This is a genomic window from Streptomyces sp. NPDC050416, assembly GCF_044458845.1.
Classification (GTDB): Bacteria; Actinomycetota; Actinomycetes; order Streptomycetales; family Streptomycetaceae; genus Streptomyces.
Genome location: NZ_JBITII010000014.1, coordinates 168,332 through 224,842, shown reverse-complemented (window position 1 = coordinate 224,842; position 56,511 = coordinate 168,332). Strand labels below are relative to the sequence as shown.

50 protein-coding genes, 1 tRNA gene and 1 riboswitch (1 of these 52 running past the window's edge) are annotated in these 56,511 nt (G+C 70.6%); of the genes, 22 read left to right on the top strand and 29 right to left on the bottom strand.

Annotation, left to right across the window (positions count from 1 at the left end; genetic code table 11):
• Nucleotides 1-137: 137 nt before the first annotated feature.
• Nucleotides 138-590, bottom strand: a complete 453-nt coding sequence (locus tag ACIBL4_RS35425; RefSeq protein WP_399415889.1) for a GNAT family N-acetyltransferase — start codon at nt 588-590, stop codon at nt 138-140.
• A gap of 40 nt (nt 591-630) precedes the next feature.
• Nucleotides 631-1,095: a MarR family winged helix-turn-helix transcriptional regulator gene (locus ACIBL4_RS35420; RefSeq protein WP_020271185.1), complete on the bottom strand. Its 465-nt coding sequence runs from the start codon at nt 1,093-1,095 to the stop codon at nt 631-633.
• Nucleotides 1,096-1,236: 141 nt separating this feature from the next.
• Between ACIBL4_RS35420 and ACIBL4_RS35415 the strand changes: the two genes are divergently transcribed.
• Nucleotides 1,237-2,445 (top strand): MFS transporter, encoded by a 1,209-nt coding sequence (locus ACIBL4_RS35415; protein ID WP_399415887.1) that lies wholly within the window; start codon nt 1,237-1,239, stop codon nt 2,443-2,445.
• A 77-nt stretch (nt 2,446-2,522) separates the two neighbouring features.
• Nucleotides 2,523-2,945, top strand: coding sequence for a heme-binding protein (locus ACIBL4_RS35410; RefSeq protein ID WP_399415886.1), 423 nt, complete (start codon nt 2,523-2,525; stop codon nt 2,943-2,945).
• Between the two features lie 67 nt (nt 2,946-3,012).
• On the opposite strand, the gene ACIBL4_RS35405 is transcribed toward ACIBL4_RS35410, so the two are convergent.
• Nucleotides 3,013-3,879, bottom strand: a complete 867-nt coding sequence (locus tag ACIBL4_RS35405) for a GNAT family N-acetyltransferase (RefSeq protein ID WP_399415885.1) — start codon at nt 3,877-3,879, stop codon at nt 3,013-3,015.
• A 534-nt stretch (nt 3,880-4,413) separates the two neighbouring features.
• Between ACIBL4_RS35405 and ACIBL4_RS35400 the strand changes: the two genes are divergently transcribed.
• On the top strand, nt 4,414-6,066 hold the full coding sequence (locus ACIBL4_RS35400; RefSeq protein WP_399415884.1) for a globin domain-containing protein: 1,653 nt from the start codon (nt 4,414-4,416) through the stop codon (nt 6,064-6,066).
• Nucleotides 6,067-6,079: 13 nt separating this feature from the next.
• Here ACIBL4_RS35400 and ACIBL4_RS35395 read toward each other — a convergent pair whose 3' ends face one another.
• The 5 genes from ACIBL4_RS35395 to ACIBL4_RS35375 form a co-directional block, all read right to left on the bottom strand.
• A complete protein-coding gene (locus ACIBL4_RS35395) occupies nt 6,080-6,562 on the bottom strand; it encodes an NUDIX domain-containing protein (protein ID WP_399415883.1) in 483 nt (160 codons plus the stop codon).
• A 133-nt stretch (nt 6,563-6,695) separates the two neighbouring features.
• Nucleotides 6,696-7,601 carry a LysR family transcriptional regulator gene (locus tag ACIBL4_RS35390; RefSeq protein ID WP_399415881.1) on the bottom strand — a complete coding sequence of 302 codons (906 nt, stop codon included), beginning with the start codon at nt 7,599-7,601 and terminating at the stop codon, nt 6,696-6,698.
• A gap of 197 nt (nt 7,602-7,798) precedes the next feature.
• Complete coding sequence (locus ACIBL4_RS35385) at nt 7,799-8,932, bottom strand: cystathionine gamma-lyase (protein ID WP_399415879.1); 1,134 nt, start codon at nt 8,930-8,932, stop codon at nt 7,799-7,801.
• Nucleotides 8,929-9,420 carry a low molecular weight protein-tyrosine-phosphatase gene (locus ACIBL4_RS35380; RefSeq protein ID WP_399415878.1) on the bottom strand — a complete coding sequence of 164 codons (492 nt, stop codon included), beginning with the start codon at nt 9,418-9,420 and terminating at the stop codon, nt 8,929-8,931. Before ACIBL4_RS35380 ends, ACIBL4_RS35385 begins: the two co-directional genes overlap by 4 nt.
• A gap of 6 nt (nt 9,421-9,426) precedes the next feature.
• On the bottom strand, nt 9,427-9,804 hold the full coding sequence (locus ACIBL4_RS35375; protein ID WP_086560454.1) for a phage holin family protein: 378 nt from the start codon (nt 9,802-9,804) through the stop codon (nt 9,427-9,429).
• 59 nt (nt 9,805-9,863) lie between these two features.
• Between ACIBL4_RS35375 and ACIBL4_RS35370 the strand changes: the two genes are divergently transcribed.
• From ACIBL4_RS35370 to ACIBL4_RS35355, 4 genes are all read left to right on the top strand, one after another.
• A complete protein-coding gene (locus ACIBL4_RS35370) occupies nt 9,864-10,181 on the top strand; it encodes a cupin domain-containing protein (protein WP_399415877.1) in 318 nt (105 codons plus the stop codon).
• A gap of 167 nt (nt 10,182-10,348) precedes the next feature.
• Complete coding sequence (locus tag ACIBL4_RS35365) at nt 10,349-10,561, top strand: DUF5326 family protein (RefSeq protein ID WP_010032826.1); 213 nt, start codon at nt 10,349-10,351, stop codon at nt 10,559-10,561.
• A 329-nt stretch (nt 10,562-10,890) separates the two neighbouring features.
• Nucleotides 10,891-11,616: an IclR family transcriptional regulator gene (locus ACIBL4_RS35360; protein WP_399415876.1), complete on the top strand. Its 726-nt coding sequence runs from the start codon at nt 10,891-10,893 to the stop codon at nt 11,614-11,616.
• Nucleotides 11,617-11,715: 99 nt separating this feature from the next.
• On the top strand, nt 11,716-12,150 hold the full coding sequence (locus tag ACIBL4_RS35355; RefSeq protein WP_020271172.1) for an SsgA family sporulation/cell division regulator: 435 nt from the start codon (nt 11,716-11,718) through the stop codon (nt 12,148-12,150).
• 108 nt (nt 12,151-12,258) lie between these two features.
• Here ACIBL4_RS35355 and ACIBL4_RS35350 read toward each other — a convergent pair whose 3' ends face one another.
• Entirely contained in the window at nt 12,259-14,010 is a 1,752-nt protein-coding gene (locus ACIBL4_RS35350; protein ID WP_399415874.1) for a YibE/F family protein, read from the bottom strand.
• 72 nt (nt 14,011-14,082) lie between these two features.
• A riboswitch (TPP riboswitch) is annotated at nt 14,083-14,272 on the top strand.
• Between ACIBL4_RS35350 and thiC the strand changes: the two genes are divergently transcribed.
• The gene (gene thiC, locus ACIBL4_RS35345) at nt 14,265-16,049 is read left to right on the top strand and encodes a phosphomethylpyrimidine synthase ThiC (protein WP_399415873.1); all 1,785 of its coding nucleotides are present in this window, start codon (nt 14,265-14,267) and stop codon (nt 16,047-16,049) included. (Overlaps the previous riboswitch by 8 nt.)
• A 92-nt stretch (nt 16,050-16,141) precedes the next feature.
• Here thiC and ACIBL4_RS35340 read toward each other — a convergent pair whose 3' ends face one another.
• The 3 genes from ACIBL4_RS35340 to ACIBL4_RS35330 all read right to left on the bottom strand — a co-directional run bounded on the left by ACIBL4_RS35340 (nt 16,142) and on the right by ACIBL4_RS35330 (nt 19,697).
• A complete protein-coding gene (locus ACIBL4_RS35340; RefSeq protein WP_399415872.1) occupies nt 16,142-17,008 on the bottom strand; it encodes a hypothetical protein in 867 nt (288 codons plus the stop codon).
• A gap of 183 nt (nt 17,009-17,191) precedes the next feature.
• Nucleotides 17,192-18,283 (bottom strand): metallophosphoesterase, encoded by a 1,092-nt coding sequence (locus ACIBL4_RS35335; RefSeq protein WP_399415871.1) that lies wholly within the window; start codon nt 18,281-18,283, stop codon nt 17,192-17,194.
• Nucleotides 18,284-18,584: 301 nt separating this feature from the next.
• A complete protein-coding gene (locus tag ACIBL4_RS35330; RefSeq protein WP_399415869.1) occupies nt 18,585-19,697 on the bottom strand; it encodes a LacI family DNA-binding transcriptional regulator in 1,113 nt (370 codons plus the stop codon).
• A gap of 453 nt (nt 19,698-20,150) precedes the next feature.
• Here ACIBL4_RS35330 and hisC point away from each other — a divergent pair, with 453 nt between their 5' ends.
• Complete coding sequence (hisC, locus tag ACIBL4_RS35325) at nt 20,151-21,230, top strand: histidinol-phosphate transaminase (RefSeq protein WP_399415868.1); 1,080 nt, start codon at nt 20,151-20,153, stop codon at nt 21,228-21,230.
• A 32-nt stretch (nt 21,231-21,262) separates the two neighbouring features.
• On the opposite strand, the gene ACIBL4_RS35320 is transcribed toward hisC, so the two are convergent.
• Entirely contained in the window at nt 21,263-21,655 is a 393-nt protein-coding gene (locus tag ACIBL4_RS35320) for a cyclophilin-like fold protein (RefSeq protein WP_399415867.1), read from the bottom strand.
• Nucleotides 21,656-21,804: 149 nt separating this feature from the next.
• Between ACIBL4_RS35320 and ACIBL4_RS35315 the strand changes: the two genes are divergently transcribed.
• From ACIBL4_RS35315 to ACIBL4_RS35300, 4 genes are all read left to right on the top strand, one after another.
• A complete protein-coding gene (locus tag ACIBL4_RS35315) occupies nt 21,805-23,313 on the top strand; it encodes a cytochrome ubiquinol oxidase subunit I (protein WP_399415866.1) in 1,509 nt (502 codons plus the stop codon).
• Between the two features lie 20 nt (nt 23,314-23,333).
• The gene (gene cydB, locus ACIBL4_RS35310; protein WP_356928099.1) at nt 23,334-24,338 is read left to right on the top strand and encodes a cytochrome d ubiquinol oxidase subunit II; all 1,005 of its coding nucleotides are present in this window, start codon (nt 23,334-23,336) and stop codon (nt 24,336-24,338) included.
• Nucleotides 24,339-24,350: 12 nt separating this feature from the next.
• A complete protein-coding gene (gene cydD, locus ACIBL4_RS35305) occupies nt 24,351-27,848 on the top strand; it encodes a thiol reductant ABC exporter subunit CydD (protein WP_399415865.1) in 3,498 nt (1,165 codons plus the stop codon).
• A 209-nt stretch (nt 27,849-28,057) separates the two neighbouring features.
• Nucleotides 28,058-29,116 carry a peptidoglycan DD-metalloendopeptidase family protein gene (locus ACIBL4_RS35300; RefSeq protein WP_399415864.1) on the top strand — a complete coding sequence of 353 codons (1,059 nt, stop codon included), beginning with the start codon at nt 28,058-28,060 and terminating at the stop codon, nt 29,114-29,116.
• A gap of 9 nt (nt 29,117-29,125) precedes the next feature.
• Here the strand turns inward: ACIBL4_RS35300 and ACIBL4_RS35295 are convergent, their stop codons facing one another.
• From ACIBL4_RS35295 to ACIBL4_RS35280, 4 genes are all read right to left on the bottom strand, one after another.
• Entirely contained in the window at nt 29,126-30,013 is an 888-nt protein-coding gene (locus ACIBL4_RS35295; RefSeq protein ID WP_399415863.1) for a Cof-type HAD-IIB family hydrolase, read from the bottom strand.
• An 84-nt stretch (nt 30,014-30,097) separates the two neighbouring features.
• Nucleotides 30,098-31,000: an LLM class flavin-dependent oxidoreductase gene (locus tag ACIBL4_RS35290; RefSeq protein WP_399415862.1), complete on the bottom strand. Its 903-nt coding sequence runs from the start codon at nt 30,998-31,000 to the stop codon at nt 30,098-30,100.
• A gap of 83 nt (nt 31,001-31,083) precedes the next feature.
• Nucleotides 31,084-31,632 carry an RNA 2'-phosphotransferase gene (locus ACIBL4_RS35285; protein WP_399415861.1) on the bottom strand — a complete coding sequence of 183 codons (549 nt, stop codon included), beginning with the start codon at nt 31,630-31,632 and terminating at the stop codon, nt 31,084-31,086.
• A gap of 138 nt (nt 31,633-31,770) precedes the next feature.
• Nucleotides 31,771-33,528 carry an SDR family oxidoreductase gene (locus ACIBL4_RS35280; RefSeq protein ID WP_399415859.1) on the bottom strand — a complete coding sequence of 586 codons (1,758 nt, stop codon included), beginning with the start codon at nt 33,526-33,528 and terminating at the stop codon, nt 31,771-31,773.
• Between the two features lie 168 nt (nt 33,529-33,696).
• Between ACIBL4_RS35280 and ACIBL4_RS35275 the strand changes: the two genes are divergently transcribed.
• The 6 genes from ACIBL4_RS35275 (at nt 33,697) to ACIBL4_RS35250 (ending at nt 37,961) form a co-directional block, all read left to right on the top strand.
• Nucleotides 33,697-34,665 (top strand): ABC transporter ATP-binding protein, encoded by a 969-nt coding sequence (locus ACIBL4_RS35275; protein WP_399415905.1) that lies wholly within the window; start codon nt 33,697-33,699, stop codon nt 34,663-34,665.
• Complete coding sequence (locus ACIBL4_RS35270) at nt 34,655-35,572, top strand: ABC transporter permease (protein ID WP_399415858.1); 918 nt, start codon at nt 34,655-34,657, stop codon at nt 35,570-35,572. Before ACIBL4_RS35275 ends, ACIBL4_RS35270 begins: the two co-directional genes overlap by 11 nt.
• A complete protein-coding gene (locus ACIBL4_RS35265) occupies nt 35,569-36,480 on the top strand; it encodes an ABC transporter ATP-binding protein (RefSeq protein ID WP_399415856.1) in 912 nt (303 codons plus the stop codon). The genes ACIBL4_RS35270 and ACIBL4_RS35265 overlap by 4 nt, the downstream gene beginning before the upstream one ends.
• Nucleotides 36,481-36,489: 9 nt before the next feature.
• Entirely contained in the window at nt 36,490-37,209 is a 720-nt protein-coding gene (locus ACIBL4_RS35260; protein WP_399415855.1) for an ABC transporter permease subunit, read from the top strand.
• A gap of 101 nt (nt 37,210-37,310) precedes the next feature.
• Nucleotides 37,311-37,580: a hypothetical protein gene (locus ACIBL4_RS35255; protein WP_399415854.1), complete on the top strand. Its 270-nt coding sequence runs from the start codon at nt 37,311-37,313 to the stop codon at nt 37,578-37,580.
• A gap of 276 nt (nt 37,581-37,856) precedes the next feature.
• A tRNA-OTHER gene (locus ACIBL4_RS35250) sits at nt 37,857-37,961 on the top strand.
• Between the two features lie 23 nt (nt 37,962-37,984).
• On the opposite strand, the gene ACIBL4_RS35245 is transcribed toward ACIBL4_RS35250, so the two are convergent.
• The 9 genes from ACIBL4_RS35245 to ACIBL4_RS35205 form a co-directional block, all read right to left on the bottom strand.
• The gene (locus ACIBL4_RS35245) at nt 37,985-38,791 is read right to left on the bottom strand and encodes an HAD family hydrolase (protein WP_399415852.1); all 807 of its coding nucleotides are present in this window, start codon (nt 38,789-38,791) and stop codon (nt 37,985-37,987) included.
• Nucleotides 38,788-40,065, bottom strand: a complete 1,278-nt coding sequence (gene serS / locus ACIBL4_RS35240) for a serine--tRNA ligase (RefSeq protein WP_399415851.1) — start codon at nt 40,063-40,065, stop codon at nt 38,788-38,790. The genes ACIBL4_RS35245 and serS overlap by 4 nt, the downstream gene beginning before the upstream one ends.
• 540 nt (nt 40,066-40,605) lie before the next feature.
• Nucleotides 40,606-41,538 (bottom strand): prephenate dehydratase, encoded by a 933-nt coding sequence (gene pheA, locus ACIBL4_RS35235; RefSeq protein WP_356928262.1) that lies wholly within the window; start codon nt 41,536-41,538, stop codon nt 40,606-40,608.
• 61 nt (nt 41,539-41,599) lie between these two features.
• Nucleotides 41,600-42,889: an iron uptake transporter deferrochelatase/peroxidase subunit gene (gene efeB / locus ACIBL4_RS35230; RefSeq protein ID WP_399415850.1), complete on the bottom strand. Its 1,290-nt coding sequence runs from the start codon at nt 42,887-42,889 to the stop codon at nt 41,600-41,602.
• 6 nt (nt 42,890-42,895) lie between these two features.
• Nucleotides 42,896-44,956 (bottom strand): copper resistance CopC/CopD family protein, encoded by a 2,061-nt coding sequence (locus ACIBL4_RS35225; RefSeq protein WP_399415849.1) that lies wholly within the window; start codon nt 44,954-44,956, stop codon nt 42,896-42,898.
• A gap of 13 nt (nt 44,957-44,969) precedes the next feature.
• The gene (locus ACIBL4_RS35220; RefSeq protein ID WP_399415848.1) at nt 44,970-45,452 is read right to left on the bottom strand and encodes a copper chaperone PCu(A)C; all 483 of its coding nucleotides are present in this window, start codon (nt 45,450-45,452) and stop codon (nt 44,970-44,972) included.
• Complete coding sequence (locus tag ACIBL4_RS35215) at nt 45,449-46,102, bottom strand: SCO family protein (RefSeq protein WP_399415847.1); 654 nt, start codon at nt 46,100-46,102, stop codon at nt 45,449-45,451. Before ACIBL4_RS35215 ends, ACIBL4_RS35220 begins: the two co-directional genes overlap by 4 nt.
• Before the next feature lie 92 nt (nt 46,103-46,194).
• Complete coding sequence (locus tag ACIBL4_RS35210; protein ID WP_399415846.1) at nt 46,195-46,935, bottom strand: YcnI family protein; 741 nt, start codon at nt 46,933-46,935, stop codon at nt 46,195-46,197.
• Between the two features lie 123 nt (nt 46,936-47,058).
• Nucleotides 47,059-47,874, bottom strand: coding sequence for a hypothetical protein (locus tag ACIBL4_RS35205; RefSeq protein WP_399415845.1), 816 nt, complete (start codon nt 47,872-47,874; stop codon nt 47,059-47,061).
• Between the two features lie 224 nt (nt 47,875-48,098).
• Between ACIBL4_RS35205 and ACIBL4_RS35200 the strand changes: the two genes are divergently transcribed.
• Nucleotides 48,099-48,569: an ATP-binding protein gene (locus ACIBL4_RS35200; protein ID WP_399415844.1), complete on the top strand. Its 471-nt coding sequence runs from the start codon at nt 48,099-48,101 to the stop codon at nt 48,567-48,569.
• A gap of 116 nt (nt 48,570-48,685) precedes the next feature.
• On the opposite strand, the gene ACIBL4_RS35195 is transcribed toward ACIBL4_RS35200, so the two are convergent.
• Nucleotides 48,686-51,679: a glycine--tRNA ligase gene (locus tag ACIBL4_RS35195; RefSeq protein WP_399415843.1), complete on the bottom strand. Its 2,994-nt coding sequence runs from the start codon at nt 51,677-51,679 to the stop codon at nt 48,686-48,688.
• A 220-nt stretch (nt 51,680-51,899) separates the two neighbouring features.
• Here ACIBL4_RS35195 and ACIBL4_RS35190 point away from each other — a divergent pair, with 220 nt between their 5' ends.
• Nucleotides 51,900-52,724 carry a triphosphoribosyl-dephospho-CoA synthase gene (locus tag ACIBL4_RS35190; RefSeq protein WP_399415904.1) on the top strand — a complete coding sequence of 275 codons (825 nt, stop codon included), beginning with the start codon at nt 51,900-51,902 and terminating at the stop codon, nt 52,722-52,724.
• Between the two features lie 53 nt (nt 52,725-52,777).
• Here the strand turns inward: ACIBL4_RS35190 and ACIBL4_RS35185 are convergent, their stop codons facing one another.
• The gene (locus ACIBL4_RS35185; protein ID WP_399415842.1) at nt 52,778-54,244 is read right to left on the bottom strand and encodes an aminopeptidase P family protein; all 1,467 of its coding nucleotides are present in this window, start codon (nt 54,242-54,244) and stop codon (nt 52,778-52,780) included.
• A 76-nt stretch (nt 54,245-54,320) separates the two neighbouring features.
• A complete protein-coding gene (locus ACIBL4_RS35180) occupies nt 54,321-55,907 on the bottom strand; it encodes a PP2C family protein-serine/threonine phosphatase (RefSeq protein ID WP_399415903.1) in 1,587 nt (528 codons plus the stop codon).
• 502 nt (nt 55,908-56,409) lie between these two features.
• On the opposite strand from ACIBL4_RS35180, the gene ACIBL4_RS35175 reads away from it, so the two are divergent.
• On the top strand, nt 56,410-56,511 hold the beginning of the coding sequence (locus ACIBL4_RS35175) for a bifunctional DNA primase/polymerase (RefSeq protein WP_399415841.1). It continues 564 nt past the right edge of the window; 102 of the gene's 666 nt are visible here — the first part of the coding sequence; it begins with the start codon at nt 56,410-56,412; the stop codon falls past the right edge of the window.

Sequence of the window (56,511 nt, the reverse complement as noted above, 5' to 3'; positions counted from 1 at the left end):
CCGCCGGCCCCCCGGCTCCGCCGGGGGCCCCGGGGGGGGGGGGGGGGTGTGCCGGGTGGGGGGGGGGGGGTGGTGTGGGGGGGGGGGGGGGGGGGGGGGTTTTCCCCCCCCAACCCCCCCCCCCCACCCGCATGCGGTTACAGCGGGAGCTTGAAGCCCGTGTGGGAGGCCGTGAAGCCGAGCCGCTCGTAGAAGCGGTGGGCATCGGTGCGGGTCTTGTCGGAGGTCAGCTGGACCAACTGGCATCCTTGGCGCCGGGATTCGTCGATCGCCCACTCGATGAGCTGTGTTCCCAGGCCGCTGCCGCGCTCATCGGCATGGACGCGTACGCCTTCGATGATCGACCTGGTCGCGCCGCGCCGGGACAGTCCGGGAATGATCGTGAGCTGGAGCGTTCCGACGACGCGGCCTTCCCGGACCGCCGCGATCAGGTGCTGGTTGGGGTCGGCACTGAGCCGTTCCAGCGCGGTCAGGTACGGGGTGAGGTCGTCAGGCGACTCACGCTGGGCTCCCAGGGGGTCGTCCGCGAGCATGGCGACGATCGCGGGGACGTCGCCGGCGGTCGCGGGGCGTATCTCAAGATCTCCCATGACCGCACCCTATGCAGAGACGCCCGGGGCGGAGGCGGGCTTATGCGGGCACCGGAGCCTTCAGCGTCTCCACGACCCGGACCAGCGGGGCGAGCTCCGGATTCTTCGCCGCCTCGTCGAGGGCCTCGCGCAGGGCGGCGTCGTTGGTCGGCCGGGCCTCTTCCAGGAGCTTGAGGCCCGCCTCGGTGACGTTCGTGTAGATGCCCCGGCGGTCGGTGGGGCAGAGGTAGCGCTCCAGGAGCCCGCGGTCCTCGAGCCGGGTGACCAGACGCGTGGTGGCGCTCTGGCTGAGGACGACCGCGTCGGCGACCTGCTTCATCTGGAGATGCCCTCCGTCCCCGTCGTGCTGGCGGCTGAGCACGTCGAGCAGCGAGTACTCGCGTGCGCTCAGGTCGTGCTTGGCCTGCAGGGCGCGCTCGATGTGGGCCTCGATCCTCCCGTGCAGCAGGGAGAGTGCGCACCAGCTCTGGGCGAGAGCGGTGAGCGCGGGGTCCGTCGCTGTCATTGGCGTTTCCTCCGTCCCGGAGCGGCTGACATCCAGGATAGAGCAGCGCCGCAATTGACGGCGGTTGCCTGTAGCCCGCGTGTGCAACTATTGTGGACGCACGCAGTGCTCCTGCAATCATCTGGGAAGGTGTACCTCTCCATGCCTCTCGCGCTTCTGGCCCTCGCGATCGGGGCCTTCGGAATCGGAACGACCGAGTTCGTGATCATGGGCTTGCTGCCCGAGGTCGCGGGCGACTACGGGGTCTCGATTCCCACCGCCGGGTACCTGGTGACCGGCTACGCGCTCGGTGTCATGTTCGGCGCCCCGTTGATGACCGTGCTGGGCACCAAGGTCTCCCGCAAGCGGATGCTGATGCTGCTCATGGGCCTGTTCATCGTCGGCAACCTGCTCTCGGCACTCGCTCCCGCCTTCGCCGTCATGCTGATCGGCCGGATCATCGCCTCGCTGGCCCACGGTGCCTTCTTCGGGATCGGCTCGGTCGTCGCGGCCGACCTCGTGGCCCCGGACAAGAAGGCCGGAGCCATCGCGATGATGTTCACCGGCCTGACCGTCGCCAACGTCGTCGGCGTCCCGCTGGGCACACTCGTCGGGCAGTCCGTCGGCTGGCGGGTGACTTTCGGCATCGTCGCCGCCCTCGGCGTCGTCGGCCTGGCCGGCATCGCCCGGCTCGTCCCCGACATGCCCAAGCCGGAGGGAGTGCGCCTGCGGCACGAGCTCGCCGCTTTCAAGAACGTGCAGGTTCTGCTGGCGATGGCGATGACCGTCCTCGGCTTCGGCGGCGTCTTCGCAGCCATCACCTACATCGCGCCGATGATGACCCACACCGCGGGCTTCGCCGACGGCTCCGTCACCTGGCTGCTGGTCCTCTTCGGCCTTGGCATGGTCGGCGGCAACCTCGTGGGCGGCAAGTTCGCTGACCGCGCCCTGATGCCGATGCTGTACGTGTCCCTGGGCGCCCTGGCCGTCGTCCTGGCGCTGTTCACCCTGACCGCGCACGACAAGCTGCTGTCGGCCGCCACGATCACCCTCATCGGCGCCCTGGGCTTCGCCACCGTCCCGCCGCTCCAGAAGCGGGTTCTCGACCAGCCGCACGGAGCCCCCACGCTCGCCTCCGCCGTGAACATCGGCGCCTTCAACCTCGGCAACGCGCTGTCCGCCTGGCTCGGCGGCCTCGTGATCGCGGCGGGCTTCGGTTACACCGCCCCCAACTGGGTCGGCGCCGCCCTGGCCGCGGGAGCCCTGGTCCTGGCCTTCCTCTCCGCCGCCCTGGAACGCCGCGCGGGTGCCACCAGCACCGTCATCACGGGATCCGCGCCGAGCGAGCAGCGGACCGCCGTCCACCACTGAGCCACCGGGCCGACCAGGATCACCGCCTTCCTCCGACCCGGTCCAGCACTTGTGCACGTCTAGAGGAGAACCCCCTCATGAGCACCACCACCGCAGTCGCCCCGCTGACCACCCAGGACGCCGAGGTCCTCGTCACCGCCGCCCGGCGTGCCGCCGAGGCCGCAGGTGGCACCGTCAGCGTCACCGTCCTGGACGCGGGCGGCCATCTGCTCGCCTTCCGGCGAGACGACCGCGCCGTGCTGATCTCCGGCGAGACCAGCACCCGCAAGGCCTACACGGCTTTGCAGCTGAACGCGCCCACCGCCGACCTCGTCGACGCCGTGCAGCCCGGAGGCCTCTTCCACACCCTGCCCACCGCACTCGACCGGCCGCTGCTTTTCATCGCCGGTGGCGTACCGGTGCATCGCGACGGCCGGCTGATCGGCGCGATCGGTGTCGGCGGCGGTGCGCCGGAGCAGGACCACGCCTTCGCCACGGCCGCCCTGGAGGCCCTCGCCTGACCGGGCCCCTTCAGCGAGACGACGCCGGCTCCCGATCCTTGGGAGCCGGCGCTCGTATCGGGGTGGCTCAGCCCGCCGCGACCGTGACCGGCGCGAACCGACGGCTCCAGTCCCCGGGCAGCTCGGTGATCCCGTAGGTCATCACCGAGTTGAAGGCCACGGACGCCAGACCGCGCTCCTTCGCCCACGCGAGCAGCTCCGTGTGCCGTACGTCGATATCGGTGCGCAGGGGGCGGTCCGTGTGGGCGGCGAGGGAGGTGATGAGGGCCTGGGCCGCCGACGTGTCACGCGCGATGAGCGGACCGATGACATGGGTGTCCATGTTCGGCCAGGCGGCCGCGTATCCGATGATCCGCCCGTCCTCCTCCGCCACGCGCAGCTGGTCGGAGAAGGCCGGCAGCCGGGTGACGATGTGGGTGCGGTCGGTCCCGAACGCCTGCTCGTCGAGCCGGAGGATGGCGGAGAGGTCCTCGGCGGTCGCGGCACGGGTGGCGACCACCGGTCGCGGCCCGCCAGGAGTGAAACGCCCGCTCACCATCTCCGCCCGCCCGGTGACCTTGAAGCCGAGTTCCTCGTAGAGGGGCCGGCCGTACGGCGTCGCATGCAGGGTGAGGGGCGTGGTGCCCATCGCGGAGACGACGTGGCGCATCAGCCGGCGCCCCACGCCCTGTCGGGCATGCCGTTCGGCGACGAGGACCATGCCGATCGCCGCGAGGGCGGGGTGTTCCTGCGGTCCGTAATCGGTGACGACACAGGCGCTCACGAGGCCGCCGTCGGGGTCGTCGATGCCGTAGCCCCTCCCGGCCGTGAGGAGGAAGCCCCACTTGTGCTCCTCCCGTTGCCACCCCCGGTCCTCGGACAAGTCGGCGCAGGCGGCGAGATCGCGGAGCGTCAGACGGCGGATGGGCAGAGAGTCAAGGGAAGGAGTCGGCACGCAGGTCAGGCTGTCCGACCGGAGCCCCCGGCGTCCACCTCTTTCCGTAGACACACGCGAGCTTTTGGCCAGTCGTAGCCCCCTGCACAGAATGCGGACAGACGCCGGACGTTTCACGTGAAACACAGACGCGTCGCCCGGTGGTTGACCGCGCTGATGGTTCGCGCCGTGCCCTCATTCGTGACCGGGCAAGGGGGGACTTGTGTGCACAGCGGTGGCCGGTAGGGTCGACTCCGGTTCACATCCGGGGCGGCTGACCCGTTCTGCGTGGGCCGCGTAGAGGGCAATGCAGCCTAACGGGACGGAGAGATCGAAAACCCGCGTTTCCGGTTATGCCACTGAGCCGCCCAGGCGGGTAGGAGGCTTAGGGGGAGCACTGCGGCCAATGTCACACTCTTGCCTTACTTGTCCGTACAGAGCCGGAACACGGGTTGAATGTGGCCGCATTGGCCGCGACACCGGATGGGAACGCCGTCCGTCCACGGGGGAAAGCAGGCACCTTCCGACTGGGGAAGTGCGCAGACCGACCGAAAGATGTTCGAGGCGAGGCACACCATGGACGCTCCGACCACCACGTCGGCCGACAACGGCACTTCTGGCGGCGGGGGCGACTGGTTCACGCCCCGCAACAAGCCGACGACGACGCCGGACAGCGAGTCCGGAACACCGGACAACGAGTCCGGGACGCCAGACAGTGACTCCGGGACGCCGGACGGCCGTCGCCCGGCGGTGATACGCCCGGTGGGCCGGCAGACGGCCGACCGGGGAGCGCCGGCAGACGGCACGGCGGCCCCGCCCGCCTCGGCGACAGACAGCGCGAGCACCGGTGTGCCGGACCAGGAGCGCGCATCCCGCGAATCCCCGGACGCGATCCCCGGGCCCGCCCCCACGGCACCGCACTCCGCCCCCTCTCCCGAGGCCTCGTCGCCACGACCCGCGCCCGCGACGGGAACACCGCCTCCGGCGCCCTTCTCCTCCGCCGCGGCTCCTCACGCCGAGCCGCGCGTCCCCGCCCAGCGGCCGGCACCGACGTCGCCCCCGGGGCCGGACACTTCCGCCCCGGCCGGCCAAGCCTCCCCGGACGCCATCCTCGTTCGCCGCGCCATGGCAGAGGTCACGCCCGTGGCCGACAAGGTGACCTCGTACTTCTACGCGCTGCTCTTCGTCCGCTACCCCGACCTGCGCCCGCTCTTCCCGGCCGCGATGGACACCCAGCGGGACCGGCTGCTCAAGGCACTGCTCACGGCCGCCGAGCACATCGACAACACCGATGTCCTGGTCGACTACCTACGGAACCTCGGTCGGGGCCACCGGAAGTACGGGACGCGGCCCGAGCACTACCCGGCCGTCGGCGAATGCCTGATCGGCGCGCTGAGCAAGTACGCCGCCGGGGTCTGGGACGCGGAGATGGAAGCGGCCTGGGTCCGGACGTACACGACGATCTCCCAGATCATGATCGACGCGGCGGCCGCCGACGAACTGCGTGCCCCGGCCTGGTGGTACGCCGAGATCGTCACGCACGACCTCAGGACCCCCGACGTCGCGGTCGTCACCGTCCGCCCGGACCAGCCCTACCCCTTCCTCGCCGGGCAGTACACAAGCCTGGAGACCCCCTGGTGGCCCCGGATATGGCGGCACTACTCCTTTGCCTCGGCCCCCCGCTCGGACGGCCTGCTGTCGTTCCACGTGAAGGCTGTCCCGGCGGGCTGGGTGTCCAACGCCCTGGTGCACCGCGCCCGCCCCGGTGACATCGTCCGGCTCGGCCCGCCCGCCGGCTCCATGACCGTGGACCACACCACCGACAGCGGGCTGCTCTGTCTGGGCGGCGGCACCGGCATAGCGCCCATCAAGGCGCTGGTCGAGGATGTCGCCGAGCACGGGGAGCGCCGGCCGGTCGAGGTCTTCTACGGGGCCCGCACGGACCATGACCTGTACGACATCGACACCATGCTCCGCCTCCAGCAGAGCCACCCCTGGCTCTCGGTCCGCGCGATCATCGACCAGCTGGCACACCAGCAGCTCCCGGACGCGGTACGCGCCTACGGGCCGTGGAACGAGTTCGACGCCTATCTCTCGGGCCCGCCCGGAATGATCCGCAACGGTGTGGACGCCCTGCGGGACATCGGCATCCCTTCGGAGCGCATACGGCACGACTCCGTGGAGGAACTGGTCGCGGTCGCTCCCTGATCCGCCGCCGGTGTCAGCCCATGTCGGGAGCGTGCATGGCACGTACGCCCTCGATGTTGCCGTCCAGGTAGTGCCGCAGCGACAGCGGAACGAGATGGACCGAGGCGATGCCGACCCGGGTGAAGGGCACGCGCACGATCTCGTACTCGCCGACCGGCTCGTCCACCTCGGGGCCGTGGCGGAGGGAGGGATCCATGGACTCCAGGCGGCAGACGAAGAAGTGCTGCACCTTCACACCGGTCGCGCCGCCGTCCTCCCCGATGTGCTCCACGGTGTCCACGAAGCAGGGCACCACGTCGGTGATCTTCGCGCCGAGTTCCTCGTACACCTCGCGGTGCAGGGCGTCGACAACGGTCGAGTCGTCGGGCTCGACCCCGCCGCCGGGCGTGAGCCAGTAGGGATCCATGCCCGGTTTGGTGCGCTTGATCAGGATCAGGTCGTTCCCGTCCAGCAGAACGGCACGGGCGGTGCGCTTGACCACGGGTCGGACGGTCATGGGTGAAATGTGGCCCGACTGGTCCCACGTGAAACATCGCGAAAAGTCACCGGCCGAGCTCTCAGAGTGAGGCCCTGCCCGGGCAGCCGACCTGTGCGCCCGCGCAACCCGGCATCCGCCCTCGGGCGCCTCCTCAGCACCAGTCCGCCGCCGCCCGCTGCAACCACTCATGTGCCCGTGCGATATGAGGCATCGCGAGCGTCCCGGTGCGCACCACCAGAAAGTACGTGCGCAGCGGCGGCACCGCCGGCTCGTGCAGGGCGACGACGTCACCCCGCTCCAACGCGGCCGCGCACAGATAGCGCGGCAGCACGGCCAGGCCCGCGCCCGCGACCGCGCACGCGAGAACCGCACGTAGGTCGGGGACGACGACGGTGCCCGGGGCGGCCGGGCGCGAGTCGAAGACGGAGGCCCAGTAACGGGAGACGAAGGGCAGCGACTCGTGCACCTCCACCACGGGCACGTGCTCCAGGGCCGGTTCCGGCTTGCGGTCCGGCTGCCCGGCGCCGATCTGCTCGGCCCAGCGCGGGGCGGCGACCAGGACGTGCTCCTCGTCGCAGAGCGCAGTCGCCGTGAGCAGGGCGCCGCGCGGACGGGCCGTGCTGATGGCCAGATCATGATGCCCGGCGGAAAGCCCTTCCAGCGATTCCTCGGCGTTCCCGAACGAGACGCGCAGAGCGAAGCCCTGCCCGTCCTCTCCGGTCAGCTCCGTGAGGGCGGGCAGGGCTCGTTCGGCGGTGAACTCCGGGGGGCCGGCGAGGTGCAGCGTCCGTAAGGAGGAGTCGTCGTCGAGGCCGGTCTCGGCAATCTCCACCAAGGCGTCGAGATGCGGGGCCGCCTTGTGGGCGAGCTCGTCACCGATGCTGGTCGGGGTCACACCGCGGGCCTGCCGCAGGAAGAGAGGGCGGCCCAGCTGCCGTTCCAGCGTGCGGATCTGCGAGGTGACGGCCGGCTGGGAGAGTCCGAGCAGGGCGGCGGCGCGGGTGAAGGAGCCGGCCCGGTGCACGGTCACGAAGGTCCGCAGCAAGGCCAGATCCACCGCGCAGTCTCCCCTCTTCGGCCCCGCTCCCAGCCCCCCGGCCGCGCCCAACTATAAATAAGTCGATAGGTCTCTGTCGCTACTGTGATTGGACACTGACAGAGAGTCAACTAGCCTTGGTCGCGCGGTTCTTGCGCGCGGAACCGGGGGACGGTCCGAGCCACGAGGGGGGAGGCTCGGACCGTCCGTGGGGGATATCAGGCTGCCGACGCGTCCAGCGCGCGCAACACATCGGTCACCAGGTCATGCGGATCCTCGGCGCCGACCGAGAGGCGGATGAAGCCCTCCGGCACCGCGTCGCCGCCCCAGCGTCCGCGCCGTTCGGCCGTGGACCGCACTCCGCCAAAGCTCGTCGCGTCGTCCACGAGCCGCAGGGCGTCGAGAAAACGGTCGGCACGCGCGCGCGTGGGCAGCGTGAACGACACCACGCAGCCGTAGCGCCGCATCTGCTGCGCGGCGATCTTGTGGGCGGGATCGCCGGGAAGTCCGGGGTAGCGCAGCCCGGTCACCTCGGGCCGCTCGCGCAGTGCCTCGGCGACCGCCAGGGCCGTCGCGCTCTGCCGGTCGACGCGCAGCTGGAGCGTCGCGATGGAGCGGTGCGCCAGCCAGGCCTCCATCGGCCCGGGAATCGCACCGACGATCTTGCGCCAGCGGCGTACGGCGGTCATCGCCTCGGCGTTCCGGCCGACGACGTAACCCAGGAGGATGTCGCCGTGCCCGGTGAGCTGCTTGGTGCCGCTGGCCACCGCGAAGTCGGCGCCGAGCTCCAGGGGGCGCTGGCCGAGCGGTGTCGCCAGGGTGTTGTCCACGGCCACCGTTGCGCCACGCGCGTGTGCCGCCTCCGCGAGCCGCCTGATGTCGCACACGTCGAGGCCGGGGTTGGACGGCGTCTCGATCCACAGCAGCTTGGCGCCGTCGAGGACGTCGAGCTGGGCGTCGTCGCGGGTGGGTGCGGTGCGCACCTCGATGCCGTACGCCTCCAGCTGGGCGCGCACCAGGGGCAGCGCCTGGTAGCCGTCGTCGGGCAGGACGCACACGTCCCCGGCGGCCAGCTGGGAGAAGAGCACGGCCGAGGTCGCGGCCATGCCGGAGGCGAACACGAGCGTCTCGACGCCGTCCAGGCCGGGCGCCTCCAAGTCACCGACGGCGCGCTCCAGCAGCGTCCAGGTCGGGTTCTCGTCGCGGCCGTAGGTGTAGGGGCCGGTGGGCTCGCCCGGCAGGTGATAGTGGGCGGCGAAGACAGGCCCGGGCAGGGCCGGTTCGTACTTGGCCGGCTCGGGCAGCCCGGCCCGCACCGCGCGCGTGCCGTCACCCGTCGCGGATTCGCTCATGCCGCCTGTCCCTCCACGTCCTCACGCACCGCGGCGAGCAGACCGGCGCTCGCCGCCTCCACCATCTCAAGGCACTCCTCGAAGCCCTCGGCGCCCCCGTAGTAGGGATCCGGTACGTCGAGGTCGTCGCCGGCCGCGGCGTCGTACGCACGCAGCAGGCGCACCTTCTGCGCGTCCTGCTCCGTGGGCGCGAGGCGGCGCAGCGCCCTGAGGTGGCCGGAGTCGAGGGCGACGACGAGATCGAGGCGGGAGAACCACGAGGGCTGGAACTGCCGGGCGGTGTGGCCGGTGACGTAGCCGTTCTCCTCGAGGACGGCCACCGTGCGGGGGTCGGCGCCGTCGCCCTCATGCCAGCCGCCCGTGCCGGCGCTGTCGACCTCGACCCGGCCGTCGAGACCGGCCTCCGCCACGCGCGCGCGGAAGACGATCTCGGCCATCGGGGAACGGCAGATGTTGCCCGTGCAGACGAAGCAGACGCGGTAGGTCATGCGCGGTCAGTCCTTGTCGGGCAGGACGACGTGCAGTGCCCAGGAGACGACAGAGATGATCAGGCCGCCCAGGACGGCCGTCCAGAAGCCCTCCACATGGAAGCTGAGGTCGAGCTTGTCGGCCAGCCACGAGGTGAGCAGCAGCATCAGCGCGTTGACGACCAGGGTGAACAGGCCCAGCGTCAGGATCAGCAGCGGGAGGCTGAGGAGCTTGACGACCGGCTTGACCAGGAAGTTCACCAGGCCGAAGATCAGCGCGACGATAATCAGGGTGCCGACCTTCTTGCCCGTGCTGTCACCGGTCAGGGTGATCTTGTCGAGCAGCCATACAGCGACCGCCAGGGCACCCGCGTTGGCGATCGTCTTGACTACAAAATTCATCATGTGTCTGATCGTGGCAGACCTGGTCGGACATGGGGACACGAGGCAGGGGCGGAGAAACGATGAAGGCATTCCGGCTGGACGAACTGGAGGCGGAGCGCGCCGCCAACGAGGGCGCCTACCTGCAGTTTCTGCGGGAGCAGAACATGTCGGTCGGCCTGTACGCCCTCGACGCTGGCGACCAGGATCCACAGAAGCCGCACAATCAGGACGAGGTCTACTTCGTTGTGAGCGGTCGTGCCGCGATCACGGTCGGCCTGGAGACGACGCAGGTGGCGCGCGGCAGCGTGATCTACGTACCTGCCGGTGTCGCGCACAAGTTCCACCACATCACCGAGGACCTGAGGGTGCTCGTGGTCTTCTCTCCCCCCGAGAACTGACGAGCCCTCTCGGGGTTCCCTAGGGGATCGATCAGGGGAGGACAAGGGGTGCGAGGCCCCCGCAGGGCCCCCTCCCGGACCTAGCATCGAGTGCAGGACGTCAAGAGATCCAGAAGACACCGACAGGGCCCGGCACTCGAACGGGTGGAGAGGTAAGGACGAGGGCGATGCGAGAGATCTTCACGGGACTGCCGTGGTGGGTGAAGTGGATCGCGGTGCCGGTCATCGCCCTGGTCGTGTTCGGCGGGCTGATCGCCAGCGTGGTCGGCTTCGTCATCGGACTGCTCTTCAAGGTGCTGGTCTTCGTGGCACTGGTCGGCGGACTGATCTACGTCGTACGGAAGTTCACGGCGAGCTCCTCGTCGCGCAGCGACTGGTGAGACCGGTGGGAAACCGGTGGGGGTAGCGGGAAACACCCGGAGTCACCGGTTCCCTCGGCCGGGGGAAGTTTCCGTTCCGGGCCATCTGCGTGCGGTGGCAGACGAATAGAGTCCGGAACTCGACGCGGGGACATCCCCCCGTGAGCGGCACACCCCCACCCGTGTCCATCGGCACGGGCCGCCCCCTCGCGCTTCGGGAGTGACCCTTGGCCCCGGCTGACACCGCACCTGTCCACCTGCGTACCGTCCCCGCGCAACCCCGCTCGGCGCCCCCCTCCGAGCAACCGCCTCCCGCACCGCCACCCCCTCCGGCGACCCTCATCGGGTCCGTGCAGCGCGCGATGCGCCTGCTGGAGACCGTCGCCGCGCACGAATACGGCGCCCCCGCCAAGCAACTGGCCCGGGAGACCGGGCTGGCGCTGCCCACGACCTACCACCTGCTGCGCACCCTCGTGCATGAGGGCTATCTGCACCGGGACAAGGGCCTGTTCTTCCTCGGTGAGGCCGCCGAGCGGCTGAGCAGCAGCGGAGCCCGGCAGAAACGTCGCAGCACGGTCGTCGACGCGCTCGCGCACTGGCGGGACGTGCTCGGCGTCCCCGTGTACTACGCGGTGTACCGCGAGGGCGAGATCGAGGTCATGTGCGTCTCCGACACCCCGGGCAATCCCGCGGTCGAGGAGTGGGCCGACTTCCGGGAGACCGGGCACGCGCACGCCATCGGGCAGTGCCTGCTGTCCCAGCTGGACGAGGAGGCCCGCCGGGACCACCTCGACCGCTATCCGGTGCAGGCCCTCACGCCGTACACCGTGCGGGACAACCACAGCCTGCTGCGCCGTCTGGAGCGGGTGCGGCGGATGGAACCCGTGACCGAGCGTCAGGAATACGCCCTGGGCGCCGTCTGCGCGGCGATCCCGCTCACCCTCGGTACGACGGCCGCGACGATGGCCATCTCCCTGCCCGCCCACCAGGAGCACCGGCTGCTCCCGGCGGCCCGGCAGTTGCAGAGCGAGATCGGGAGTCTGCTGGGCTCGCTCGCGCTCTCTATCAGTATGTGAAAACTCACTCCTTGTGATCTGCTGTGTACGTTAAGCAAGATTCCATGAAGTGTCAGAGGTTCGTTCCCGGCCAGTCCACGGCGAATGACGGGGTTAGCGATGCGCGAGTCCGTACAGGCAGAGGTCATGATGAGCTTTCTCGTGTCCGAGGAGCTCTCCTTCCGCATTCCGGTGGAACTGCGCTATGAGACCAGTGATCCCTATGCCGTCAGGCTGACTTTCCACTTGCCCGGTGATGCCCCGGTGACCTGGGCTTTCGGCCGGGAGTTGCTGATCGACGGTGTCGGCCGGCCGTGCGGGGAGGGCGATGTGCGGGTCACGCCGGTCGAACCGGACTCGCTGGGCGAGGTGTTGATCCGGCTTCAGGTGGGCAGCGACCAGGCGCTGTTCCGGTCCTCGACGGCACCGCTGGTCGCCTTCCTCGACCGCACCGACAAGCTGGTGCCGCTGGGCCAGGAGGGCTCGCTCGCCGACTTCGACGCCCATCTCGACGAGGCCCTGGACCGCATCCTGGCGGAACAGGGCGCCGGCTGAGACATCCGTCGGGCGGCACGGTGGAGTAACGCTTCACCGGATGCCGCCGAGCTGTGCAGGAACGCTTCTCCGTACGACGGGACAACCGGCTTCACAGGTCACGAGCCGTCAGCGCTTGCGGCGCCGGCCCTTCCCCCCGCGTGCCGGGGCCGCGGCGGCCTCCGCAGCGGGCTGCGCTCCCGGGCGATCGGCCGAGACCACCAGCGCGGCCAGGGCCGTGGTGACCGGCACCGAGGCGACCAGGCCGATCGAACCCACCAGCGTGCGCACGATCTCCTCCGCGACCAGTTCGCTGTTGGCGACCGTCCCGACACCGCTCTGCGCGATGGAGAACAGCAGGAGCAGCGGCAGCGCGGCACCCGCGTATGCGAGGACCAGCGTGTTGACGACCGAGGCGATGTGGTCGCGGCCGATCCGGATCCCCGCGCGGTAGAGGCCACGCCAGCCCATGGTCGGGTTGGCATCGTGCAGCTCCCAGACCGCCGACGTCTGCGTGACCGTCACGTCGTCGAGCACACCGAGCGATCCGATGATGACGCCGGCGAGCAGTAGACCGCTCATGTCGATCGTCGGGTAGAGGCCGTGGATCAGACCGGTGTTGTCGTCGGTGTTGCCGGTGAGCGCGGCCCAGTCGATGAACAGCGAGCCCAGAACACCGATCAGCAGCAGCGAGACGAGGGTGCCGAGCACCGCCACTGAGGTCCGGGCGGACAGGCCGTGACACAGGTACAGGGCGATGAGCATGATGGCGCTCGCGCCCACCACCGCCACGAGCAGCGGGTTCGAGCCCTGAAGGATCGCGGGCAGGATGAAGAGGTTCAGCACCAGGAAGCTGATGGCCAGCGCGACCAGGGCCATGACACCGCGCAGCCGCCCTACGACCACGACGGCGAGGGCGAAGATGCCGGCGAGCAGCGCCATGGGCAGGCGGCGGTTGATGTCGGTGACCGAGTACTGGAGATCCTTCGGCGCGGAGGGCTCGTAGGCGACCACGACCTCCTGGCCCTCTTCCAACTGGCGGGACTGGTCCGGCTGGACGATCTCGGTGAAGGTACGGCCCTTGTCCTTGCCGCTGTCGACCCGGATCGTCGCCCGCTTGCAGGTGCCCTTCTCCTGCTGCACCGCGGAGGAACCCTCGGCGGTGGAGGTGTCGCCGGTCGGCGGGACACCCGAGGCGCCGGCCTCCTTGCAGCTCACCGCCACGACCTTGGTGACCGAGCCCTCCTGCGTCTGCCGGTCGAAGCCGACGCCGGTGCGCTCGTGCGGCGGGGCGCCGCCCGGCCACAGCACGGCGAGACCGACCAGCACGGCGGCGGCGAACGGGATCAGGACCGCCGCGATGACCTTGCGCAGGTGCATGGAGACGGGCGTGGCAGGACCGTGGTTGTGACTGTGCCCGTGCCCGCCGCCGGGCTCGGAGCCGGGCCCGTTTCCGTGACCATGCCCGTGGCCGCCTCCGCCGTGCCTGTCGCCGCCACCGTGCCCGTGGCCTCCGCCGGGGCTGTGTCCATCGCCGTATCCATCGCGTCCGCCGGGCCTGTCGCCTCCGCCGCGCCCGTACCCGTCGCCTCCGCCGTACCCGTCGCCTCCGCTGTGCGCGTCACCTTCCCTGGAACCGGCTCCGGAGCCGGTGGGTTGCCAGCCTCCGGAGCCGGCACCGTACGAAGAGGCCGGACCGGCCGGACCGCCGCCCTGTCCGTTCCCGGGACCGGGCCGGTGCGCGTGCGTCTGCCCGCGGGCAGGACCGAGCCCGCCCCCGGCGGCGAAATCGTGCTCACGCCCACGGCCGTCGCCGTCGCCGGCGCCGGACCCGCGGGGCGGTTCGGGCGGTGGGTAAGGAGGACGCTGCGTCGTGGTCACCGACCGATCATCGCAAGAACGAGGGGGGCCCTCTGTTCACCGCGCCAGAATTGCCGCTAGCGTGGAGGCACCTTTTGTACACGCGGGAGCTCGGAGCACCGGGCTGAGAGGGCGCTGACCTCCGTCCCAGCGATGTTTCACATGAAACATCACCGAAGTCGAGTGATGTTTCACACGGAACGTCGGCAGACGGAAGCCGCTGCGTCGACCGCCGAACCTGTTACCGGGTAATGCCGGCGTAGGGAGTAGGTCTCATGACCAACAAGGACGCACGCACGCCTGCCTCCGTTCAGGACGCACAGTCCGAGGAGGCCGGGAAGTCCATCGGCTGGCACAAGGCGTACGTCGAGGGCAGCCGCCCCGACCTGCGCGTGCCGGTCCGTCAGGTGCATCTCACCAACGGGCAGTCGGTCACCCTGTACGACACGTCGGGCCCGTACACCGATCCGCTCGTCGACACCGACGTCCGCAGGGGCCTGTCGCCGCTGCGCGAGAACTGGATCATCGCGCGTGGCGACACCGAGGAGTACGCGGGCCGGCCCGTCCGTCCGGAGGACGACGGCATCAAGCACACCTCGCCGCGCGGCGGCCTGCGCAACCTCGACGCCGTCTTCCCCGGCCGGCCGCGTCAGCCGCGCCGCAGCAAGGACGGCAAGGCGGTCACGCAGCTCGCGTACGCCCGCCGCGGCGAGATCACGCCCGAGATGGAGTACGTGGCCATCCGGGAGAACGTCTCGCCCGAGGTGGTCCGCGACGAGATCGCGGCGGGCCGGGCGGTACTGCCGGCCAACGTCAACCACCCGGAGATCGAGCCGATGATCATCGGCAAGCGGTTCCTGGTGAAGGTCAACGCCAACATCGGCAACTCGGCGGTGACGTCCTCCATCGAGGAGGAGGTCGAGAAGATGACCTGGGCGACCCGCTGGGGCGCCGACACGGTCATGGACCTGTCCACCGGCCGCAACATCCACACCACGCGCGAGTGGGTACTGCGCAACTCCCCCGTGCCCATCGGCACCGTGCCGCTCTACCAGGCCCTGGAGAAGGTCGACGGCCGGGCCGAGGAGCTGACTTGGGAGATCTACAAGGACACGGTCATCGAACAGGCCGAGCAGGGCGTGGACTACATGACGGTCCACGCGGGCGTGCGCCTGCCGTACGTGCCGCTGACGGCGAATCGGAAGACCGGCATCGTCTCGCGCGGCGGCTCGATCATGGCGGCCTGGTGCCTCGCGCACCACAAGGAGTCGTTCCTGTACGAGAACTTCGAGGAACTCTGCGAGATCCTCGCCGCGTACGACGTCACGTACTCCCTCGGCGACGGACTGCGGCCGGGCTCGATCGCGGACGCCAACGACGAGGCGCAGTTCGCGGAACTGCGGACCCTCGGGGAACTCAACCGGATCGCGAAGCGTTTCAACGTACAGACCATGATCGAAGGCCCGGGCCACGTCCCGATGCACAAGATCAAGGAGAACATCGACCTTCAGCAGGAGATCTGCGATGAAGCTCCGTTCTATACGCTCGGCCCGCTGACCACGGACGTCGCGCCGGCGTACGACCACATCACCTCCGGCATCGGCGCCGCGATGATCGCCTGGTGGGGCACGGCGATGCTGTGTTACGTCACGCCCAAGGAGCACCTGGGCCTGCCGAACCGTGACGACGTCAAGACCGGCGTCATCACCTACAAGATCGCCGCCCACGCAGCGGATCTGGCCAAGGGACATCCGGGTGCCCAGGAGTGGGACGACGCGCTGTCCGACGCCCGTTTCGAGTTCCGGTGGGAGGACCAGTTCAACCTCGCCCTCGACCCGGACACGGCACGGGAGTTCCACGACGAGACGCTGCCGGCGGAGCCCGCCAAGACGGCTCACTTCTGCTCGATGTGCGGCCCCAAGTTCTGCAGCATGAAGATCTCGCACGACATCCGTCGTGAACACGGCGGCACCCAGGCCGAGATCGAGGACGGCATGGCCCAGAAGTCCAAGGAGTTCGCGGCGAGCGGGAACCGCGTGTACCTGCCCATCGCGGACTGAGCCGCCCGCACACAGGCCGAGGGCCGGGGACCGGTGGTCCCTGGTCCCCTGGCCCGCGGGAGGGGTCCGGCCCCGGGGCACCGACCCGACGGCTACTCCGGCTGGTGTTCCGGGCCTCCGAAGTCCGGGCTGGTGTAGTCCGGACTGCTGAAGCTCGGCCGAGAACCGCGGTCGCCGTCGTCCGGGCTGGTGAAACCCGGGCGGTCGTAGCCGAGGTGCGGGATGCGGCTGACCGGCGTGGACGGGGAGGTGTGGTGCAGCGCGGCGGTCGCGCTCGGGTCGACGAGGGCCTCCCGGAGGAAGGGCACGATGCCGCGCTCCAGCAGGGCTTCGCGCCAGGCCTCCCTGGCCCGGTCCACCTCCCCGTGCAGTTCGCCGTGCGGGTCGCTTTCGGCCGTCGGCTTGTTGCGCAGGGCGGTGATCAGCAGTCCCACCGCGGCGACGAGGATCGCGACCGCGGTCACGGCGCCGAACACCCAGCCCGTGGTGAGCATGGTCCGGGCGAACGTCTGCTCGGGGTTGAGCATCTGAAGGATGTAGCCGACGAGCAGGAAGATCGCCGCGGCGGTTCCGGCCAGGACGGGAGCGAGGACGGCGACGACGGCGACGGCGCCCGCGCCGGCGGTCTCGGCGACCTCGCCCATGGTGGCGGCGAGGCCCGCCGCGCCCGCGTCCGGCTCGGAGGAGCCGGATGCGCGCACGGCCGGCCGGTCGGCCGTCGCCGGCCTGCGCTGTGCCTCGCGGACCTTGACGTAGTGCTGGTATTCGGTCGACGCGGCCGCCGTGATGAGCGCGGTGGCGTTCAGCGCCATGGTGCGCAGTTGCTCGGGGTTGAGCCGCTGTCCGACAGCGGCCAGTTCCGGACGGTGTGGTGCGGAGCGCAGCGCCTCATCGAGGATCCGCTCGTATTCCTGGCGGTCCTCGCTCAGCAGGTGCTGCGGAACGCTGTTCATGTGCATCCCCCGATGCTCCGTAGGGCTTGGGGCTCGGCATGCTGACGAGCCGTCGGGCAGAAACGGAGGGGAGCCTGCTACGGATAAGCCGATGGTAGAGCCGCGAAGGTGGGCGGTGACAGGGTGTTTACCGAAATTGGCCCCTCACAGGTCCGGTCCTGTGACGGGAAGCGCCTGCCCGGTGAACGTTCACGCATCCAGCGGCAGTTGCTGGACCAGCAGCTTTCCGGCCATGGTCACGCCGCCGTCCATGGCGATGGCGAGTCCGTCGGCGTAGACGTGCGGACCCTCGACCACGGGGTCGGTCCTGTCCTCGTCTTCCTCGGAGCCGACCTCGCCCAGGAGATACGGAATCGGGCTGTGACCGTGAACGATGCGGCTGCCCCCGTACGTATCGAGCAGGGAGCGTACGGCGTCCGCGCCGCCCTCGTCACGGAAGGAGAACCGCTTGGTGAACTTGCGGAACAGGTCCCAGACCTCGTCCGCGTCGTTGCGCGTGAGCGTCTCGCGGACGGTGTCGTTGACCTCTTCGATGGAGCGGCCGTAGTCGAGGTAGGCGGTGGTGTCGGAGTGGACGAGCAGGTGGCCGTCGACCTCCTCGACGGCGTCCAGACGGGCCATCCACTGCAGATGGTGGTCCTGGAGGCGGTCCATGTCGGTCTTCTGGCCGCCGTTGAGCAGCCAGGCCGCCTGGAAGGTGGCGGTGCCGGCGCCGGAGTTGACGGGGGTGTCGCCGAACCGCTTGGCGCCGAGCAGCAGCAGCTCGTGGTTGCCCATGAGTGCCTTGCAGTAGCCGCCGGCCGCGGCGGCCTCGGCGGACAGCCGCATCACCAGGTCGATGACGCCGATGCCGTCGGGACCGCGGTCGGTGAAGTCGCCGAGGAACCACAGCCGGGCGGTGCCCGCGCACCAGTGGCCGTCGGCGTCGAGGAGGCCCTTCTCCTGGAGGGCCGCCACCAGCTGGTCGAGGTAGCCGTGCACATCACCCACGACGTACAGCGGGCCCTGCCCGGTGTCGGCCTGCGGGGCTGCGACGGTCTCGGGGTCGACGGCCACCTGGACGGTGTCGCCGCGGTTGATCACGGGCAGGTCGCGCTCGGTCGGCGTGTACCCCTCGGGGTAGGTCTCCTCGGCCGGCGGGGCGACCTCGCCGGGCTGGGCGCTGTGGACGTACGGACCGGCCTCGTGGACGTACGCGGGCACCCGGAAGTCGCGCAGCGTCGCCGTCCGCTCCACCTCGGGTCCCTGACCGGCCCCCTGAGTCATCGACCCCTCCACCATCGCGCCGCATCTGCACCGCATCGGACTGCCTGGTCGTAGCGGCCCGTGGGTGTCGTGGGCCCATCATAGGAATGCGGATCGCGCCATGTGATGACCCAGGGGTGGTGAATCAGAGCAAGAGTCCAGTTCACCGCGGCTTTCGCCCCGATTGGGCCGGGCTTTGACCACCGTGTGACCGTCCTCGCTTTCCTTCTCTTCGCGAGAACGATCCCTTCTCTCCGGGGGACCGGCCCTGTTTCTCCCCAGGAGTACGCACGTTCTCCCCAGGGGTGCGCACGTTCGTTGACCCGATCGGACGGGTCTAGGTCCCCTCGGGTGACCGCGGCGGGCTGACCGTCGTGCGCGGCGAGCGCCGCTGGGACGACGTGCGCACGATCAGCTCCGTCGGTATCACCTGCTCTACCGGACGGTCGGAGTCCACTCCCTCGATGGCGTCGATGAGGAGCTGCACGACCGCCGTGCCGATGCGGCGCGGTTTCAGGGAGAGCGTCGTGATGGGCGGCTCCGTGTTGGCGTACACGGTGGACTCGCTGCAGCAGACCAGCAGCAGGTCGTCGGGTACGCGCAGGCCGTAGCGGCGGGCGGCGGCGAGCAGGTCGGTGCCGTTCGGGTCGAACAGGCCGTAGACCGCGTCGGGCCGGTCGGGCCGGGCGAGCAGCCGGTCGGCGGCGACGGCGCCCGCGCACGGATCGTGCGCCGGGTAAGCCTCGTACACCGGATCCTGGCCGACGCGCTCGCACCAGCGCAGGTAGGCGGTGGTCGACAGGTGGGTGTACGTGTCCGTGGTCGTACCGGTCAGCAGGCCGATGCGGCGGGCGCCGGCGTCGGCCAGGTGGTCGAGGATGCCGAGGACGGCGGCCTCGTGGTCGTTGTCGACCCAGGCCGTGACCGGCAGCGAGCCGGCCGGGCGGCCGTCGGAGACGACCGGCAGGCCCTGGCGGACGAGTTCGCTGACGACCGGGTCCTGGTCGGAGGGGTCGATGACGACCGTGCCGTCCAGGGCGACGTTCGACCACACGTCGTGGCGGGAGGTCGCGGGGAGGATGACGAGGGCGTAACCGCGGGCGAGCGCCGCGGAGGTGGCGGCCCGCGCCATCTCGGCGAAGTACGCGAACTCGGTGAAGGTGAAAGGTTCATCCCCGTACGTGGTCACGGTCAGGCCGATGAGTCCCGACTTGCCGGTACGGAGGGTCCGGGCGGCGGCCGAGGGCCGGTAGCCCAGCCGGTCGGCGACCTCACGGACATGGCGCCGGGTGGCGTCCGGGAGCCGGCCCTTGCCGTTGAGGGCGTCGGAGACGGTCGTGATGGACACTCCGGCGGCGGCGGCCACGTCTCTGATACCCGCCCGACCCGGCCGACTGCCTCGACGTGAGGTTTCCGCGCGGCTCACCTGGTGCTTCCCTGCTGCTGTCATGGCGAGCCGATAGTAGGGCTCATGCGGTGGGGTAGTGCGGACGCATATGCACGCGTTGACAGGCACGTTTCTGCATGATCATTTAGCCCCAATTGCTTTGGAAAACAAGGGCGTTGGCGGCTCCCATGCCAGTACGTGGCTTGTGGGCCCGCACGGGCCTGCCAAGTGGCCGAGGTTGCGAAGAGGTCTCAACTCACCTGCACGGGGGATGCGCGCCACGGCGCGCACCACCGGCGCGTAGATATATGTGCGGCGCGCCCCTGAATTCGTACGCCTTCGTACGGTGATGCCCTTGATGCCGGTGGGACGCACGAGTGATGCCCATGGGACGCACGAGGCCGGCCTTCGTCGCTCCGTCGTGGCTATACGCAGCGGCGCCGAATCCTCATAAGGTGAGGAGTATTGGATGTCGGCGGCGGTCATGGGCCGCCGGTCTTCGCGAGGAGGACTGCGGTGAGCGAGACGAGCCCCAAGCTGCGCGCCGAGCTGGAGGGGATCCCCACCTACAAGCCGGGCAAGCCGGCCGCGGCGGGTGGGCCGGTGGCCTACAAGCTGTCCTCCAACGAGAACCCCTACCCGCCGCTGCCGGGCGTGATGGAAACGGTGACGGCGGCGGCCTGCGCCTTCAACCGCTACCCCGACATGGCCTGTACCGGGCTGATGAACGAGCTGTCCGAGCGGTTCGGCGTGCCCCTCTCCCACCTGGCCACCGGCACCGGGTCGGTCGGTGTCGCCCAGCAGCTGATCCAGGCCACCTCCGGCCCCGGCGACGAGGTCATCTACGCCTGGCGGTCCTTCGAGGCGTATCCGATCATCACGCAGATCAGCGGCGCGACGTCGGTGCAGGTGCCGCTGACCTCCGGTGATGTGCACGACCTCGACGCGATGGCCGACGCGATCACCGACCGGACCCGGCTGATCTTCGTCTGCAACCCCAACAATCCGACGGGCACGGTCGTGCGGCGGGCGGAGCTGGAGCGCTTCCTCGACCGGGTGCCCGGTGATGTGCTGGTGGTGCTCGACGAGGCCTACCGCGAGTTCATCCGCGACCCCGAGGTGCCGGATGGTGTCGAGCTCTACCGAGACCGGCCCAACGTCTGCGTCCTGCGCACGTTCTCCAAGGCCTACGGCCTCGCCGGTCTGCGCGTCGGATTCGCCATCGCCCACGAGCCCGTGGCCGCGGCGCTGCGCAAGACGGCGGTCCCGTTCGGGGTGAGCCAGCTCGCGCAGGAAGCGGCGATCGCCTCGCTGCGTGCCGAGGACGAACTGCTCGGCCGGGTCGGCTCGCTGGTGTGTGAGCGCACGCGCGTGGTCGACGGGCTGCGCGCCCAGGGCTGGACGGTGCCCGAGACGCAGGCCAACTTCGTGTGGCTGCGGCTGGGGGAGCGCACGCTCCCGTTCGCGGAGGCGTGTGAGCAGGCGGGTGTGGTGATCCGGCCGTTCCCGGGTGAGGGTGTGCGGGTCACGGTCGGGGAGACCGAGGCGAATGACATCTTCCTGAAGGTGGCGGAAGGGTTTCGCAAGGAGATCTAGGAGCTGAGAACCGTGGGATGAGCCGGTCGGCGCTAATCGTCGACCGGCTCCACGCGTACCGGGGCGCCGTCCCGCACGGCTGCGAGTAGAGCGGGGTCGCCGTCGATGCGTCCCAGGACATTGCACGGGCTCGCGAGGCGGCACTCGTCGCCCTGTGAGATCGGAGTCGGCCCATAGGGGAGGGCGAGGGCGTCGCCGTCGGCCCAGAAGGCGACGGTGCCGGGCTCGACGACCTCCCTGGCGCCTGTTTCACGTGAAACCGACACTCCTGTGTCGAAGTACACCTCCTTGCCCCAGGTACGCGCTGTCGAGACGAGGGGCAGCGCCTTGGTGAGGGCCTGGCTGGTCGGAGTGTCGTCGAGCGACGCGGTGAGATGACCAGAGGGCCAGGAAATCCGGATCTGTAGCGAGGGTGGTGTCTTCATGCCATCGATTCAACAATGTGTTGAAGTTCCGGCCAAGGGGTTAACTGTGACCGGGGAGACAGGGGACCCCCTCCAGGGCTCGAAACTGCGTGCTGCATAATGGCTTGTGAATGTGAACGCTTTCACAAGCGTAGGTAAGGAGCGGCGACGTGGACCTCGCTTTGGCGCCGGAGACCCTGGCGCGATGGCAGTTCGGCATCACCACCGTCTACCACTTCCTGTTCGTCCCCCTGACGATCTCGCTGGCCGCCCTGACGGCCGGACTGCAGACCGCCTGGGTGCGGACGGAGAAGGAGAAGTACCTCCAGGCGACGAAGTTCTGGGGCAAGCTCTTCCTGATCAATATCGCGATGGGTGTGGTCACCGGCATCGTGCAGGAGTTCCAGTTCGGCATGAACTGGTCCGACTACTCGCGGTTTGTGGGTGACGTCTTCGGTGCGCCGCTCGCCTTCGAGGCCCTGATCGCCTTCTTCTTCGAGTCCACCTTCATCGGCCTGTGGATCTTCGGCTGGGACAAGCTGCCCAAGAAGATCCACCTGGCCTGCATATGGATGGTCTCGATCGGCACGATCCTGTCGGCCTACTTCATCCTCGCGGCCAACTCCTGGATGCAGCACCCGGTCGGCTACCGGATCAACGAGGCGAAGGGGCGGGCCGAGCTCACGGACTTCTGGCTCGTGCTGACCCAGAACACAGCGCTCGCCCAGGTCTTCCACACGCTCACCGCCGCCTTCCTGACCGGCGGCGCCTTCATGGTCGGCATCGCCGCCTTCCACCTGGTCCGCAAGAAGCACGTCCCCGTGATGAAGACCTCGCTGCGGCTGGGCCTCGTCACCGTCGTCGTCGGCGGTCTGCTCACCGCGGTCAGCGGTGACACCCTCGGCAAGATCATGTACCAGCAGCAGCCGATGAAGATGGCCGCGGCCGAGGCGCTGTGGGACGGCGAGAAGCCGGCGCCCTTCTCCATCTTCGCCGTCGGCGACGTCGACAAGGGGCACAACAAGGTCGCCATCGAGATCCCCGGCCTGCTGTCCTTCCTCGCCAAGGACGACTTCACCTCGTACGTGCCCGGCATCAACGACGTCAACAAGGCCGAGCAGGAGAAGTACGGGCCCGGCGACTACCGGCCCAACATCCCCGTCGCCTACTGGGGCTTCCGCTGGATGATCGGCTTCGGTATGACGTCGTTCGCCATCGGTCTGGCCGGGCTGTGGCTGACCCGCAAGAAGTTCATGCTGCCGCAGCATCTGCGGGTGGGTGAGGACGAGGTGCCGAACCTCGTGCTGCTGCCGAAGAAGGCCCTCGGTCCGACCCTCACCAAGTGGTACTGGCGCATCGCGATCCTCACCCTGGGCTTCCCGCTGATCGCCAGCTCCTGGGGCTGGATCTTCACGGAGATGGGCCGCCAGCCGTGGGTCGTCTACGGCGTGCTCCAGACCCGGCACGCGGTCTCCCCCGGTGTCTCCCAGGCCGAGGTCATCACCTCGATGATCGTCTTCACCACGCTGTACGCGATCCTCGCCGTCGTCGAGGTCAAGTTGCTGGTCAAGTACGTCAAGGCGGGTCCGCCGGAGCTCACCGAGGCCGACCTCAACCCGCCCACGAAGATCGGCGGCGAGTCCCGTGACGCCGACAAGCCGATGGCCTTCTCGTACTAGGCCGAGGGAGCTGCACAGTCATGGAACTGCACGACGTCTGGTTCGTCCTGATCGCCGTCCTGTGGACCGGATACTTCTTCCTGGAGGGCTTCGACTTCGGGGTCGGTGTGCTCACGAAGCTGCTCGCCCGCAATCGGCCCGAGAAGCGGGTGTTGATCAACACCATCGGCCCCGTCTGGGACGGCAACGAGGTGTGGCTGCTGTCCGCGGGCGGTGCCACCTTCGCGGCCTTCCCCGAGTGGTACGCCACGCTCTTCTCCGGCTTCTACCTGCCCCTGCTGGCCATCCTGGTCTGCCTGATCGTCCGGGGTGTGGCCTTCGAGTACCGTGCCAAGCGGCCCGAGGAGAACTGGCAGCGCAACTGGGAGACAGCGATCTTCTGGACCTCGCTGATCCCCGCGTTCCTGTGGGGTGTGGCCTTCGGCAACATCGTGCACGGCGTGAAGATCGACCAGGACTTCAACTACGCCGGCGGCGTCCTGGACCTGCTCAACCCGTACGCGCTGCTAGGCGGTCTGGTCACGCTGGCGCTGTTCACCTTCCACGGGACGGTGTTCGTCGGGCTCAAGACGGTCGGGGAGATCCGGGAGCGGGCGCGGAAGCTGGCGCTTCGGGTCGGGCTGGTGACCGCCCTGCTGGCTCTCGCCTTCCTGCTGTGGACGCAGTCCGACCGGGGTGACGGAGCTTCGCTCGTCGCGGTGGCCGTGGCGGTGGCGTCGCTCGTCCTGGCCATGGTCGCGGCGCGGGCGGGACGTGAGGGGTGGGCGTTCGCCCTGTCGGGGCTCACCATCGTGGCCACGGTGGCGATGCTCTTCCTGACGCTGTTCCCGAACGTCATGCCGTCGACGCTCAACCCGGACTGGAGCCTGACGGTCACCAACGCCTCGTCCAGCCCGTACACGCTGAAGATCATGACGTGGTGCGCGGCGGTCGCCACGCCGGTCGTGATGGTCTACCAGGGCTGGACGTACTGGGTCTTCCGCAAGCGGATCGGTACGCAGCACATCGCCGACCCCGTGCACTGAGGTGTGTTTCACGTGAAACCAATCGACCCGCGTCTGCTCCGGTACGCCCGTGCCACCCGCGTCTTCCTGGTGGCGGTCGTCGCCCTGGGTGCTGTCGGGGCGGGCCTGGTCATCGCGCAGGCGATGCTCATCGCCGAGGTGGTGGTCGGCGCGTTCCAGCACCGCATGGCGGTGTCCGAACTCGGCACTCCCCTGCTGCTGTTGGCCGCTGTCGCGGTCGGCCGGGCGCTGGTCGGCTGGCTCACGGAACTCGCCGCGCACCGGGCGAGCGCGGCGGTGAAGTCCGAGCTGCGGGGGCGGTTGCTGGAGCGTGCCGCGCAGCTGGGTCCGGGGTGGCTGAGCGGGCAGCGGACCGGTTCGCTGGTCGCCCTGGCCACCCGGGGCGTCGACGCACTCGACGACTACTTCTCGCGGTATCTGCCGCAGCTGGGTCTCGCGGTGGTCGTGCCGGTGGCGGTGCTGGCGCGGATAGTCACCGAGGACTGGGTCTCCGCGGCCATCATCGTGGGCACCCTGCCGCTCATCCCGGTCTTCATGGTGCTGATCGGCTGGGCCACCCAGTCCCGGATGGACCGTCAGTGGCGGCTGCTGTCGCGGCTGTCCGGGCACTTCCTGGACGTCGTCGCGGGACTGCCGACGCTGAAGGTCTTCGGCCGGGCCAAGGCGCAGGCCGAGTCGATCCGGCGGATCACGGGTGAGTACCGGCAGGCGACCATGCGGACGCTGCGGATCGCCTTCATCTCGTCCTTCGCGCTGGAACTGCTCGCGACGCTCTCGGTGGCGCTGGTCGCCGTGACGATCGGCATGCGGCTGGTGCACGGCGAGATGGACCTGTACATCGGCCTGGTCATCCTGATCCTGGCGCCGGAGGCGTATTTGCCGTTGCGGCAGGTCGGGGCGCAGTACCACGCGGCGGCTGAGGGGCTCGCCGCGGCCGAGGAGATCTTCGAGGTTCTTCAGACGCCCGTGCCGGCCTCCGGTTCGGGGGCCGTGCCGACGGGTTCGCTGGCCTTCGAGGGTGTGACTGTCCGCTACCCGGGGCGGTCGTCGGACGCCGTGTCGGACGTCTCCTTCACCGTCGAGCCCGGGGAGACGGTCGCGCTGGTCGGGCCGAGCGGTGCGGGCAAGTCGACGCTGGTGAACGTCCTGCTCGGATTCGTGCCGCCGGCCGAGGGACGGGTGCGGGTCGGGGGAGCCGACCTCGCCGACGTGGATCTGGAACAGTGGCGGTCCCGGATCGCGTGGGTGCCGCAGCGACCGCATCTGTACGCCGGGACGATCGCCGAGAACGTGCGGCTGGCGCGGCCCGACGCCGACGACGATGCCGTACGGCGGGCGCTGCGGGACGCCGGGGCGCTGGAGTTCGTGGAGGCGCTGCCCGAGGGTGCGGACACCGTGCTCGGTGAGGACGGGGCCGGGCTGTCGGCCGGGCAGCGGCAGCGGCTCGCGCTGGCCCGGGCGTTCCTCGCGGACCGGCCCGTGCTGCTGCTCGACGAGCCGACGGCCGCGCTGGACGGGGCCACTGAGGCCGAGGTCGTGGCGGCTGTACGGCGGCTCGCTGCCGGGCGGACGGTGCTGCTCGTGGTGCACCGGCCGGCGCTGCTCGAGGTGGCGGACCGGGTGGTGCGGCTGACGAAGCCCGAGACCGCCGCGGTGCCTGCCGGGTCCGCGGTGGTCCGGAATGCCGGAACGGTTTCCGTAGGAGAGGCCGAGGTGTCCGCCGCGGCCTCTCAGGCGGAGCCACGCGGTAGGCCCGCTTCGGGCGGCGTCCTCGCGCGCGTCCGCGCCATGTCCGGTGCCCGGCGCGGACGGCTCGGACTCGCCCTTCTGCTCGGGAGCCTCGCGCTGGGGAGTGCCGTAGGGCTCATGGCCACGTCCGGGTGGCTGATCTCGCGGGCCTCGCAGCAGCCGCCCGTGCTGTATCTGATGGTGGCCGTGACGGCGACGCGGGCCTTCGGGATCGGGCGGGCCGTGTTCCGGTACGCCGAGCGGCTGGTCTCGCACGACGCCGTGCTGCGGATGCTGGCGGATACCAGGGTCGCGGTGTTCCGCAGGCTGGAGCGGCTGGCGCCCGCCGGGCTGCGCCGGACCCGCCGGGGCGATCTGCTGTCCCGGCTGGTCGCGGACGTGGACGCGTTGCAGGACTACTGGCTGCGGTGGCTGCTGCCGGCCGGGGCGGCCGTCGTCGTGTCGGCCGCGTCCGTCGGTTTCACGGCATGGCTGCTGCCGGAGGCCGGGGCCGTGCTCGCGGCCGGGCTGCTGGCGGCGGGGGCGGGCGTGCCCCTCGTCACCGGTGCCGTGGCGCGGCGGGCCGAGCACCGGCTGGCGCCCGCCCGCGGGGTGCTCGCGACGCGGGTGGCCGATCTGCTCACCGGAACCGCGGAGCTGACCGTCGCCGGTGCCCTGCCCGCCCGGACCGCCCAGACACGCGAGGCCGACGGGGTCCTGACCCGGATCGCGTCCCGCGCCGCCACCGCCACGGCCCTCGGCGACGGGCTCATCGCCCTGATCTCCGGCCTGACCGTCACGGCCGCCGCCCTGGTCGGCGCGCAGGCGGTCGCGGCCGGGCGGCTGGACGGCGTGACCATGGCCGTCGTCGTCCTCACCCCGCTGGCCGCCTTCGAGGCCGTGCTCGGGCTGCCGCTCGCCGTGCAGTACCGGCAGCGGGTGCGCCGGAGCGCCGAGCGGGTGTACGAGGTGCTGGACGCCCCGGAGCCCGTGGGGGAGTCCGAGCAGCCCCGGCAGGCGCCCCCGTCGCCGTTCCCGGTCGTCGTCAAGGGGCTGGTCGCGCGGCACGCGGGGCAGGACCGGGACGCGCTCGCCGGGCTGGACCTGACCCTCGACGAGGGCCGCCGCGTCACCGTGGTCGGACCCTCCGGCTCCGGGAAGACGACCCTGGCGCAGGTGCTGCTGCGGTTCCTCGACGCGGACGCGGGCTCGTACACCCTGGCGGGCGTGGACGCGTACGCCCTACGCGGGGACGACGTGCGCAGGCTCGTCGGGCTGTGCGCGCAGGACGCGCACCTCTTCGACAGCTCGCTGCGCGAGAACCTGCTGCTCGCCAGGAAGGACGCCACCGAGGACGACCTGCGTGCCGCACTCGGCCGGGCCCGGCTGCTGGACTGGGCCGACGGCCTGCCCGACGGGCTCGACACGCTCGTCGGCGAGCACGGGACGCGGCTGTCGGGAGGCCAGCGGCAGCGGCTGGCGCTGGCCCGGGCACTCCTCGCCGACTTCCCTGTCCTGGTGCTGGACGAGCCCGCCGAACACCTGGACCTGCCGACCGCGGACGCGCTCACCGCCGACCTGCTGGCCGCCACCGAGGGCCGTACGACCCTGCTCATCACACACCGGCTGGCGGGTCTCGAGGCGGTGGACGAGGTGATCGTGCTGGACCAGGGACGTGTCGTGCAGCGCGGGGCGTACGGGGAGCTGGTGGCCGTGGACGGGCCGCTGCGGGAGATGGCGCAGCGCGAGGCGGCTTCGGAATCCCTGATGGCCACGTCTTAGCAGGGCCCGACCGGCGTCGTACCGAACCGCGCACTGGCTGGGCCCGACCGCACCGTATCGAGCCGCGCACTGGCTGGGGCCCGACGGCGCCGCACCGCCCCCCCGGCAGGGCCCGACTGGCCTCGCACTGAGCCGTTCGGGGCAGCCGGTCCCCCGGGCGTACGAGGCCAACAGGGTCAGGGCGGCCGGGCCGGGTGACGATCACTCACATGCGCTCATATCGCCGCCATCGGCTGCTCGTTCCGTTCCTGCTGTGCGCGCTGGCGGTGCTCGCGGCCCGGCCGACGGCGGCACACAAGGAATCTGACAGCGGCACTGGCGGGGACTCGACGCTCAGCGCCGAGGTGGCGCGGCTGTACGAGGAGGCCGCGGTGGCGACGCAGCAGTACGAGGCGGGGCGCCAGGAGGCCGAGGAGCAACGGGCCAGAGCCCAGCGGGCCGAGGAACTCCTGGACGGTCAGCGGCGGCACATCGCGGCCCTGCACGAGGACCTGGGCCGGATCGCCCGTGCCCAGTACCGCTCCAGCGGTGGCCTGCCGGTGGCCGCGCAGATGATCCTCGCCGACGGCCCCGACGATCTGATGCGGGGCCAGCACGCCTTCTCTCAGACGAATCTCGCCGTGAACAACGCGATCTCCAAGAGCAGCCGGGCCGAGGCACGGCTCGCCGCGGACGAGGCCGAGGCCGCGACCCAATGGCAGGCGCTGGAGAAGCGGAACACCCAACTCGCGGCCCTCAAGGCGGACATCGAGCAGAAGCTGGAAACGGCACGCTCGCAGCTCCAGGGTCAGGCGGACGCCTCGGTCGCCGCCGGGGCGTGCCGCGGTGCCGTGCGGCACGACCAGCCGGAAAGGGGGTTCACGAGCGCGTGGGTCGCACCCGTGGAGACGTACGAGCTGTCCGCGTCCTACGGCAGCGGCGGTGCACGGTGGTCGAGCCGGCACACCGGGCAGGACTTCGCGGTGCCGATCGGCACGCCGGTGCGGGCCGTGGGCGCGGGCCGGGTCGTGAAGGTGTCCTGCGGAGGTGCCTTCGGCATCGAGATCGTGCTCAGGCACGCGGGCGGCTATTACACGCAGTACGCCCATCTCGCGTCCGTCGCGGTCGACCAGGGGGAGCACGTCGAACCCGGCCAGTGGATCGGCCAGTCGGGCACCACGGGCAACTCCACCGGTCCGCACCTGCACTTCGAGACCAGGGTCACGCCGGAGATGGGCTCGTCCGTGAATCCGGTGTCATGGCTGGCGGCTCGCGGAGTGTCGCTCTGACCGTGACAACTACGGCAGTTCCATGAGCAGTTGCTCGATCACGACCGCCACGCCGTCCTCGTTGTTGGCGACCGTCCGTCCCGAGGCCGCGGCGATCACGTCAGGGTGGGCGTTGCCCATCGCGTAGGACCGGCCCGCCCAGGTCAGCATCTCGACGTCGTTCGGCATGTCGCCGAAGGCGACGACCTGCTCGTGCGAGATGCCGCGCTCGGCGCAGCACAGGGCGAGCGTGCTGGCCTTGGACACACCGGGGCCGCTGATCTCGAGCAGGGCGCTGGGGCTGGAGCGGGTGACGTTGGCCCGGTCTCCGATGGCGAGCCGGGCCAGGGTCAGGAAGGCGTCGGGGTCCATGTCGGGGTGGTAGGCCAGGATCTTCAGGACCGGCTCCGCCGCCGCGCGGTGGTCCGGCGACAGCAGTTCCTCCGCCGGGGCGAGGCTGTCGGGGATCTCCATGTGCAGCTTCGGGTAGTCCGGTTCCTGGTAGAAGCCGTACGTCTGCTCCACGGCGTACACCGTGCCGGGTGCCGCGTCGCGCAACAGCCGTACGGCGTCCAGCGCGTTCGCCCGTTCCAGCTCCCGTACCTTCACGAACCGGTGGGAGCCGGGGCCGCCGTGCAGGTCGACCACGGCGGCGCCGTTGCCGCAGATCGCCAGGCCGTGGCCGTGCACGTGGTCGCTCACGACGTCCATCCAGCGGGCCGGGCGGCCGGTGACGAAGAAGACCTCTATGCCCGCCTCTTCGGCGGCGGCCAACGCGGCCACCGTGCGCGGGGACACCGACTTGTCGTCGCGCAGCAGGGTGCCGTCGAGGTCGGTGGCGATCAGCCGCGGAGGGAGGGTATCGGCCGCGGTATCGGGCTGTGGGGTCGCTGAGATCACCCGGTCATTGTCCCGCATATGCCTGCACGGGCGTGCGGGAGTCCGCACAAGTGAGTGGGTACCGCCCTCACCAGGATCTTCGAGGGGCTTACCGCCAGGCCCTCAGCGCAACTGCGCCGGTGCCTCCATGGCGATCTGCTCGAAGGCCTTCTCGTCCGCCGCGAAGGGCGAGTCGGGGATGGGCCAGTGGATCACGATCTCCGTGAAGCCCAGCTCCATGTGCCGGCCGGAGAAGTCGACGAAGGCGTCCAGGGACTGGAGCGGCCCGCCGCGGTCCGGGGTGAATCCGGTGAGCAGGACCTTGTCGAGGTCGGTCATGTCCCGGCCGGTCTCGGCACAGGTGTCGGCGAGCTTCTCCACCTGCCCGCGGATGGCCTGAACCGACTGTTCAGGAGTGCCGTTCTCGTACAACTTGGGGTCGCCCGTGGTTACCCACGCCTGCCCGAACCGTGCGGCGAGCCGCATGCCGCGCGGCCCGGTCGCGGCCACCGCGAACGGCAGCCTGGGGCGCTGCACACACCCTGGGATGTTCCGTGCCTCGTGCGCCGAGTAGAAGTCGCCCTCGTACGACACCGCGTCCTCGCTGAGCAGCCGGTCGAGCAGCGGGACGAACTCGGCGAAGCGGTCGGCCCGCTCACGCGGGGTCCATGGCTCATGGCCGAGCGCGGTGGCGTCGAAGCCCGAACCTCCCGCGCCGATGCCCAGCGTCACCCGCCCGCCGGAGATGTCGTCGAGGGAGATCAGCTCCTTGGCGAGGGTCACCGGGTGCCGGAAGTTCGGCGAGGTCACCAGGGTGCCCAGCCGCAGCCGGTCGGTGCTGGTCGCGGCGGCGGTGAGAGTCGGTACGGCACCGAACCAGGGGCCGTCCCGGAAGCTTCGCCACGACAGGTGGTCGTAGGTGTACGCGGTGTGGAAGCCGAGCTGCTCGGCACGCGTCCAGGCCGCACGACCGCCTTCCTGCCAGCGGCGATAGGGGAGGATCACGGTGCTCAGACGCAGACTCATGGCATCGAGCCTAAGGGAGCGCTGCGGGTGGCTTGTGTTTCACGTGAAACAGCCACCGTGAGCGGCGCGTCCCGCACAGCACGTCAGTGAGGTCCGGGAAAGCGCAGATACCGCGGCGGTACAGCCTGGGTGAGCCATACGCCGTTCGCGCTCACATGGAAGACATGACCGTCACGGTGCATGGCGGCCGCGTCCACGGCCAGCACGACCGGCCGGCCGCGGCGGGCGCCGACGCGGGTCGCCGTCTCGCGGTCCGGCGAGAGGTGCACGGCATGCCGGTTCATCGGCCTGAGCCCCTCGGCCCGGATCGCGTCCAGGGTGCGGGCGACGGTGCCGTGGTAGAGGTACGCGGGCGGAGTCGCCGTCGGCAGCCCGAGGTCGACCTCGACGCTGTGGCCCTGGCTGGCGCGGATCCGGGTGCCTTCGATGGCGAAGCGCCGCTTGTCCTTGGTGGCGACGACATGGTCCAGCTCGGAGCGGGTGAATCGGAAGCCATGGGCGGCGGCTGCGGCGATCAGGGCGTCGATCTCGACCCAGCCACCCTCGTCGAGCGCGAGCCCGATACGTTCCGGTTGATGCCGCAGATGCTTCGAGAGGTACTTCGACACCTTCACGGTGCGTCTTTCGTCCATCCTCTCAGGGTGCGGGAGAGACCTGAATCACGCGATTGAGTTTGCCCCTGGAGGTTTGATCCACAGCCAAGTGGTGTTATCCACAGGCGAATTCGACGAACCTGTGGACAACTGTCCCTCACATCAAGCGACTTGCCATCACATCGGCGGCTTCAGCCGTGCGATCCCCCGCAGTGCCCCCGGCGCGAACCGCGACAGCCAGCGAGCGCTCCGCGCCTCCGGCGTGACCGGGACCACCGCCTCGTTGCGCACCACCGCCCGCAGGATCGCGGCGGCGACCTTCTCCGGCGGGTAGTTCCGCAGCCCGTACAGACGGGCGGCACGCTGCTGGAGCCGCTTCTCCTCGCCCGCGTCGACCCCGGCGAAGTGCGCCGTGGATGTGATGGCGGTGTTGACGAAGCCCGGGCAGACCGCCGTCACGCCTATCCCCCGGCCGGCGAGTTCCGCCCGCAGGCACTCGCTGAGCATCAGCACGGCAGCCTTGGAGGTGCTGTAGGCGGGCAGTGCCCGGGACGGCTGGTACGCCGCCGCCGACGCCACGTTCACGATGTGGCCGCCCTGCCCCCGCCCGGCCATCCGGCGGCCGAAGAGCCGGCAGCCGTGGATCACACCCCACAGGTTGACGTCGAGGACCTTCTTCCAGTCCTCCGGTGTGGTGTCGAAGAAGGAACCGGACAGTCCGATCCCGGCGTTGTTCACGAGGACGTCCACCACCCCGTACTCGGCGGTGACCTTCTCGGCGAGCTTCTCCATGGCCTGCTCGTCGGAGACATCGACCGTCTCCGCCCAGGCCTCGGGAGCGCCGGCCAGACGGGACGACTCGGCGGTGCGGGCCGCCGCCTCGGCGTTCCGGTCGACGGCGACCACGCGCGCGCCGTTCCCGGCGAACGCCAGCGCCGTCGCCCGTCCGATGCCGCTGCCCGCCCCGGTGACCAGCACGAGCTGCCCGCCGAACCGCTGGGCGTACCTGCCGCGCGCCGCCACCGGGGACCGCCCGTTCTCCACGGACGTCACGAACTCCTCGATCCACGTGGCCAGCTGATCGGGACGGGTGCGGGGGATCCAGTGCCCCGCCTGAACCGTCCGGCGGGTCAACTGCGGCACCCACTGCTCCAGCCCGTCGGTGAGCCGCTCCGACAGGAACCGGTCCTCCAGGGGCGTCACGATCTGCACGGGAGCGTGCGCGTACGCGTCCGTACGTGGCCTGCGCAGCCGGGACCGTACGTTGTCCCGGTACAGCCAGGCCCCGTGTGCCGCGTCCGACGGCAGGGACGCGGTCGGGTAACCACCCCGGGGCACTTTCTCGACGCGCTCCAGAACCCCGGGCCAGCGCTTGCCGAGCGGGCCGCGCCAGGCCAGCTCGGGCAGCACGGGCGTCTGCAGCAGGTACACGTACCAGGACCTGGCGCCCTGCCCGAGGAGCTGGGCGATCCGGCGCGGGGTGGGGCGCTTGACGCGCTTGTTGATCCAGTGGCCGAAGTGGTCGAGGGACGGCCCGGACATCGAGGTGAAGGAGGCGATGCGGCCCTCGGTCCGCTCGACGGTGGTGAACTCCCAGCCCTGTACCGAGCCCCAGTCGTGCCCGACCAGATGCACCGGCCGGTCCGGGCTGACCGCGTCCGCGACGGCCAGGAAGTCGTCCGTCAGCTTCTCCAGTGTGAACCCGCCCCGCAGCGGGCGCGGTGCCGTCGACCGGCCGTGGCCGCGGACGTCGTAGGCGACCACGTGGAAGTGCTCGGCGAGACGCTCGGCGACTTCCGACCACACCTCTTTGCTGTCGGGGTAACCGTGCACGAGGACGACCGTCGGCCGTCGCGGATCACCCAGTTCGGCCACGCACAGCTCAACTTCGCCGGCCGGCACCCTGCGCTCCCGCGCACCCGTGAGCAACGTCATCCGGCGAATCTGGCAGTTGTTAGAGGGTTCGTCAATAGTGGCTCCCCGGTCGTGGTAACTCTCAAGAACCAGGTCCCCTAAGGGCCCGTACTACTCCAGGTTGACCTGAATACAGCTCTGCGGAGTGACGACCGCCACGAGCGCGGCCCCTACCTTCGAAGCGTGACTGTGATCGCGACCGAAAGCCTGAGCAAGCGGTTCCCCAGGGTGACCGCTCTTGACCGGCTCTCCGTGGACGTCGGGCCCGGTGTGACCGGACTCGTCGGAGCCAACGGAGCCGGCAAGTCCACACTGATCAAGATCCTGCTGGGTCTGTCCCCCGCCACCGAGGGCCGCGCCGAAGTGCTCGGCCTCGATGTCGCCACCAAGGGCGCCGACATCCGCGAGCGGGTCGGCTACATGCCCGAGCACGACTGCCTGCCGCCGGACGTCTCGGCCACCGAGTTCGTCGTCCACATGGCGCGCATGTCCGGCCTCCCGCCCACCGCCGCACGCGAGCGCACCGCCGACACGCTGCGGCACGTCGGTCTGTACGAGGAGCGCTACCGCCCCATCGGCGGCTACTCGACCGGCATGAAGCAGCGCGTGAAGCTCGCGCAGGCCCTGGTCCACGACCCGCAGCTGGTCTTCCTCGACGAGCCGACCAACGGCCTCGACCCGGTCGGCCGCGACGAGATGCTCGGCCTGATCCGCCGGATCCACACCGACTTCGGCATCTCGGTCCTGGTCACCTCGCACCTGCTGGGCGAGCTGGAGCGCACCTGCGACCACGTCGTCGTGGTCGACGGCGGCAAGCTCCTGCGCTCCAGCTCCACCACGGACTTCACCCAGACCACGACGACCCTCGCGATCGAGGTCACCGACACCGACGAACACCCGGACGGCACCCGCGCCATGCGCGAGGCGCTGCACGCGCGCGGGGTGAGCGTCGAGGACGGCAGCGGCCTGCCGGGCGCCGGCCACATCCTGCTCCTCACCGCCCAGGGCGAGGAGACGTATGACCTGGTCAGGGACGTGATCGCGGACCTCGGGCTCGGCCTGGTGCGCATGGAGCAGCGCCGGCACCACATCTCCGAGGTATTCACGGCCAGTGACCAGCACGAGCAGCGGAAGGAGGCGGTCGGCCATGGCGGTTGAGCACTCCACGGGCACACCCGCCCCGGCGCCGGGCGACCAGACCCGAATCCACAACATCGGCTACCGCAGCTACGACGGCCCCCGCCTGGGCCGCGCCTACGCCCGCCGCTCCCTGTACTCGCAGTCCCTGCGCGGCGCCTACGGCCTCGGCCGCTCGGTGAAGTCCAAGGTGCTGCCGATGCTGCTCTTCGTGGTGATGTGCGTGCCCGCGGCCATCATGGTCGCCGTCGCGGTCTTCACCAAGGCCAACGCCCTGCCCGTCGACTACACCCGCTACGCGATCATCATGCAGGCCGTCATCAGCCTGTACGTCGCCTCGCAGGCACCCCAGTCCGTCTCGCGCGACCTGCGCTTCAAGACCGTGCCGCTGTACTTCTCGCGGCCCATCGAGACCGCCGACTACGTCCGCGCCAAGTTCGCGGCGCTCGCCTCGGCGCTGTTCATCCTCACGGCCGCTCCCCTGCTCGTGCTCTACGTGGGCGCGCTGCTGGCCAAACTCGACTTCGCCGACCAGACCAAGGGATTCGCACAGGGACTCGTCTCCGTGGCACTGCTCTCACTGCTCTTCGCCGGCATCGGCCTGGTCATCGCGTCCTTCACCCCGCGCCGCGGCTTCGGCATCGCGGCCGTGATCGCCGTGCTGACCATCACCTACGGCGCGGTCTCCACCCTCCAGGCCATCGCCGACGCACAGGGCAGCGGTGACGCCGTGCCGTGGATCGGACTGTTCTCGCCGATCACGATCGTCGACGGGGTGCAGTCCGCGTTCCTGGGCGCGACCTCCGCCTCCCCCAGCGGGGTGGGCCCGAGCACCGCCGAGGGCGTCGTCTACGTCCTCGTCGCCCTGGGCCTCATCGCGGCGAGCTACGGCCTCCTGATGCGCCGCTACAAGAAGGTGGGACTGTGACCACGCTCTCCATCGACCACGTCTCCCGCTGGTTCGGCAACGTGGTCGCCGTCAACGACATCACCATGACCGTCGGCCCCGGCGTCACCGGACTGCTCGGCCCCAACGGCGCCGGAAAGTCCACCCTCATCAACATGATGGGCGGCTTCCTGGCCCCCTCCACCGGCACCGTCACCCTCGACGGCCAGGCCGTGTGGCGCAACGAGCAGATCTACAAGCAGATCGGCGTCGTCCCCGAGCGGGAGGCGATGTACGACTTCCTCACGGGGAAGGAGTTCGTCCTCGCCAACGCCGAACTGCACGGCCTGGGCGCCAGGGCGGCCCAGAAGGCGCTCGCCACCGTCGAGATGGAGTACGCGCAGGACCGCAAGATCCAGACGTACTCCAAGGGCATGCGCCAGCGCGTGAAGATGGCCTCCGCCCTGGTGCACGACCCGTCCCTGCTCCTGCTGGACGAGCCCTTCAACGGCATGGACCCGCGCCAGCGCATGCAGCTCATGGACCTGCTGCGGCGCATGGGCGACGAGGGCCGCACGGTGCTGTTCTCGTCCCACATCCTCGAAGAGGTCGAGCAACTCGCCTGGCACATCGAGGTCGTCGTCGCCGGCCGGCACGCCGCCAGCGGCGACTTCCGCAAGATCCGCCGCCTGATGACCGACCGGCCGCACCGCTACCTGGTGCGTTCCAGCGACGACCGTGCCCTCGCGGCCGCGCTGATCGCCGACCCGTCGACGTCCGGCATCGAGGTCGACCTCGCCGAGGGGGCGCTGCGCGTCCAGGCCGTCGACTTCGGCCGCTTCACGGCCCTGCTGCCGCGGGTGGCCAGGGACCACGGCATCCGGCTGCTCACGGTCTCGCCGTCCGACGAGTCCCTCGAGTCCGTCTTCTCGTATCTCGTCGCGGCGTAGGAGGCCCTGATGTACGACCCCACAGTCGCCCGGCTCACGTACCGGGCCCTGCTCGGCCGGCGCCGGGCCCTCATCCTCGGAGCCCTGCCGCTGCTGCTCATCGCCATCTCGGTGGTGGTGCGCTTCCTCGCCGGGGCGGACGACCAGACGGCGGCGGACCTGCTCGGCGGACTCGCCCTCGCCACCATGGTGCCCATCATCGGCGTCATCGCCGGAACCGGCGCGATCGGGCCGGAGATCGACGACGGCTCGGTGGTGTACCTGCTGTCCAAGCCGATCAAACGGCCGACGATCATCTTCACCAAGCTGATCGTCGCGATCGCGGTGACGATGGTGTTCTCCGCGGTGCCGACGCTCATCGCCGGCTTCGTCCTGAACGGCAACGGCCAGCAGATCGCCGTCGCCTACACGGTGGCCGCACTGGTCGCCTCCATCGCGTATGCCGCCCTGTTCCTGCTGCTCGGCACGGTTTCCCGGCACGCGGTGGTGTTCGGCCTCGTCTACGCGCTGGTCTGGGAGGCCCTGTTCGGCTCCCTGGTGCCCGGCGCCCGCACGCTGAGCGTCCAGCAGTGGGCGCTGGCCGTGGCCCAGAAGGTCTCCGGCGGCGACCTGGTGACCTCGGACGTGGGCCTCACCACGGCGACAGTGCTGCTGGTGGCCGTCACGGTGCTGGCCACCTGGTACGCCGGTCAGAAGCTGCGCTCGCTGACCCTCGCCGGCGAGGAGTGACGTGCCCCGGCCCTGACGGGGGCTTCACCTCCGTCAGGGCACACTGGGCGAACGGTATGCAGTGCTATCGCACGGAAGTTGGACGGCTGGGAGGGACGGGGATGGCGGACGAGAGGGCTCAGTACGACGACCACGGACGGTCCGCACCCGGGTCCGGGTCCGGGGGCGACGCCTGGGACGACCTCGACGGCGTCGTCCTGGACGAGGAGTTCATACGCTCCGCCGGAACCTCCGAGCCGTCCGCCCGCGCCCGGATGCTCGCCGAGCGCTGGCGCCGCGAGGAGCCTGAGCCGCAGCCCTGGCGCTCCGACGAGCCACCCGCGGGCTGGTTTTTCAGCAAGGCCCGCAGGCGCAGGTGGCGCAGGCGCTGACCGGCCCCCGTCCGACCGTCGATTTAATCGGTGGCGTCCAATTCGTCCGGCAGGCAGAGTAGTCGTGTCCCTGCCGGGCGATGAGACCGGCGTCACGTTCTGGGAGAGGAGCCGGACGATGTCCATGCACGGCAGTACGTCCAGCTCCCGTCAGGGCAGCCCGCGGCGGGTTCCGGAGTAATTCGCTACCCTCCGTAGAGCCCGCCCCGCACGGGGAGCTGCCCGGGGCGGCCGCTTCGAGCACGCGAATCGCACATCGCGTGAGGCCGCCCACCCGGAGGATTGGCCGAGTGGTAAGGCACTGGCTTGCGCTGTGTTCGATCAAATGCGCGTCATGGTCGGGCTGAAAGGCCCGCGCACGTTCGATCCGTGCATCCTCCGCCGCACCCGCGCGACACGAAGGTTCAGCCCAGCAACCGCTCCAGTACCACCGCGATCCCGTCCTCCTCGTTCGAGGACGTCACCTCGTCGGCCACCGCCTTCAGTTCCTCATGGGCGTCCGCCATCGCGACACCGTAGGAGGCCCAGGCGAACATCGGTATGTCGTTGGGCATGTCGCCGAAGGCGATCGTGTCGGCCGCCTTCACCTTGAGCCGGCGGGCCGCCAGGGACAGGCCGGTCGCCTTGGACAGGCCCAGGGGCAGGAGTTCGACGATGCCCTTGCCCGCCATGACGACGGTGACGAAACCGCCGGCGGTGCGCGTGGCCACCTCGCACAGCTCGTCGTCCGAGAGCGTCGGGTGCTGGATGTACAGCTTGTTCAAAGGGGCGGCCCACAGGTCCGACGCGTCCGTGAACGGCGTCGCGGGCAGGTTGCCGTGGACCGCGTACCCGGGACCCACCATCACCTCGCCGTCCAGGCCGTCGCGGCTCGCCGCCACATACAGCGGGCCGACCTCCGCCTCGATCTTGGCCAGCGCCACCCCGGCCAGCTGCCGGTCCAGCGTCACCGACGTCAGCAGCCGGTGGGCGCCGGCGTCGTACACCTGCGCGCCCTGGCCGCAGACGGCCAGTCCCCGGTAGCCGAGGTCGTCGAGGATGTGCCGGGTCCACGGGGCCGCGCGGCCGGTGACGACGATGTGCGCGGCGCCCGCCGCGGTGGCCGCGGCGAGCGCCTCACGGGTGCGGGGCGACACCGACTCGTCGGAACGCAGCAGCGTCCCGTCGAGGTCGGTGGCGATCAGCTGGTACGGGAAACCGGTGGTGGTCACTTGGCCACCGGCTCCAGGACCTCCCGGCCGCCCAGGTACGGGCGCAGCACCTCGGGCACCCGCACCGAGCCGTCGGCCTGCTGGTGGTTCTCCAGGATCGCCACGATCGTGCGCGGCACGGCGCACAGCGTGCCGTTGAGCGTGGCCAGCGGGCGGACCTGCTTGCCCTCACGGACGCGGATCGACAGGCGCCGGGACTGGAATTCGGTGCAGTCCGAGGTCGAGGTCAGCTCGCGGTACTTGCCCTGGGTCGGGATCCACGCCTCGCAGTCGAACTTGCGGGCGGCCGAGGAGCCGAGGTCGGCGGAGGCGACGTCGATGACCCGGAACGGCAGCTCCAGTGAGGTCAGCCACTGCTTCTCCCACTCCAGCAGCCGCTGGTGCTCGGCCTGCGAGTCCTCCGGGGCGACGTAGGAGAACATCTCGACCTTGTCGAACTGGTGCACGCGGAAGATGCCCCGGGTGTCCTTGCCGTGCGAGCCGGCCTCGCGGCGGAAGCAGGGCGAGAAGCCCGCGTAGCGCAGCGGGAGGCGGTCGGCGTCGAGGATCTCGTCCATGTGGTACGCCGCGAGCGCGACCTCGGAGGTGCCGACGAGGTAGAGGTCGTCGTCGGCGAGGTGGTAGACGTCCTGGGCGGCCTGGCCGAGGAAGCCGGTGCCCGCCATGGACTGGGGGCGCACCAGGGCCGGGGTCAGCATCGGCGTGAAGCCGGCCGCGGTGGCCTGGGCCATCGCCGCGTTCACCAGGGCGAGCTCCAGCAGGGCGCCCACGCCCGTCAGGAAGTAGAAGCGTGAGCCGGAGACCTTGGCGCCCCGCTCCACGTCGATCGCGCCGAGGATCTGGCCGAGCTCCAGGTGGTCCCGGGGCTCGAAGCCGTCGGCGGCGAAGTCGCGGATCGTGCCGTGCGTCTCCAGCGTGACGAAGTCCTCCTCGCCGCCCACGGGCACGTCCGGGTGGACGAGGTTGCCGAGCTTCTGGAGCAGCTCCTGGGTCTCGGCGGCGGCGGAGTCGCGTTCCGCGTCGGCGGCCTTGACGTCGGCGGCGAGCTGGCTCGCCTTCTTCAGCAGCTCGGCCTTCTCGTCCCCGGACGCCTTGGGGATGAGCTTGCCGAGCGCCTTCTGCTCGGCGCGCAGCTCGTCGAAGCGGACGCCGGATGACCTGCGCCGCTCGTCGGCAGACAGGAGGGAGTCGACGAGCGCGACGTCCTCTCCACGGGCGCGCTGGGACGCGCGCACACGGTCGGGGTCCTCACGGAGCAGGCGAAGGTCAATCACGTGCTCAAGGCTACCGGTGCGGGGTGACCGTCCACGACTCACTATTCAGGTGTGGCTTACGTACCGCTATGCGTGAATTGCGCACTGTGTCAATAAACCGACCGCCTCTCCCCGGAACGAGGCATCCGCAGGGCGCGGCATTGACTCGAATCCCTTGCGGGGAGCGGGACTTGCACTCCGGTTGTCCACAGGGGTCCACGCGCGCCGAAAAGTTATCCACAGGCTGTGGGGGAGATCTGTGGACTTCGGAATTGATCACTCCGGAAGACCCTGTCACGCCGAAGAATTCCCGATGCAAACCCGCTCTACCCTCACTTTCGAGTGGAAATGGGTCACCCGGAAGAGTTACGCAAGGGGAAACGGTGGACGAAGGGTGACCTGCCCGTCGATGGGCGCATCGGAGGGCTGTAGGGCGATTTGTCGACTGACTCACGCTTCGTTGTCGACTTGTCCCCAGGTCGAGAACCCGGCCTGTGGATAACTTCTGTGGACAACGACAATCAGCAGGTACGACCGCCCTGGGACCCGCTGCGTACCGGGCTAGAACCGGCCGTCCTGGCACCGCGCGACCCAGTCAGCCGCCGCCACGAACTCGTCGTCCGACGTCCCCAGCCGCGGGGGCTGGACATCCCCGGGCTCCATGTCCGCGCGCGGATAGGAGCCGAGGTAGCGCACCTGGAGGCAGATCCGCTTCAGGCCCATCAGGGCCTCGGCCACCCGGCGGTCGGAGATATGGCCCTCGGCGTCGATGCAGAAGCAGTAGTTGCCGATGCCCGCGCCGGTGGGCCGGGACTGGAGCAGCATCAGGTTGATGCCGCGGGTGGCGAACTCGCCCAGCAGATCGCGCAGGCCGCCGGGGTGGTCGTCGCGCTGCCAGAGCACGACGGAGGTCTTGTCCGCGCCGGTGGGCGCCGCCGGCCGGGCGGGCCGGCCGACCAGCACGAAGCGCGTCTGGGCGTTCTCCGCGTCGTGGATTCCGGTCTCCAGGGCCTCCAGGCCGTAGCGGGCGGCGGCGAACTCGCCGGCGAAGGCGGCGTCGTACTGGCCCTCCTGGACCAGCCGGGCGGCGTCCGCGTTCGAGGCGGCCGACTCCCAGTGGGCGTCCGGCAGGTGCTTCTTCAGCCAGTTGCGCACCTGCGGCTGGGCGGCCGGGTGGGCGGAGACCGTCTTGATGTCCGACAGCTTCGTGCCCGGGCGGACCAGCAGCGCGAAGGTGATCGACAGCAGCACCTCGCGGTAGATCATCAGCGGCGCGCCGGCGACCAGCTCGTCGAGGGTGGTGGTGATGCCGCCCTCGACGGAGTTCTCGATCGGCACGAACGCGGCCTCGGCCTCGCCGGCGCGTACCGCGTCGAGCGCGGACTGGACGGACACGTACGGGATGAGCTCCCGGGTGGCGGCCTCGGGAAGCGTGCGCAGGGCGACTTCGGTGAAGGTGCCCTCGGGGCCGAGATACGCATAGCTCGCTGGCATGACCTCACCCTAATGGGCTTGCGGAAGCGCTATGCCCCACAACCCGCACACGGCTCGACTCTCACCCCTCGAGCAACTTCTGCCCCACGTACTCGCCCTCCGGGGCCCCACCGGGCACCGCGAACAGCCCGCTCGACTCGTGCCGGATGAACTGCGACAGGGCGTCTCCGCGGTCGAGCTTGCGCTGCACCGGCACGAAGCCGCGCAGCGGGTCGGCCTGCCAGCAGATGAAGAGCAGGCCCGCGTCCGGGACGCCGTCCTGGTCGATGCCGTCGTGGAAGGAGAACGGGCGGCGGAGCATCGCAGCGCCGCCGTTCTGGTCGGGCCGGGTGATCCGGGCATGGGCGTTGATCGGGACGACGAGGTTGCCCTTGGCGTCCGTCTTCTCCAGGTCCATCGCGGTCGTCTCGGTGCCGCCGGACAGGGCCGCCCCGTCGGACTTGCGGCGGCCGATCACGTCTTCCTGCGCCTTGACGGAGAGCTTCTCCCAGTCGTCCAGGAGCATGCGGATCCGGCGTACGACGGCGTAGGAGCCGTTCGCCATCCAGGCCGGTTCGGCCTTCTCCGGCACGAAGATCCGCTGCTCGAAGTCGGGCTCGGACGGCTTCGGATTGCGGGTGCCGTCGATCTGGCCCATCAGGTTGCGGGCGGTCATGGGGTGGGCGGTGGCACCCGGCGAGCGGTTGAAGCCGTTCATCTGCCAGCGGACCCGGGCCGCCGAGCCCGCGTCCTTCTGGATCGCGCGCAGGGCATGGAAGGCCACAAGGGCGTCGTTGGCGCCGATCTGCACCCACAGGTCGCCGTTGCTGCGGTTCTTGTCGAGGTGGTCGGAGGAAAACTCGGGCAGCGGGTCCAGGGCGGTCGGGCGCTGCTTCTCCAGGCCGGTCCTGCCGAAGAAACTGTGGCCGAAGCCGAAGGTGATCGTCAGCGACGAGGGACCGGCGTCGCGGGCCACGTCGGTGTCGTCGTGCGGGCTCGGCTCGCCCGCCATCAGCCGCCGGGCCGTCTGCGACCAGCGGCGCAGCAGGGCGGCGGCTTCCTTGCGGCCGGCGCCCGCAGCCAGGTCGAAGGCGATGAGATGGCCGCGGGCCTGGAGGCCGTCGGTGATGCCGGGCTGATGTTTCCCGTGAAACATCGCCCGGTCGGTGCCGAGTGAGGTGAGAGGAGCGGCGGCATCGGAGGGGGCGGCGGCGTATCCGACCGCTGCGCCCGCCGTGCCGAGCACGAGCCCGGTGGCACCGGCGGTGCCGAGCAGGCGTCGCCGTGAGATGCCGTCGCCGGCCGAGGCCGCTTCGGTCTCCGCCGGGGTGGTACGGGGAGTGCGGGTTTCCGGAATGGACTGGTCAGCCATGGTGGTTCAGCCGATCTGAGCGTTCTTGGAGACGGTCACCTCGTCGATGTCGGAGGTCCGCACGGTCACGTCGACCTTCCAGTCGCCGGCCATGGGGATCTGCACTCCGTTCGCCGACCAGTGTCCGGTTGCGAGGTGATCGGGGACTACGGGCAGCGGCCCGAGGTTTTTGGCTTTGAGGGTGAAGTCGACCTTCACCTCGGGGATGTCGAAGGCCCGGCCGTCGGGCCTCTCCACGTAGACGTGCATCTCGTTGTCGCCCACGCGTGCGGGGTCGAGGTCGACCGTGACGATGCCCTTGCCGTCCTTGCCGCCGGTGTCGAAGGGCATGTTCAGGGTCAGCGCCCCGGACGCGCCCGTGTCGGGCGAGGTGGACGCGGAGGACGACGTGGCCGCCTTGGCCTCCTCCACCGTGCGTCCGGGCTCGGTCTGGGTGAGGACGGTGGTGACGGCGAGCAGGACGACCGCGATGCCGGCCTCGGCCAGGACGGAGCGGCGCAGCCCGAAGCGGTCGGGGTCGGCATCCCGCAGCCGCTTCTGGCGGGCGGCGTCCCGGGCGGCCCGCTGCCGGGCGAGCTGCGCGGCCCGCTCGGTGCCGGCGGGCTCGGAGCCGGGCTGCTCACCGGCGTCGGAGCCGGTCTCTGTGCCCGTGCCGGGCCGGTCGCCGCCGGTCACGGCGGACTCGGCGCCGCCGGGCGGGTCACCTGAGGCATCGGCCCCTGCTCCGGCGGAGTCATCGGCCCCCACTCCGGCGGGGGCATCCGCCATGGCTGCGCCGGGAGCATCGGCCATGGCTCCGACCGGCGCCTTCTCCCGCTCCGCCGCTGCCGGCACCGTCTCGGCCAGCCGCCCGGTCCACCGTCGCGAGATCCACGCGACGCCGACCAGGACGGCCACGAGGCCGATCTTGGCGAGGAGCAGCAGTCCGTAGCGGGTGTCGGTGAAGGCCGACCAGGAGCCGAGCTGGCGCCAGGACTGGTACGTCCCGGTCGCGATCAGCGCGAGGACGCTGCCGAAGGCGACGCGGGAGAAGCGGCGTACGGCCGACGCGTCGACGGGAGCGTCGGCCGGTGCCCGGTACAGGGCGACCAGCAGCGCGCCCAGCCCGCCGAGCCACGCGGCGACGGCGAGCAGATGGAGGACGTCGACCGGCATGGCGATGCCCGCCTGGAGTCCGACCGAGGCGTGCTCGGACATCGCCCAGCTGGCGGCGAGCCCGGCCGCCACGACGACGCCGCCGATGGCGAGCCCGAAGGTCAGGTCCCGCTTCTCCTGGGGGTCCTCCCGCTTGTCGTACGCCCCGAACAGCACGGCGATGAACAGTGCCGCCGCCGCGAGCAGCAGCAGCCGGGACACCAGGGCGGCGCCGGTCTTGGTCTGGAGCACCTGCCCGAGCAGGGACAGGTCGAAGACGTCGGCGACCTTCCCGGAGCCGGTGAAGGAGCCGCGCAGGAGCAGCAGGGCGAGGGTGGCGGCGGTGAGCGCGAGCCACCCGGAGACGACGAACCGCTGCACGGGCCGCACTCCGGAGCCGCGTGGCCAGCAGGCGAGGACGAAGGCGGCGCCACCCGCCAGCACGATGAACCCGGCGTAGGACACGTACCGCCCGAAGCCGTACAGCCAGCCGACCAGGCCGTCGTCGGCGTTCTGCCCGGAGACCGACACGGACGTCTTGGAGGGGGCACCGATGGAGAAGGTGTAGGCGCCGGCGACGGGATGGCTGTCCGCGGACACCACCTGGTAGGCGACCGTGTAGGTGCCGTCGGGCAGGCCGGAATGGAGCCGCACCGCGTAGGTCGTGCCGCTGACGTTGGAGGGCTTGCCCGCGTCGACGCGCTTGCCCTCGGGGTCGAGTACGCGCAGCGAGTCGTCGGACAGCGCGACCTGCTCGGAGAAGGTGAGCGAGATCCGGGCCGGGGCCTTGTCGACCACCGCCCCCTGCGCGGGGTCGCTGCCGGTCACCGCGGCGTGCGCGGAGGCCGGTCCGGCACCGGCCAGGAGTGCGCAGGCCGCGGCCAGGAGCAGCAGCACCACGGTCCGGACGCGGGGGGCGATGGTCTGCGTCACTGTGGTCCCTCCCTCAGTGTCCGGTCTTCGGGGTGTAGGTCGCCGACTTCACCGGCATCTCGACCCTGACCGGGCCGGAGTGGACGAAGTGGAGCTCGACGGAGACCGTCTGGCCTTCCTTCGGCTTGCGCTTCAGCTGTTCGAACATCAGATGGTTGCCGCCGCTCTTCAGCACGAGTTCGCCGTGGGCGGGGACCTTCAGGCTCTTGACCTCCTGCATGGCCGAGCCGACGGTCTCGTGCACGGTGACCTGCCCGGCGACGTCGCTGGTGACCGAGGTCAGCTCGTCGGCGGCCCCGCCTTTGTTGGTGACGGTGAAGAAACCGGCCGCCATCTCGTCGGAGACGGGCTGCGGCATGTACGCGGAGCCCACGGAGAGTTCCGCCTTACCGCTGCCGGAACCGGAGTCCCCGGAGTCCGAGTCCGAGCCACCGCAGCCCGCCAGGGCCAGTGCCCCGGCTATGACGAGGGCCGCCGGGCGGAGTCGCCGCCTCACGGGTTCTCCCCCTTGACGATCTTGGGGAGGTCCTTGGTGTAGTCGTCGACGGTGGCGTCCTCGCCGTAGAGCACATAGCCGCCGTCGGTCTTCGGCGAGAAGGCGATGACCTGGGTGCCGTGCTCGGAGATGATCTTGCCGTTCTTGTCCTTGTGCGGCGGGTCGATGGAGATGCCGAGGGTACGGGCGCCGGCCTGGATGGTCGGGAAGTCGCCGGTGAGGCCGATGAACTGGGGGTCGATGCCCTTGAGCCACTTGCCGAGCTCGGCCGGCTTGTCGCGGTCCGGGTCGGTGGTGACGAACACGACGCGCAGTTCGTTCTGTTCGGCCTTGGGCAGCTGCTTCTTGGCCACGGCGATGTTGCTCATCGTCGACGGGCACACGTCGGGGCAGTGGGTGTAGCCGAAGTAGATCAGCGTGGGCTTGCCCTCGGTCTCCTTGCGGAGGTCGTACTTCTTGCCCTGGGTGTCGGTGAGGACCAGGTCCGGCTTCTCGAACGGCTTGTCGAGGACGGTGGCGGCCTTCTCGCTGCCGGCCTGCTCCGAGACGACGGCGGCGGGCTTGTCGCTGTCGTTGCCGCTGCCGCAGGCGGTCAGGGTCAGGGAGGCCGCGGCGAGCAGGGCGGCCGCGGCGAAGGTCTTGGTGCGCATAGAAAAATGTCCCAGATGTCGGTGACCCGGCGCGCACCGGGGTGCCCCGCCCAGGGCGGGAACCCGGCGCGCGCCGTGCAACGGAAACGGCGTCAGGCGTTGGTGCGCCGACGCCCGGCCAGCACGCCGTAGGCGACGCCCGCTGCGCCGACCACGATGCCGACGATGCCCAGGACGCGGGCGGTGGTGTCGGTGCCGCCGGAGGAGGTGGAGTCGGCGGCGGTGTCGGCGGAGGCCTTCTCGGCCGACTTGGCGTCGGAGGCCTCGTCGCCCGAGGAGGCGTGGTGCCCGTCCTCGGAGGCGGCGGACAGCTCCAGCACCGGGGCCGGGTTGTCGGGCTCCTCCTGGCCCTCCTGCGGCACCTCGATCCAGCGGACGACCTCCTTGTTGGAGTACGTCTGGAGGGCCTTGAAGACCAGCTGGTCGGTGTCCTCGGGCAGTTGGCCGATCGAGAGCGGGAACTTCTCGAAGTAGCCGGGCTGGATGCCCTTGCCGTCGGCGGTCCAGGTGACCTTGGTGACGGCCTCGGAGATCTTCTCGCCGTGCAGCTCCAGCGGCTTGTCCAGCTTGGACTTGGTGACGTCGATCTTCCAGCCGGGCATCGGCTCCGGCATCACCGAGGCCAGCGGGTGGTCGGTGGGGAAGGTGACCTCGAGCTTGGTGGTCGAGGCGTTGTCCCGCTCGTTGGGGACCTTGAAGTCGACGACCGCGTAGCCGCCCTTGGCGGCGTCGCCCTCGGGCTGCACGCTGACGTGCGCGAAGGCGGGGGCGGACAGGGCGAGAACGGTGACACCGGCGGCGGCACCGGCCGCGGCGATACGGGAAGCCTTCATGGAAGGGAACACTCCGCTGTGAGTCGAGTCGGGAGGATGAAGGGGGATGCGCGCACGCGCGCGTGCCGCACGACGGCGATCCCCTCCGAACCGTCCGAAAGGCGGAGTGGTGGTCGCGTCGCGTCAGGCGGCGAGGGCGAGTGCGGAGGCGCGAGCCGTGGCGGTCGGCGGACCGCGCCGGATCACCGTGTGCTGAAGCGCGGTCGTGCGCGGCATCGCAGGCGCGGGCCGCACGGCGTGCACGGGGCGCGGGCATGCATCCGGGGCCCCCGGCAGCCCGGCGCGCAGAGCGCGCACCAGCGCGAGCGCGGCCCACAGGGAGCGCACGAGCGCCCCTTCCGTGACCCCTTGCGCCGACAGTTCGGTGAGCCGCAGCAGGGCCAGGTCGCCGTGGCGCAGCAGCCAGCCGGCGGCGATCGCCGCGAGGGCATGGCCGAGCAGCATCGGCAGGGACGGCCACAGCGAGGCCGACACCCCGGCGTCCGACGTCAGATGCGTGTGCGCGCCCGCGGCCGGCTGGATCCGGGCGTCGGTGAGGATCTTGTGCGCCTGTGCCGGGTTGATCGCCGCGGCCGTCGTGCCGCACACCAACCGCGCGGCCTGCTGGACCAGCGCGGCGTCACCCGTGCCCGCGGGCGCCGACGCCGTGACGGCGGCCGTACCGTGCTGACCGAGTCCGAACAGCGTGTGCAACACCGTCTGGCCGACCGCGAGCAGCGCCGCGATCCCCGCCAGCGAGCGCACACGCCCGGCGAACGGCGCCGCCACGGCGAGCACCCCGAGGAACCCGGCGCCCAGCGTCCACAGCGGAATGCCGTCGCAGGAGGCGAGCGCGTGACCTGCCCCGGCCAGCACGACACAGACCGCGGCGAACACCGCGGCCCGCAGGATCCGGAGCGTGAGTCCGGAGCGCGTCGCGCACGCGTGGGGGGCAGTCATGGCGGGCTCATCATCGCACTGGCCACCCAGGCCTCGTGCGGCAGGTCCACAAGATGCCGTACGACCGGAACGTCACCCTCTGGCCCCGCCCGTCCCTCCACATACACCGATCAGGGCTAGGGCGCATCCGCCGTATGGGCGGCGTCACGTCAACTTCACGCTTACATGCGGGGACTCAGGGCAATACGTAACGGTATGTCGAGCCGCGGCCAGGAGGCTGGAGCATGAGCATCTGGTGGTCACTCCATCTGCGGCGCGAAGCTGCGAGCGTGCCGCTCGCCAGGCGCCTTCTGATCGGCACGATGGAGACCGCGGGCGTCGATCCCGATATCTCCTACGACCTCTCCGTCGCCCTCAGCGAGGCCTGCGCGAACGCCGTGGAGCACGGCGGGGACACGGCACGCGGCGGCCCCGGATCGGAGGCGTACCGGGTCACGGCGTATCTCGACGGCGAGAAGTGCCGGATCGAGGTCGCCGACGCGGGCCCGGGATTCCCCGCGGGGTCCGCCGACCGGTCCCGCCCGCCGATCCGGCCCGCGCACACCGACTCGGAGAACGGCAGAGGGCTGTGTCTCATCGAGCAGCTCGCCGACCATGTCCACATCGGCAACAAGCCCGGCCGGGGCGGGGCTGTGGTGAGCTTCGACAAGATCCTCAAGTGGCGCGAGGACGCCGCGCCCCTGATGGCGGTCTGACTTCCGCCGACGCCCGAGCGGCTCGGAGGCGGTGTTTCACGTGAAACGTCCGTCCCCTGACCGCCCGCCCTCTGACCCTCCGCCCTCTGACCGTCCGTCCCCTGACCGTCAGCCCCCTACAGCGCACCCCAGTCCAGCGTCGTACGCGCCAGCTCCGCCACCTGCGTGAGCAGCGCCAGCCGGGCCGCGCGGACCGCCGGATCCGGGTCCATCACCAGCACCTCGTCGAAGAAGGCGCTGATCGCTTCGACCAGCGGGGCGGAAACCTCGATCAGTGCGCCGAGGTCGTCCTCACGGCCCTGCAGTGCTTGGCGTACGGCGTCGGCGCACTCGGCGAGACGCCGCTCCGCGGGCGCCGTCAGCAGGGAGGGATCCGCCGCCTCGACGCCGCCCTCGGGGAGGATGCGCACCACCCGCTGGAACGCGGCAGCGAGTGCCTCGAACTCCTCCGTGCCGATGTGCCGCTCCAGCGTGGCCAGGGTGCGGTCGCCGTGGGAGGGCCGGTCGGCCCACACCAGGACGGCCTGCACGAGCCGGTGCTCGTGCCCGGCGTCCGTGAGCTGCTGCTCGTAGCGCCGGGTGATCAGTTCGGCGGCCTCGGCGACCCGCTCGGCCGGCACCTCGACGCCCTGCGCGGCATACCGTACGGCCGCCGCGCGCAGCCCTTCGCTCACCCGCACCCCGGCCACGGCGGGAAGGCTCCGCAGCACATTCAGCAGCCCGATCGCGGCCCGGCGCACCCCGTACGGGTCGGAGCTCCCGGTCGGCGCGGCCCCGATCACGAACATGCCGGTCACCAGGTCGAACCGGTCGGCGAGCGACAGCACGGCCCCCGCGTCCCCGGCCGGCAGGGCGCCGCCGGCGGAGCGCGGCAGCTCCATCTCGGCCAGGGCCCGCGCGACCTCGGCGGACTCACCGGCCCGGCGCGCGTACTCCTCGGCCATCACCCCGGCCAGTCCGGAGAACTCGATCACCATCTGCGACGCCAGGTCGAACTTCGCCAGCGCACCGGCGCGCCGGACGACGTCGACAGCCTCCTGTGGAAGACCGGCCCGCCCGGCCAGGTCCACGGCGAGGGAGGCGAGCCGGTCGGCGCGGTCGGCGACCGTACCGAGCCGGTCCTCGAAGGTCAGCTTGTCCAGCCGGCGCCGGAACTCCGCCGGCGGCACCTTAAGATCCGCCCGCCAGAAGAACGCGGCGTCCTCGTAACGGGCCCGCAGCACCGCCTCGTTGCCCGCCCGCACCACGTCGTCGTCACACAGGGCGTTGGCGAAGGTGACGAAGTGCGGCATCAGCCGCTCACCGTCCAGCACCGGCAGATAGCGCTGGTGCTTGCGCATCACGGTGGTCAGGACGCTCGCGGGCAGTTCGAGGTAACGCTCGTCGAACGACCCCCGCACGGCATACGGGAACTCCAGGATGTCGGTGATCTCGTCGATCAGATCGGCCTGCCCCTCCACGTCGATCCGCCCGCCCACCTCGGCCGCCGCCTCCAGGGCACCACGGACCACCGCACCGCGCCGGGCGTCCCGGTCCAGCAGGATGCCGTGCATGTGCAGGAAGTGCGGGTAGCCCTCGGCGGAGGTCACCCGGACCTCCGGGTCAGGGGCCTGGCGCTGCACCCGCGTCGTGTCGCTCGAGGCGAGCGAGGAGACCACCACGGGCAGGGGAGTACGGCCCAGCAGGGCGAGCAGCCAGCGCACGGGCCGTGAGAACGACAGACCCGGGTCGCTCCAGCGCATGTTGCGGCCGGCGCGCAGCCCCGAAACGACTTCGGCCAGCAGATCGCTGAGCACCTCGACGGCCGGACGGCCCTCTTCGTGGCGGGTGACGGCCACGTACTCGACGCCCTTGACGTTGACGATCCGCACGTCGGTCGGCTCGGCCCTCTGACTGCGGGCGAAGCCCAGCAGGGCAGGCGTCGGAGCGCCGTCCTTGAAGGCGGCGGCGACCTTGGGGCCGCGCACGGTCCGCATGGTGTCCCGCTCGCGCGGCTGCACACCCTCGACGGTGATCACGATCCGGCGCGGCGTGGCCATCACGGTGATCGCGCCGTGCCCCAGCCGGGTCGCGGCCAGCTTGGCGGTGACCGACTCGCGCACCGCCTCGGTGGTGGCGGGGACGTCGGCGTACGGCAGTTCCTCCACGCCGATCTCGAACAGCAGTGTCTCGGCGTCGGGCACCTTGGGCAGTGCGGCCCGCTGGGCCGGGGCCGGCGCGGCCGCCACCCCGAGCGGATGCTCCAGCGCCGCCCGCCGCCGCTCCCAGAGCTTGGCCGACTCGTGCGTCAGGCCGCGCATCAGCGCGAACGCCTTGGCCCGCTCGGTGGTGCTGATCGCACCGCGCGCGTCGAGCACGTTGAAGGTGTGGCTGCACTTGAGCACGTACGTGTACGCCGGGACCGGCAGCTCCAGATCGAGCAGGCGCCGGGCCTCGGCCGCGTACGCGTCGAACAGCCGCTGGTTGGTGTCGAGGTCCGCGTCGTCGAGGTAGTAGCGGCTCATCTCGTACTCGTTCTGCCCGAACACCTCGCCGTACGTGATGCCCGGCGCGTACACGATGTCCTTGAAGTGGGCGACGCCCTGAAGGTTCATCAGGATGCGTTCGAGGCCGTACGTGATCTCCACCGACACCGGGTCCAGGGCGACACCGCCGACCTGCTGGAAGTAGGTGAACTGGGTGATCTCCATGCCGTCCAGCCAGACCTCCCAGCCCAGCCCCCAGGCGCCGAGCGCGGGCGAGGCCCAGTTGTCCTCGACGAACCGCACGTCGTGCGCGCCGAGGTCGACACCGAGCGCCTCCAGGCTCCCCAGGTACAGCTCCTGAGGGTTGCCCGGGTCGGGCTTGAGGATGACCTGGAACTGGGTGTGGGTCTGCAGCCGGTTGGGATTCTCGCCGTAGCGCGAGTCGTCCGGCCGCACGCTCGGCTCCACGTAGGCCACGCTCCACGGCTCGGGACCGAGCACCCGCAGTGCCGTGGCCGGGTTGGCCGTACCGGCTCCGACCTCGGTGTTCAACGGCTGCGTGATCATGCAGCCGTTGTCGCTCCAGTACTTCTGCAGGGTGAGGATGGCGTCCTGCATGGTCAGCGCCGTCTGGACGTTCTTCATGATGATCGCGCCTGTTCCCCGAGTCGGACCGGCAAGGTCGGCCATGATCTCACACGCCAACTACCGTTGACCTGCGGTTTTCCGATCACTGTCCGGATGCCGCCGGTCGATTCACAGTCGGCTCTCAGCCCGGCCTCACACACCTGACGGGTGCCGTCCCTAAGTTCCCCCTTCCATGACGGGAAACCACCGGAACACCTCCACCGCCCCCGGTACGGCGATGAGCAGCCCCGAGGACGAGGCACTCGCACACGCCGCCGTCGACGCGCTGGTCGGTCAGCTGGCCCTGGCCCCCAAGCCGGGCCTGCCCGACCCGCGCGACCTGACGGCCCGGGCCACCCGCCGGGACCACCGCGCCCTGTGCTGGTCGGCCAGGGCACTGCTCCCCGGCCTCACGGCCATGGCCGCCGCGGCCCGCCGCACGGGCGAACCCAGTGCCCGTCTCCGTGCGGAACTGGGCGCGATCGGCCGCTCGACGGAACACACGGTGGCACTCGCGGGCGGCGGCCACCGGGGCGCTCTGTGGACGCTCGGCCTGCTGGTCGCGGCGGCGGCGCTGCAACCGGGCGCCGACCCGGCCGAAACGACGACCCTGGCCCAGCACATCGCCGCCCACCCGGACCGCCGCGCGCCGCGCCGTCCCTCACGCGGCTCCACGGTCTCGGCCCGCTACGGCGCGGCCGGTGCCCGGGGCGAGGCCAGGGCGGGATTCCCGCACGTCCGCCGGGCCCTGACGACCCTCACCACCGCCCGTGTCCAGGGCGCTTCCGAGCCCCAGGCCCGCCTGGACGCCTTGCTCACGGTGATGTCGACGCTCCAGGACACCGAACTGCTCCACACAGCGGGTCCGATGGGTCTACGCCATGTCCAGGCGGGCGCACGCGGTGTGCTGGAAGCGGGCGGTACGGCCACGGAGCCGGGGGCGGCGGCCCTGTCGGCCCTGGACAAAGATCTTCGGGCACGCGCCTGGATTCCCCGGGGCAGCGCCCCTCTCCTTGCGGGGACGCTGTTCCTGGACGCCTTGGGGACGCGGGGCTGTGTCTGATTGCGGCTCCACCGCGTGGGCGCGACCAGCCACAGATCACCCGCACCCGAACCTCAGCCCCTGACGGAGGCCATCCAAGCCTCGACCTCATCCGACCGCCGGGGCAACGCCGCGCTCAGATTCCGGTTGCCGTCCTCCGTCACGAGGATGTCGTCCTCGATCCGCACACCGATACCCCGGTACTCCTCCGGCACCGTCAGATCGTCGGCCTGGAAGTACAGCCCCGGTTCGACGGTCAGGCACATCCCCGGCTCCAGCACACCGTCGACGTACGTCTCGGTCCGCGCGGCAGCGCAGTCGTGCACGTCCATCCCGAGCATGTGCCCGGTGCCGTGCAGCGTCCAACGCCGCTGAAGCCCCAGCTCCAGCACCCGCTCCACCGGCCCCTCGACCAGGCCCCACTCGACGAGCTTCTCGGCCAGCACCCGCTGCGCGGCATCGTGGAAGTCCCGGTACTTCGCCCCGGGCTGCACCGCGGCGATCCCGGCCTCCTGGGCCTCGTACACGGCGTCGTAGATCTTCCGCTGGATCTCGCTGAAGCGGCCGTTGACCGGCAGTGTCCGCGTGACGTCGGCGGTGTAGTACGTGTGCGTCTCCACGCCCGCGTCGAGCAGCAGCAGGTCACCCGACCGCACGGGCCCGTCGTTGCGCACCCAGTGCAGCGTGCAGGCGTGCGGCCCGGCCGCGGCGATGGTGCCGTAGCCGACGTCGTTGCCCTCCACCCGCGCGCGGAGGAAGAACGTGCCCTCGATGTACCGCTCGGAGGTCGCCTCGGCCTTGTCGAGGACCTTCACCACATCCTCGAAGCCGCGCACGGTCGAGTCGACGGCCTTCTGGAGCTCGCCGATCTCGAACTCGTCCTTGACCAGCCGCGCCTCGGAGAGGAAGACCCGCAGCTCCTCGTCGCGCTCGGCGGTGACCTTGTCGGTCAGCGCGGCCTCGATACCGGCGTCGTACCCGCGCACGACCCGCACCGGGCCGGTGGCCTCCCGCAGCGCCCCGGCCAGCTCGCGCACGTCGGAGGCGGGGATGCCGTACAGCTGCTCCGCCTCGGTGAGGGAGTGCCGGCGGCCGACCCACAGCTCGCCCTGGCCGTCCAGCCAGAACTCGCCGTTCTCCCGGTTCGAACGCGGCAGCAGGTAGATCGTCGCCTCGTGGCCGTCGCCCTTGGGCTCCAGGACCAGGACACCGTCCTCGGTCTGGTTGCCGGTGAGGTAGGCGTACTCGACGGAGGCGCGGAAGGCGTACTCGGTGTCGTTCGAGCGGGTCTTCAGGTTGCCCGCGGGGATCACCAGCCGCTCGCCCGGGAAGCGCGCGGACAGCGCGGCCCGGCGGGCGGCGGTCTCGGCGGCCTGGGGAACGGGCTGGAGGTCACGCAGCTCGGTGTCGGCCCAGCCGCTCTTCATGTTCTCGGCAAGCTCGTCGGACACGCCGGGGTACAGTCCGTTCTTCCGCTGCTTGATCGGCTCCTCTTCGGCAGTCTCCGGGGTGTCCGAAGGCTCTTCTGCCACGGCGGTCATCCTCCTCGATACGGCGCTGGACCGCCCTCCACTCTACGGCGGCGGGGAAGCGGCCTCAGGGCGATGACGAGGAGCGTTACTCGAACCGCACCGCCAGCAGGACGACGTCCTCCGCTCCGTCCTCCCCCAGTCTCGAATTCGCTCGACCGGGAGGTACCCCCTCGTCCAGCCCGTCCGGCAGCACGTTCCGCAGGACATGGTCGGCGAGGGCGCCGGGGTCGCACCGCAGTGCCCGGGGCGCTCCGGCCGCCGCCGCGTGCAGCCGGGCGAAGGCGCGGTCGATGGTCTCGCCGGTGCGGTGCAGCAGCCCGTCGGTGTACAGCAGAACCGTCTCTCCGGGCTCGGCGAGGATCTCCACGCTCGGCGCCTCCCAGCAGGCGAGCATGCCCAGCGGGGCGGAGACGGACGTCTCCACGAACTCGGTGCGGCGCTGGCCGATCAACAGCGGCGGACTGTGCCCGGCACCGGCCAGCGTGATCTTGCGGGCGGCCGGTTCGCAGTAGCCGAACAGGGCGGTGGCCGAGCGGGCCGGCTCGGTCAGCCGCAGCAGCAGCTCCAGGTCGGACAGGACGGCGACCGGGTCCTCCCCTTCCATCACGGCGTACGCGCGCAGGGACGCCCGCAGCCGGCCCATCGCGGCGACCGCGCTGGGCCCCGCTCCGGTGACGGACCCAACGGCGAGGCCGAGGGCGGCGTCGGGCAGCGGCAGCGCGTCGTACCAGTCGCCGCCGCCGCGCGGGCCGGTGCGGTGCCGGGCGGCGAGCTGGACACCGGCCACCCGCGGCAGCCGCGCGGGCAGCAGCTCGTCCGACATGGTCGCCATGGCCGCACGCGTGCGCTCCAGCTCGAGCAGCCGGGAGAGGTGCTCGGCGGCGTACCGGACGTACAGGCCGACGAGGTGGCGCTGCCGTTCGATCGGTTCGGCGGGTTCGTCGTAGAGCCACGCGACGGCGCCGAGGCGGTCGGCGGACTCGGAGGATCCGGCGGAATCGGGGGACGCGGCGGACTCGGGGGTCAGGGGGAGGGCGTAGCTGGCGGCGTAGCCGAGGCGGGCCGCGACCTCGCGGTGGCGGGGGTCGAGCCCCTCCTGGGCGAACAGGTCGGGCTCGGCGATGCCGTCCTCGCCGCCGGACAGTCCGTCGAGGATCCGGCCGTAGGACAGGGCGCTGCGGGGCACGGTCTCGATGTGGCCGAGGTCGGCGCGGGCCAGGCCCAGGCCGACGGTGGTGTCCGGGCCGAGTCCGTCGCCCGGTTCCAGGACGACGAGGCCGCGGCGGGCGCCCACCAGGGCGGCGCCGGCCCGCAGCAGCTCCTGGAGCGCCTGATCGAGCGCGGACGTGCGGGTCAGACGCTCGGTCAGCTCGTGCAGAGTGGTGAGGTCGGAGACCCAGCCGGCGAGACGGTCCTGGAGTACCGCGCCCGGTGGGACCGGAGGGTTTGGCGGGGCAGGCGGGGAGGAACCCGCCGCGACGGGCGCGACAGTGTGTGCGGGTGCCGGAACCGTTGAATCGATTCCAGCCACTTTCGGAGGGTGCGGGGCGTTCATGGCGTCCGGCTTTCCGACCAGCGCGTACTGCTCAAAAGCATCGCAAACCCCCATGTCATTCTGCGCCGCTAGCAGTGTCTCCACATGTACACGCACTCGTGAGGAGATGTCCAGCATTGTCCTGCTGGGATTCCTGGTGTCCATGAGGTTTGAGGGAACAACTCTCCTTCCTCTTGCTTAAATGCAAAGTTGGCTTAAAACTGCCGCAAGGGACGGCTTATTGCGGTCGACTGGGCTTGCTCGACCGAGCGTCACAACGGTCGTGATGGGTACGTACTCGGTGAAGGCCAGGGGTGGTTGCGAACTACCCGGAACCTGGTGACGGACCCGGGCGTCCTATCCACCGACGACCGTGCCCCATCCTCCCGTGGCGGAGGCGGAGAGAAATACGCGCGACGGCAAACGCCATACTTCGCCACCCCTACGCCACGCCCGTGCTTTTGATAGACGCAGTATGGGCGGGACGGCCGCGGAGGCAGCCAAAGCTCGACCCATAGGGGTTCCCCTTGCCCACGGCAGGGGTGTGATGCGCCAACAGGTACGCACAGTGAAGTGATCGACACATGATGTGATGTGGACCACGGTGTTGCCGGCGTGCAACGGAAAGGAACGAGCGCTCATGCGCGAGATCCTCGGAAGGCGACGCAGGCTCCTGTCCAAGCGCAGCGACGGGAGGCCTGAGCTGATCGGCGCGGCCCTGACCTACGCGACGGAATGGCAG

Bases quoted from the DNA above. Each gene is read 5' to 3' on its own strand.
- ACIBL4_RS35425 (WP_399415889.1), bottom strand. From the start codon at position 590: ATGGGAGATCTTGAGATACGCCCCGCGACCGCCGGCGACGTCCCCGCG.
- ACIBL4_RS35420 (WP_020271185.1), bottom strand. From the start codon at position 1,095: ATGACAGCGACGGACCCCGCGCTCACCGCTCTCGCCCAGAGCTGGTGC.
- ACIBL4_RS35415 (WP_399415887.1), top strand. From the start codon at position 1,237: ATGCCTCTCGCGCTTCTGGCCCTCGCGATCGGGGCCTTCGGAATCGGA.
- ACIBL4_RS35410 (WP_399415886.1), top strand. From the start codon at position 2,523: ATGAGCACCACCACCGCAGTCGCCCCGCTGACCACCCAGGACGCCGAG.
- ACIBL4_RS35400 (WP_399415884.1), top strand. From the start codon at position 4,414: ATGTTCGAGGCGAGGCACACCATGGACGCTCCGACCACCACGTCGGCC.
- ACIBL4_RS35395 (WP_399415883.1), bottom strand. From the start codon at position 6,562: ATGACCGTCCGACCCGTGGTCAAGCGCACCGCCCGTGCCGTTCTGCTG.
- ACIBL4_RS35385 (WP_399415879.1), bottom strand. From the start codon at position 8,932: ATGAGCGAATCCGCGACGGGTGACGGCACGCGCGCGGTGCGGGCCGGG.
- ACIBL4_RS35380 (WP_399415878.1), bottom strand. From the start codon at position 9,420: ATGACCTACCGCGTCTGCTTCGTCTGCACGGGCAACATCTGCCGTTCC.
- ACIBL4_RS35375 (WP_086560454.1), bottom strand. From the start codon at position 9,804: ATGATGAATTTTGTAGTCAAGACGATCGCCAACGCGGGTGCCCTGGCG.
- ACIBL4_RS35370 (WP_399415877.1), top strand. From the start codon at position 9,864: ATGAAGGCATTCCGGCTGGACGAACTGGAGGCGGAGCGCGCCGCCAAC.
- ACIBL4_RS35365 (WP_010032826.1), top strand. From the start codon at position 10,349: ATGCGAGAGATCTTCACGGGACTGCCGTGGTGGGTGAAGTGGATCGCG.
- ACIBL4_RS35355 (WP_020271172.1), top strand. From the start codon at position 11,716: ATGCGCGAGTCCGTACAGGCAGAGGTCATGATGAGCTTTCTCGTGTCC.
- thiC (WP_399415873.1), top strand. From the start codon at position 14,265: ATGACCAACAAGGACGCACGCACGCCTGCCTCCGTTCAGGACGCACAG.
- ACIBL4_RS35340 (WP_399415872.1), bottom strand. From the start codon at position 17,008: ATGCACATGAACAGCGTTCCGCAGCACCTGCTGAGCGAGGACCGCCAG.
- ACIBL4_RS35335 (WP_399415871.1), bottom strand. From the start codon at position 18,283: ATGGTGGAGGGGTCGATGACTCAGGGGGCCGGTCAGGGACCCGAGGTG.
- ACIBL4_RS35330 (WP_399415869.1), bottom strand. From the start codon at position 19,697: ATGACAGCAGCAGGGAAGCACCAGGTGAGCCGCGCGGAAACCTCACGT.
- ACIBL4_RS35320 (WP_399415867.1), bottom strand. From the start codon at position 21,655: ATGAAGACACCACCCTCGCTACAGATCCGGATTTCCTGGCCCTCTGGT.
- cydB (WP_356928099.1), top strand. From the start codon at position 23,334: ATGGAACTGCACGACGTCTGGTTCGTCCTGATCGCCGTCCTGTGGACC.
- ACIBL4_RS35300 (WP_399415864.1), top strand. From the start codon at position 28,058: ATGCGCTCATATCGCCGCCATCGGCTGCTCGTTCCGTTCCTGCTGTGC.
- ACIBL4_RS35295 (WP_399415863.1), bottom strand. From the start codon at position 30,013: ATGCGGGACAATGACCGGGTGATCTCAGCGACCCCACAGCCCGATACC.
- ACIBL4_RS35290 (WP_399415862.1), bottom strand. From the start codon at position 31,000: ATGAGTCTGCGTCTGAGCACCGTGATCCTCCCCTATCGCCGCTGGCAG.
- ACIBL4_RS35285 (WP_399415861.1), bottom strand. From the start codon at position 31,632: ATGGACGAAAGACGCACCGTGAAGGTGTCGAAGTACCTCTCGAAGCAT.
- ACIBL4_RS35280 (WP_399415859.1), bottom strand. From the start codon at position 33,528: ATGACGTTGCTCACGGGTGCGCGGGAGCGCAGGGTGCCGGCCGGCGAA.
- ACIBL4_RS35270 (WP_399415858.1), top strand. From the start codon at position 34,655: ATGGCGGTTGAGCACTCCACGGGCACACCCGCCCCGGCGCCGGGCGAC.
- ACIBL4_RS35260 (WP_399415855.1), top strand. From the start codon at position 36,490: ATGTACGACCCCACAGTCGCCCGGCTCACGTACCGGGCCCTGCTCGGC.
- ACIBL4_RS35255 (WP_399415854.1), top strand. From the start codon at position 37,311: ATGGCGGACGAGAGGGCTCAGTACGACGACCACGGACGGTCCGCACCC.
- pheA (WP_356928262.1), bottom strand. From the start codon at position 41,538: ATGCCAGCGAGCTATGCGTATCTCGGCCCCGAGGGCACCTTCACCGAA.
- efeB (WP_399415850.1), bottom strand. From the start codon at position 42,889: ATGGCTGACCAGTCCATTCCGGAAACCCGCACTCCCCGTACCACCCCG.
- ACIBL4_RS35215 (WP_399415847.1), bottom strand. From the start codon at position 46,102: ATGCGCACCAAGACCTTCGCCGCGGCCGCCCTGCTCGCCGCGGCCTCC.
- ACIBL4_RS35210 (WP_399415846.1), bottom strand. From the start codon at position 46,935: ATGAAGGCTTCCCGTATCGCCGCGGCCGGTGCCGCCGCCGGTGTCACC.
- ACIBL4_RS35205 (WP_399415845.1), bottom strand. From the start codon at position 47,874: ATGACTGCCCCCCACGCGTGCGCGACGCGCTCCGGACTCACGCTCCGG.
- ACIBL4_RS35200 (WP_399415844.1), top strand. From the start codon at position 48,099: ATGAGCATCTGGTGGTCACTCCATCTGCGGCGCGAAGCTGCGAGCGTG.
- ACIBL4_RS35195 (WP_399415843.1), bottom strand. From the start codon at position 51,679: ATGAAGAACGTCCAGACGGCGCTGACCATGCAGGACGCCATCCTCACC.
- ACIBL4_RS35190 (WP_399415904.1), top strand. From the start codon at position 51,900: ATGAGCAGCCCCGAGGACGAGGCACTCGCACACGCCGCCGTCGACGCG.
- ACIBL4_RS35185 (WP_399415842.1), bottom strand. From the start codon at position 54,244: ATGACCGCCGTGGCAGAAGAGCCTTCGGACACCCCGGAGACTGCCGAA.
- ACIBL4_RS35180 (WP_399415903.1), bottom strand. From the start codon at position 55,907: ATGCTGGACATCTCCTCACGAGTGCGTGTACATGTGGAGACACTGCTA.